General features: G+C 33.9%; 49 protein-coding genes (2 of these 49 running past the window's edge). 23 read left to right on the top strand and 26 right to left on the bottom strand.

All coding sequences use genetic code 11. The annotated features are described in order from the left end of the window. A protein-coding gene (locus tag ABXQ82_RS06485; protein WP_367056630.1) for an inorganic phosphate transporter crosses the window boundary here: on the top strand, nt 1-1,319 show its 3' portion. 991 nt of this gene lie to the left of the window's left edge; the window shows 1,319 of its 2,310 coding nt (coding positions 992-2,310); its start codon lies beyond the left edge, outside the window; its stop codon occupies nt 1,317-1,319. A gap of 84 nt (nt 1,320-1,403) precedes the next feature. Here ABXQ82_RS06485 and ABXQ82_RS06480 read toward each other — a convergent pair whose 3' ends face one another. Further along, a complete protein-coding gene (locus ABXQ82_RS06480; RefSeq protein ID WP_367056627.1) occupies nt 1,404-3,881 on the bottom strand; it encodes a TonB-dependent receptor in 2,478 nt (825 codons plus the stop codon). A gap of 167 nt (nt 3,882-4,048) precedes the next feature. After that, complete coding sequence (locus tag ABXQ82_RS06475) at nt 4,049-5,812, bottom strand: Na/Pi symporter (protein WP_367056624.1); 1,764 nt, start codon at nt 5,810-5,812, stop codon at nt 4,049-4,051. 149 nt (nt 5,813-5,961) lie between these two features. Here ABXQ82_RS06475 and ABXQ82_RS06470 point away from each other — a divergent pair, with 149 nt between their 5' ends. Both ABXQ82_RS06470 and ABXQ82_RS06465 read left to right on the top strand, forming a co-directional pair. Next, nucleotides 5,962-6,825, top strand: coding sequence for an OmpA family protein (locus tag ABXQ82_RS06470; RefSeq protein ID WP_367056621.1), 864 nt, complete (start codon nt 5,962-5,964; stop codon nt 6,823-6,825). A gap of 249 nt (nt 6,826-7,074) precedes the next feature. Then, complete coding sequence (locus tag ABXQ82_RS06465; protein WP_367056618.1) at nt 7,075-7,356, top strand: pyrimidine/purine nucleoside phosphorylase; 282 nt, start codon at nt 7,075-7,077, stop codon at nt 7,354-7,356. 96 nt (nt 7,357-7,452) lie between these two features. On the opposite strand, the gene ABXQ82_RS06460 is transcribed toward ABXQ82_RS06465, so the two are convergent. The 4 genes from ABXQ82_RS06460 to ABXQ82_RS06445 all read right to left on the bottom strand — a co-directional run bounded on the left by ABXQ82_RS06460 (nt 7,453) and on the right by ABXQ82_RS06445 (nt 12,136). Next, nucleotides 7,453-7,974: an RDD family protein gene (locus tag ABXQ82_RS06460; protein ID WP_367056615.1), complete on the bottom strand. Its 522-nt coding sequence runs from the start codon at nt 7,972-7,974 to the stop codon at nt 7,453-7,455. 141 nt (nt 7,975-8,115) lie between these two features. After that, complete coding sequence (locus tag ABXQ82_RS06455) at nt 8,116-9,915, bottom strand: ribonucleoside-diphosphate reductase subunit alpha (RefSeq protein ID WP_367056612.1); 1,800 nt, start codon at nt 9,913-9,915, stop codon at nt 8,116-8,118. A gap of 3 nt (nt 9,916-9,918) precedes the next feature. Beyond that, nucleotides 9,919-11,193 carry a ribonucleotide-diphosphate reductase subunit beta gene (locus tag ABXQ82_RS06450; protein WP_367056609.1) on the bottom strand — a complete coding sequence of 425 codons (1,275 nt, stop codon included), beginning with the start codon at nt 11,191-11,193 and terminating at the stop codon, nt 9,919-9,921. Between the two features lie 379 nt (nt 11,194-11,572). Then, the gene (locus ABXQ82_RS06445) at nt 11,573-12,136 is read right to left on the bottom strand and encodes a DUF3109 family protein (RefSeq protein WP_367056607.1); all 564 of its coding nucleotides are present in this window, start codon (nt 12,134-12,136) and stop codon (nt 11,573-11,575) included. Between the two features lie 210 nt (nt 12,137-12,346). On the opposite strand from ABXQ82_RS06445, the gene ABXQ82_RS06440 reads away from it, so the two are divergent. The 3 genes from ABXQ82_RS06440 to ABXQ82_RS06430 are packed head-to-tail and all read left to right on the top strand — an operon-like array spanning nt 12,347 to nt 13,793. Further along, the gene (locus tag ABXQ82_RS06440) at nt 12,347-12,928 is read left to right on the top strand and encodes a MarC family protein (RefSeq protein ID WP_367056604.1); all 582 of its coding nucleotides are present in this window, start codon (nt 12,347-12,349) and stop codon (nt 12,926-12,928) included. Nucleotides 12,929-12,979: 51 nt separating this feature from the next. Beyond that, a complete protein-coding gene (locus ABXQ82_RS06435) occupies nt 12,980-13,183 on the top strand; it encodes a hypothetical protein (RefSeq protein WP_367056601.1) in 204 nt (67 codons plus the stop codon). Nucleotide 13,184: 1 nt separating this feature from the next. After that, the gene (locus tag ABXQ82_RS06430; RefSeq protein ID WP_367056598.1) at nt 13,185-13,793 is read left to right on the top strand and encodes an FAD-dependent oxidoreductase; all 609 of its coding nucleotides are present in this window, start codon (nt 13,185-13,187) and stop codon (nt 13,791-13,793) included. A gap of 202 nt (nt 13,794-13,995) precedes the next feature. Here the strand turns inward: ABXQ82_RS06430 and ABXQ82_RS06425 are convergent, their stop codons facing one another. The 3 genes from ABXQ82_RS06425 to ABXQ82_RS06415 form a co-directional block, all read right to left on the bottom strand. Then, entirely contained in the window at nt 13,996-15,588 is a 1,593-nt protein-coding gene (locus ABXQ82_RS06425) for a S41 family peptidase (protein ID WP_367056672.1), read from the bottom strand. Next, complete coding sequence (locus ABXQ82_RS06420; RefSeq protein ID WP_367056595.1) at nt 15,585-16,016, bottom strand: dCMP deaminase family protein; 432 nt, start codon at nt 16,014-16,016, stop codon at nt 15,585-15,587. Before ABXQ82_RS06420 ends, ABXQ82_RS06425 begins: the two co-directional genes overlap by 4 nt. Nucleotides 16,017-16,253: 237 nt before the next feature. Continuing rightward, nucleotides 16,254-16,844, bottom strand: a complete 591-nt coding sequence (locus ABXQ82_RS06415; protein ID WP_367056592.1) for a HupE/UreJ family protein — start codon at nt 16,842-16,844, stop codon at nt 16,254-16,256. 371 nt (nt 16,845-17,215) lie between these two features. Between ABXQ82_RS06415 and ABXQ82_RS06410 the strand changes: the two genes are divergently transcribed. Both ABXQ82_RS06410 and ABXQ82_RS06405 read left to right on the top strand, forming a co-directional pair. Continuing rightward, entirely contained in the window at nt 17,216-18,640 is a 1,425-nt protein-coding gene (locus tag ABXQ82_RS06410) for an ATP-binding protein (protein WP_367056589.1), read from the top strand. A 27-nt stretch (nt 18,641-18,667) separates the two neighbouring features. Next, entirely contained in the window at nt 18,668-19,309 is a 642-nt protein-coding gene (locus ABXQ82_RS06405; RefSeq protein WP_367056586.1) for a hypothetical protein, read from the top strand. A gap of 70 nt (nt 19,310-19,379) precedes the next feature. On the opposite strand, the gene ABXQ82_RS06400 is transcribed toward ABXQ82_RS06405, so the two are convergent. From ABXQ82_RS06400 to ABXQ82_RS06390, 3 genes are all read right to left on the bottom strand, one after another. Further along, on the bottom strand, nt 19,380-20,105 hold the full coding sequence (locus ABXQ82_RS06400) for a hypothetical protein (protein ID WP_367056583.1): 726 nt from the start codon (nt 20,103-20,105) through the stop codon (nt 19,380-19,382). Between the two features lie 68 nt (nt 20,106-20,173). Then, entirely contained in the window at nt 20,174-20,713 is a 540-nt protein-coding gene (locus tag ABXQ82_RS06395) for a hypothetical protein (protein ID WP_367056580.1), read from the bottom strand. A 15-nt stretch (nt 20,714-20,728) separates the two neighbouring features. Beyond that, complete coding sequence (locus ABXQ82_RS06390; protein WP_367056577.1) at nt 20,729-23,017, bottom strand: M28 family peptidase; 2,289 nt, start codon at nt 23,015-23,017, stop codon at nt 20,729-20,731. A gap of 232 nt (nt 23,018-23,249) precedes the next feature. On the opposite strand from ABXQ82_RS06390, the gene ABXQ82_RS06385 reads away from it, so the two are divergent. Continuing rightward, nucleotides 23,250-23,714, top strand: coding sequence for a CBS domain-containing protein (locus tag ABXQ82_RS06385; RefSeq protein WP_367056574.1), 465 nt, complete (start codon nt 23,250-23,252; stop codon nt 23,712-23,714). A 52-nt stretch (nt 23,715-23,766) separates the two neighbouring features. Here the strand turns inward: ABXQ82_RS06385 and ABXQ82_RS06380 are convergent, their stop codons facing one another. From ABXQ82_RS06380 to ABXQ82_RS06370, 3 genes are all read right to left on the bottom strand, one after another. Further along, complete coding sequence (locus ABXQ82_RS06380; RefSeq protein ID WP_367056571.1) at nt 23,767-24,459, bottom strand: hypothetical protein; 693 nt, start codon at nt 24,457-24,459, stop codon at nt 23,767-23,769. Between the two features lie 57 nt (nt 24,460-24,516). Then, the gene (locus tag ABXQ82_RS06375) at nt 24,517-24,867 is read right to left on the bottom strand and encodes a hypothetical protein (protein WP_367056568.1); all 351 of its coding nucleotides are present in this window, start codon (nt 24,865-24,867) and stop codon (nt 24,517-24,519) included. Between the two features lie 82 nt (nt 24,868-24,949). Then, nucleotides 24,950-25,489 carry a DinB family protein gene (locus ABXQ82_RS06370; RefSeq protein WP_367056565.1) on the bottom strand — a complete coding sequence of 180 codons (540 nt, stop codon included), beginning with the start codon at nt 25,487-25,489 and terminating at the stop codon, nt 24,950-24,952. A 242-nt stretch (nt 25,490-25,731) separates the two neighbouring features. Here ABXQ82_RS06370 and ssb point away from each other — a divergent pair, with 242 nt between their 5' ends. Continuing rightward, a complete protein-coding gene (ssb, locus tag ABXQ82_RS06365) occupies nt 25,732-26,064 on the top strand; it encodes a single-stranded DNA-binding protein (protein WP_367056563.1) in 333 nt (110 codons plus the stop codon). Nucleotides 26,065-26,503: 439 nt separating this feature from the next. Here ssb and ABXQ82_RS06360 read toward each other — a convergent pair whose 3' ends face one another. The 4 genes from ABXQ82_RS06360 to ABXQ82_RS06345 all read right to left on the bottom strand — a co-directional run bounded on the left by ABXQ82_RS06360 (nt 26,504) and on the right by ABXQ82_RS06345 (nt 32,251). Continuing rightward, nucleotides 26,504-27,178, bottom strand: coding sequence for a hypothetical protein (locus ABXQ82_RS06360; protein ID WP_367056560.1), 675 nt, complete (start codon nt 27,176-27,178; stop codon nt 26,504-26,506). 226 nt (nt 27,179-27,404) lie between these two features. Further along, on the bottom strand, nt 27,405-28,961 hold the full coding sequence (gene nadB, locus ABXQ82_RS06355; RefSeq protein ID WP_367056558.1) for an L-aspartate oxidase: 1,557 nt from the start codon (nt 28,959-28,961) through the stop codon (nt 27,405-27,407). A 332-nt stretch (nt 28,962-29,293) separates the two neighbouring features. After that, nucleotides 29,294-30,220 (bottom strand): quinolinate synthase NadA, encoded by a 927-nt coding sequence (nadA, locus tag ABXQ82_RS06350; protein WP_367056556.1) that lies wholly within the window; start codon nt 30,218-30,220, stop codon nt 29,294-29,296. A 204-nt stretch (nt 30,221-30,424) separates the two neighbouring features. Then, nucleotides 30,425-32,251, bottom strand: coding sequence for a hypothetical protein (locus ABXQ82_RS06345; protein ID WP_367056554.1), 1,827 nt, complete (start codon nt 32,249-32,251; stop codon nt 30,425-30,427). A gap of 293 nt (nt 32,252-32,544) precedes the next feature. Here ABXQ82_RS06345 and ABXQ82_RS06340 point away from each other — a divergent pair, with 293 nt between their 5' ends. Continuing rightward, nucleotides 32,545-35,136, top strand: a complete 2,592-nt coding sequence (locus tag ABXQ82_RS06340) for a phosphoenolpyruvate carboxylase (RefSeq protein WP_367056551.1) — start codon at nt 32,545-32,547, stop codon at nt 35,134-35,136. 80 nt (nt 35,137-35,216) lie between these two features. Here the strand turns inward: ABXQ82_RS06340 and ABXQ82_RS06335 are convergent, their stop codons facing one another. The 4 genes from ABXQ82_RS06335 to ABXQ82_RS06320 all read right to left on the bottom strand — a co-directional run bounded on the left by ABXQ82_RS06335 (nt 35,217) and on the right by ABXQ82_RS06320 (nt 38,419). Continuing rightward, nucleotides 35,217-35,555 carry a P-II family nitrogen regulator gene (locus tag ABXQ82_RS06335; protein ID WP_367056548.1) on the bottom strand — a complete coding sequence of 113 codons (339 nt, stop codon included), beginning with the start codon at nt 35,553-35,555 and terminating at the stop codon, nt 35,217-35,219. A gap of 130 nt (nt 35,556-35,685) precedes the next feature. Then, on the bottom strand, nt 35,686-36,915 hold the full coding sequence (gene amt / locus ABXQ82_RS06330; RefSeq protein ID WP_367056545.1) for an ammonium transporter: 1,230 nt from the start codon (nt 36,913-36,915) through the stop codon (nt 35,686-35,688). 27 nt (nt 36,916-36,942) lie between these two features. Beyond that, complete coding sequence (locus ABXQ82_RS06325; RefSeq protein ID WP_367056542.1) at nt 36,943-37,281, bottom strand: P-II family nitrogen regulator; 339 nt, start codon at nt 37,279-37,281, stop codon at nt 36,943-36,945. 79 nt (nt 37,282-37,360) lie between these two features. Next, nucleotides 37,361-38,419 (bottom strand): porin, encoded by a 1,059-nt coding sequence (locus ABXQ82_RS06320; RefSeq protein ID WP_367056539.1) that lies wholly within the window; start codon nt 38,417-38,419, stop codon nt 37,361-37,363. A gap of 459 nt (nt 38,420-38,878) precedes the next feature. Here ABXQ82_RS06320 and gltB point away from each other — a divergent pair, with 459 nt between their 5' ends. The 4 genes from gltB (at nt 38,879) to ABXQ82_RS06300 (ending at nt 48,623) form a co-directional block, all read left to right on the top strand. Further along, complete coding sequence (gene gltB / locus ABXQ82_RS06315) at nt 38,879-43,393, top strand: glutamate synthase large subunit (RefSeq protein ID WP_367056536.1); 4,515 nt, start codon at nt 38,879-38,881, stop codon at nt 43,391-43,393. 4 nt (nt 43,394-43,397) lie between these two features. After that, nucleotides 43,398-44,861: a glutamate synthase subunit beta gene (locus tag ABXQ82_RS06310; protein WP_367056533.1), complete on the top strand. Its 1,464-nt coding sequence runs from the start codon at nt 43,398-43,400 to the stop codon at nt 44,859-44,861. 200 nt (nt 44,862-45,061) lie between these two features. Then, nucleotides 45,062-45,559 (top strand): hypothetical protein, encoded by a 498-nt coding sequence (locus ABXQ82_RS06305; RefSeq protein ID WP_367056530.1) that lies wholly within the window; start codon nt 45,062-45,064, stop codon nt 45,557-45,559. Nucleotides 45,560-45,566: 7 nt separating this feature from the next. Continuing rightward, nucleotides 45,567-48,623, top strand: coding sequence for a pentapeptide repeat-containing protein (locus ABXQ82_RS06300; RefSeq protein WP_367056527.1), 3,057 nt, complete (start codon nt 45,567-45,569; stop codon nt 48,621-48,623). 17 nt (nt 48,624-48,640) lie between these two features. Here the strand turns inward: ABXQ82_RS06300 and ABXQ82_RS06295 are convergent, their stop codons facing one another. Next, nucleotides 48,641-49,378, bottom strand: coding sequence for a hypothetical protein (locus ABXQ82_RS06295; protein WP_367056525.1), 738 nt, complete (start codon nt 49,376-49,378; stop codon nt 48,641-48,643). 158 nt (nt 49,379-49,536) lie between these two features. Between ABXQ82_RS06295 and ABXQ82_RS06290 the strand changes: the two genes are divergently transcribed. After that, nucleotides 49,537-49,692, top strand: coding sequence for a hypothetical protein (locus tag ABXQ82_RS06290; RefSeq protein ID WP_367056522.1), 156 nt, complete (start codon nt 49,537-49,539; stop codon nt 49,690-49,692). 441 nt (nt 49,693-50,133) lie between these two features. Continuing rightward, the gene (locus ABXQ82_RS06285; protein WP_367056519.1) at nt 50,134-50,265 is read left to right on the top strand and encodes a hypothetical protein; all 132 of its coding nucleotides are present in this window, start codon (nt 50,134-50,136) and stop codon (nt 50,263-50,265) included. Nucleotides 50,266-50,379: 114 nt separating this feature from the next. Here ABXQ82_RS06285 and ABXQ82_RS06280 read toward each other — a convergent pair whose 3' ends face one another. Continuing rightward, nucleotides 50,380-51,027 (bottom strand): response regulator transcription factor, encoded by a 648-nt coding sequence (locus tag ABXQ82_RS06280; RefSeq protein WP_367056516.1) that lies wholly within the window; start codon nt 51,025-51,027, stop codon nt 50,380-50,382. Continuing rightward, entirely contained in the window at nt 51,024-53,036 is a 2,013-nt protein-coding gene (locus ABXQ82_RS06275; protein WP_367056513.1) for a tetratricopeptide repeat protein, read from the bottom strand. The genes ABXQ82_RS06280 and ABXQ82_RS06275 overlap by 4 nt, the downstream gene beginning before the upstream one ends. Before the next feature lie 200 nt (nt 53,037-53,236). On the opposite strand from ABXQ82_RS06275, the gene ABXQ82_RS06270 reads away from it, so the two are divergent. The 6 genes from ABXQ82_RS06270 to ABXQ82_RS06245 all read left to right on the top strand — a co-directional run. Further along, nucleotides 53,237-54,541: a hypothetical protein gene (locus tag ABXQ82_RS06270; protein ID WP_367056510.1), complete on the top strand. Its 1,305-nt coding sequence runs from the start codon at nt 53,237-53,239 to the stop codon at nt 54,539-54,541. Between the two features lie 12 nt (nt 54,542-54,553). Beyond that, nucleotides 54,554-55,075: a hypothetical protein gene (locus ABXQ82_RS06265; RefSeq protein ID WP_367056507.1), complete on the top strand. Its 522-nt coding sequence runs from the start codon at nt 54,554-54,556 to the stop codon at nt 55,073-55,075. Nucleotides 55,076-55,092: 17 nt separating this feature from the next. Next, nucleotides 55,093-56,049: a DUF6175 family protein gene (locus tag ABXQ82_RS06260; protein WP_367056504.1), complete on the top strand. Its 957-nt coding sequence runs from the start codon at nt 55,093-55,095 to the stop codon at nt 56,047-56,049. A 19-nt stretch (nt 56,050-56,068) separates the two neighbouring features. Beyond that, entirely contained in the window at nt 56,069-57,001 is a 933-nt protein-coding gene (locus tag ABXQ82_RS06255; RefSeq protein WP_367056501.1) for a hypothetical protein, read from the top strand. 52 nt (nt 57,002-57,053) lie between these two features. Next, a complete protein-coding gene (locus tag ABXQ82_RS06250) occupies nt 57,054-57,470 on the top strand; it encodes a hypothetical protein (protein WP_367056498.1) in 417 nt (138 codons plus the stop codon). 174 nt (nt 57,471-57,644) lie between these two features. Continuing rightward, nucleotides 57,645-57,671: the start of a hypothetical protein gene (locus ABXQ82_RS06245; RefSeq protein ID WP_367056495.1), read on the top strand. 369 nt of this gene lie beyond the right edge of the window; the window shows 27 of its 396 coding nt (coding positions 1-27); the start codon lies at nt 57,645-57,647; its stop codon lies beyond the right edge, outside the window.

Genomic DNA, 57,671 nt, shown 5'->3' with positions numbered 1-57,671 from the left:
TTTCAAAAAAGGCAAAAACAGTTGCAGAAACAGAATTAAGTTTATCTCGCCAAGGTGATACACACGAAAAATTTGAGCCCAATGCACTATCTAGGGCGGTTGTAAAAAGCACTACTTCTTTGTCCACTTATTTTGGAGCCATCATTCCAAAATCAATTCAAGAAAAAATAGATAAAAGTTTCGAAAAGCCAAATACTGCTGCTTTAACCAAAGACCAAAGTATTCATGCGCCTTCTTTTGATTTGATAAGAGCCTCTGTAAACCTTATGATTGCTGGTGTATTAATAGCCATTGCAACCTCTATGAAATTGCCATTATCAACAACCTATGTAACGTTTATGGTTGCCATGGGTACATCTTTAGCAGACCGTGCCTGGGGAAGAGAAAGTGCTGTTTACAGAGTTGCAGGTGTTTTAAATGTTATTGCTGGCTGGTTCGGAACAGCACTTGGAGCGTTTATGGCCGCTGGTATTGTAGTATTTTTAATAAATTGGAATCCAACAGTAATGACTCCAATTTTATTATTACTTACTGCTTTCTTATTATATAGAAACTATAAATCACATAAAAATAGTTCAACAAAAATTATAGAAGAAGATAGTTTAACAGAAACTGGAAGTCGTTCTGTACAAGGAGTTATACTAGAAAGTGCTAATAATATTTCTAACGTTGTAAAGCGTGGAAATAAAATTTATTCTAATGCGGTAAACGGTTTAGCTAAACAAGATTTATCGTTATTAAAAAAGAATAAAAAACAAGTTGACAAACTATCTATGGAAGTTGATAGTTTACGTGATAACATCTTCTATTTCATTAAAAACCTAGATGAAACAAGCTTGCGCGCAAGTAGTTTTTATATTAATGTTTTAGGGTATTTACAAGATATGACACAATCTTTAGAATACATTTCCAAAGTAAGTCATAAGCATGTCAACAACAACCATAAGAAGCTGAAATTTAACCAGATAAAAGAATTAAAAGAAATAGATCTGGCGTTAGAACAGCTATTTAATGACACAAGAAATGCTTTTGAAGCTGGGAATTTTGAAGGTATAGGCAACATATTGGACAGAAAAGGTGACATATTTAAACTTGTATCTGAAAAAATCCAAAAACAGGTTGAGCGTACACGAAGTGATGAATCAAGTCCTAAAAACACAACCCTTTATTTTGGGCTACTGTTAGAAACTAAAGATTTATTAACCGCTACTATGAATCTTTTAGAAGAGTATTATCATTCGCATGATAGTTCTGTGGAACCAGCTAAAATTGTAGAGCCTGCAACAATTATAGCTCCAGAAGAAAAAGAAATTTTGTAATACCAATTTGGTATAATTCAAAAAAGCACAGAAAATATATATTTTCTGTGCTTTTTTGTTTCCTATAAAAATCAAAAGATAAACTTAGAACTCTTTCTTACCAAATTCACTATCAATAAACTTAGATTTATTTTTGCCCTGCTTAAAGGTATAAGAGAGATTGAGCAACACCATATCTACTTCATATATATAATTCGTGGTTGTAAAAAATTCGTTGGCCCTAAAGGTTGTAATACGTTGTTCGTTTGTATTCAACATTCCTAAATCTATATTTTGCCATTGTAACGTTGCCGTAAGCCTATCCTTTAAAAATGATTTCTGGAACGTTAGGTTTGGCGAATAGAATCGAGAATCTTCGCCTTGTGCCGTATTTCTATCAGACAAATAATTGAATGTAAATTGCAAAGATGCATTGTCCCAAAAACGCCACGTTGAATTCAAATTAATGGAATATACTGTGGCATCAGTATTTATGCTTCTGTTATCAAAACTACCATCAATACTATAATTATAAATATTTGCACCAATAAAATTTGTCCATTTTTTTGTTGCTTTTATTTGCGTACCAACTTCAAGACCAATGGCTTTGGCATTGCCAACATTAGAGTAAATTCTGTTTAAAATAGTGTCATTATAAATGGTGTTTACACGATTTACAACATTATCTACATGTCTAAAATATCCTGTTGCAAAAATGGAATTTCCGCCTTTTAAATCTTTAGTAATCCCCAATTCAACTAAATCTATAAACTCAGGTCTTAAGTTTTTATCACCTTGCTCTAAGGTTTCAGAATGTTCGCGTTCAGCAAACGGGTTCATTTTAAATGTTGAATTGCGTTCCACACGTTTACTATAGGCTGCCTTAATTTTGGTTTTATCATTTATAGCATATTGAACGGAGGCTGAAGGGTACAGTTTTACGAAATCGTACAAAAGGGTTTCATCAACAGTATTGGTTTTGTCTTTTAATCTAAATTTCCGATCCATAACCTCTAACCTAGAACCTGCAGCATATTCCCATTTTCCCTTTTTACCTGAAAGCTGTACATATCCAGAATGAATGGTACGTTCTAAGTCAACCTCACTAGAAAACTCAGGAACCAATTGAAAATCATCATTAAAATCGGTGCGTCTTTCATAAACAAAATCCCCTGTATGCGATAAATCGCGGTATTGGTAACCCGTTTCTAAAGTTCCAAAATCGAAAGGCTTCAATTTATAATCCAATTGAAAACGCACACCGTGTAACGGATTATCATTGGTATTATATTCATCTTGATACAAAATCGATCTGTCTGGTTCTCCTAAATTCTGGTTTACCGTTGGCCCTCCCAATAAGGTATATTCATAAAGAAAAGACGCCGATAATTCTGAAGCATTCGTAAAGCTATGCGTCCAGTCCAAACTTCCCAAAACAAAATCGCCTTTACGCTCTCTTAAGTTGTGATTGTAATATTGAAATGTATAATCTCTATTATTACTATTTGCTGGTGTTACCGAATGATTATCATAGTAAACAATATCCGCCAAACGTGCTTTACTACGCTTTCCTGCGAAAAACCCAAATGAATAGGTGTCTGATGTGCTTGGTGTAAAATCTACAGTAAACCGCCCGCTGTAATTGGTTTCATCAAAGCTGCGCTCTCCAGTAGATGGGAATTGGGTTTTTGTATCATTTATAATTGTAAAAACATCGCCTTCTCGTCTGCCTCCCAAATCATTTCTTTGGTAATTAGCCCCTAAAGAAATATTCCATTTATCTGTTCTAACGTTGTAAGTTGCATCAATACCATGGCGTTTATGGGATACATCGTTGCCATAAGTTTCAAAAGAAGGCAACCCTCCTTTGATGTTAACTTGACCAAAAGCCCCATTTGCAGCACCTTTTTTAGTGATGATATTGATAATTCCTGCTTTCCCTTCGGGATCATATTTTGCAGACGGTGCAGTTATAACCTCAACGCGTTCTATCGCATTTGCTGGCAGTTGAGACATGAGATTACTTGCATCGCCCTGAATTGGCTTTCCGTTTAACAATGCTACAAAACCCTTACTTCCTCGCACACTAATTTCGCCTTGACTATCAATACTTACCGAGGGTAAATTCCGTATCACATCTACCCCTGATCCTCCTTGGGCATTTTTAAATTTTGAAGCTTCAAAAACCTGACGGTCAATTTTATTGACCACTGTATTACGTTCTGCATTTACAACCACTTCATTAAGTTGCGTTCCCAAAATAAGTTGGATAGTACCTAAATCAATTGTTTCGTTATTTTTAGTAATAACTATAGTATCAATGCGTTTTATTTCATATCCCAAAAAAGAGGCTTCTAAGTAATAAGTTCCCTTTTTTACGTCGTCCATTTTAAAAACGCCTGTTTCATCTGAAACTACTCCAGCTATCAATGTCCCATCCTGTTGTTTGTATAAGGCAGCAGTTGCATATTCCAATGGTGCGTTTTGGTCATCAACTATTTTTCCTTGTATTTGAGCAAAGACTTGATAAACATTTAAGACACAGCAAATGAATACAAATGCATATTTAATTTTTTGAGACATGTTCTATTATATTTTTGCGAGTGTAACTATTGCATGCAAATCTAAGAAAACAAAGTTTGCTCTTTTTTATAAATAGAATAATTATATGTGTTTAAAAATCAAGAAAAAAAACGCGGCTATTATTCCTGAAAATGATTGATTATTTAACCTTCAAAGTCAGGCTGCTTCTACTTTTTACCATTTTCATCAAGCAAGGAATCATACTTACCGTATAATAATTCGGCAACGTCAATCAATTTTTTAATCATATCGTTTACATTGGTGTAATCGTTGAATAACGATGATGCCATTTCTGCAGTAATTAAGTTTTTTCTAATTAATTTATCTATCGAAGTGTTAGTCTGTCTAATATTGGCTTTTGCCTCACTTTTTAGTGCTTTTAATTTGAGTGCATATTTTTCAGAATCATCTTCTGTTCTAAACAAATGAATTGCCCTTAAGACCTTTGTGGCTTTTTTTCGATAGCTATCATATTCTTTTTTCAAATACTCATTATCTGAATTTAACACCAACGTTATATTTTTGTTTAATTCTCTGGCATCTTTAATTATTTCAACCATTTTTCTGTTGGCGATCTTAATTGAAGTAATGGTTTTAATTTGCTTACTATTTAAGCTTAAAGTGCTTTGAGCTATAGAGCTGTATCTGATAATTTCCCCATAGATGGTTTTAACTTTAGAATAATATAGATCCTCAACATTCGTATTAAAATCATCTGTCGATTTCTTTATAATGGCTTTCAGCTTTTCGTCAGATTTAACATCTCTCTTATGGATATTTAGGGAATGGGAAACTATTTCAAAAACACTTTTCTTAAACAAGTAATGAGATTCTTTAAGCAAAGCTGAAATTACGGCACTGGGAAACTTTAAAACAGCCTCATTCAGATACTTTGGTTCATGAATATCTTTGTCCTTTTCCTTAAAGAAACGCAACAACAAACGCTCTAAAGCTTTAATAAAAGGGATCATTAGAACAACACCCAATACATTGAATATGGTATGAAACAGCGCTAACTTTAAGGTATAATTTGTAGCTGCTATTTGCAGGATTTCCGATAAATTATTTACCAATCTAGCTAATGGAAATATGAAAACCATGGTAACCAATCCCGTTATGATATTAAAAACAAAGTGTCCCGCTGCCAATCTTTTCCCTGCACTATTTGAGCCTAAAGCCCCTAAAACTGCGGTTATGGTGGTGCCAATATTAGCTCCGATGGCAAGTGCCAAAGCATTTTCATATTCAATTTGTCCCGCAGCCAAAGCAGTTAAAATCAATGCTAGTGTTGCGCTACTTGATTGTAATACCGTTGTAATAACAATCCCTAAACCTGTATATATTAACACCCCTAAATATCCAGAAACTGCGTATTGTGATAAATCAATATAGTCTTTAAAAACATCGAATCCTTCCTTCATAAAATGTATGCCAAGAAAGAAAAAGCCCAATCCTGCCAACACATTTCCAATACCCTTAAAAGCTACTTTTTTTTGAAATGAAAAAATGATTCCGAAAACCAACATGGGCATTGCGAGAGCCGATATTTTAATCTTAAGTCCAAACCCTGCTACCAACCAAGCGGTGGCTGTAGTTCCGATATTGGCACCAAAAATCAATCCCAAACCGCCAGCTAACGAGATTAAACCGGCACTTATAAAAGATATGGTAATTACCGAAACAAGAGAACTAGATTGAATCAAAGCCGTTACAAAAGCACCTGCCGTAATACTTTTATAAAGCTTATCCGTGGCATTTTTTAAGATATTTTGTAATGGTCCCTTGGTAAAAACCTTAAAACCCTCTTCCAACATAATCATCCCAAAAAGCAAAATTGCAACTCCAGCAGAAATTGTTTTAAAATTCGGGTTTAGGTACAATAAAACACCTAAAGCGACTAATAGCATAAAGAAAAAGGATTTTCTAATCATAGACCTTCATTTATAGCGAATGACGAACAATACTACAAGATAAGCTATTTGAAAATATAAAAATGATTAAAAATTTATACAAAGAAAGTTTTACAACATCCATATTGAGATTAATCACGTACATACTACAAACCTAAAGATTAAATATTATGAAGAAAATTTCTGTTTTGCTAGTAATAGCTATTGTTACCTTCTCATGTGTATCAAAGAAAAAATATTTGGCACTAGAACATGAAAATGGCGAAATTAAAAGTGAATTACAAAAAACAAGAGTTGCTAAGGAAGATTTAGAAGCTAAATTTGACAAAATTCAGACTAGAGTAGCAGCTTACAATTCTAAAATAGCATCCCTCAAACAAGAAAACGATTCTAAACTGGAAGTTGTTGAAAATGTTGCAGTAATGTCTAACAACACGAAGACAAAAATGCGTGAAACACTTAAAAATGTTGATGCTACCAAATTAAGTAAAGCTAAAACGCTTAAGGATTCCATGAATTTAGCGGTGGCTTACAATCTTCAAAAAACAATTAATGAAAGTAATATGAATGAAGACGATGATTTCGCTGTAAATATCAACGAAACTGTAGTTATGATTTCTATTGCAGATAATATGTTGTTTAATAGCGGAAGTTACAGATTAAGTTCTAAAGCAGATACTGTTTTAAAGAAATTAGCTGATGTTATCAACTCTGAACCTAGCTTAGATGTTATGGTTGAAGGCCATACAGACGCTAGAACTATCAATACTGAATTTATTGCAGATAACTGGGATTTAAGTGTGATGAGAGCAACTTCTGTAGTTCGTAAACTTCAGGAAAAATATAATGTTGCTCCTGAGAAATTAATTGCAGCTGGTAGAAGTAGTTACCAACCTGTTGCTGAAAATGACTCTAGAGATAACAGAGCGAAAAACAGACGTACAAGAATTATTATTCTTCCGAATATTGACAAGTTTTTTGCGTTAATGGCTGAAAATGATGGGGCTGTTGCTGAAAACACGATATTAGATTAAGTTATTTTTAAATTAAAATATATTAGAAGAGCATTCCTGAAAAGGAATGCTCTTTTGTGTTGCGTATAAGTTACAAACTTTGCAGAGCGTGGATTTTTACTTTACCACGAAGTCGGAGACTTCGCAGAGCGGAGACTTGGTAGAGCGATGCTTATGTAGTAAGTTAAAAAAAGAATACTAATTGATTAGCAAAAATTCTTAAACTCTAGTTCTGTTTAATATTTTTGTGAAACTTAAAAATTGAATACTATGATTTCAGCTAACGCATACTTTGACGGCAACGTTAAATCTTTAGGATACACAAGTAAAACAGGACAATCAACTTTGGGTGTTATGAATGCCGGCACTTATGAATTTGGCACTTCTCAACATGAAACTATGACTGTTATAGAAGGCGAAATGACCGTAAAGTTGCCAGGGAGTTCTGAATGGGTTACCTATAAATCAGGACAGGCTTACCAAATTGAAGCCAAGGAAAAATTTCAAGTGAAAGTTTCTGGACAGACGTCTTATTTATGTCAGTACAAATAAATAGTAATAACGGAAGCAGACTAATAAGCTATTAACAAAAAAAAGCATCCCCAATCGGGATGCTTTTCCATATGTTATATTAAACATCATAAACCACTAGATATCTTGAGCAACTCCTATCTGTTCCAATTCATCTTGAGACTTTTTCTTAGCTTCAAACTTTTCTATATCAACTACATAAGTCTTAGAAATGGTATCATGCCAGCCCCTACCTTCAGCACCTAAAAAAGAAAACGGCTCAAAAGGAATCATCCTAGAAAAACTTCGTTTAAGATAATCGTTAGCAGACGGTGCTGAGCCATCTTCTAAAACAACTTTAGTTTTTGTAATATACTTTCCTATGCTTCTGCCTTTAGTTAAAAATTCTATCGCAAAATAAAATAGCGAGAAAATTACGGCTGTTATTATTCTATCGAGAAACGCATTGGTATTTTCCATGTCACTTAAAAAACTATCAACACTTGACGTATCTTCCGCAAATGAATAGAACAAGAACACAAATCCAATAATAATACCCCAAAATACAAGTAAAATAATTATAAAATCTACTATGTAATGCGCAAATCGATTACCCTTAGTTGCGTATAAATCTGGAGTTACGGTAAACGTATTTGTCATAATTTTCAATTGAATATATGTAGCTAATATATTAATAAATAAGAAAAGCACCCCAACCGGGATGCTTTTCGTTTAAATTTGGGGTTCCCTCTTTCGAGGGAACTCACCCAATAACTATGTAATTAGTCACATTAAATGCCGTTATCCTTCACAACTAGCACATTCTTTCTTTTGCTTAAATTTCTGTGCTGCATTCATACTGTGCTGGTAATACAATGATTTAACACCTAGTTTCCATGCGTTAACATAAATTTTATTGATGTCTTTAACCGGCATATCTGGATGTACCATAATGTTTAAAGATTGACCTTGATCTATATGATATTGTCTATTTGCTGCCTGATAAATAATTGTCATTTGATCAATTTCAGAATAGGTTTTAAACACATCCTTTTCATGATCTGTTAGACCTTCTAAATGTTGCACAGAGCCATCATAATCACGAATGCTCCTCCAAATTTCTGGTGTATTCATTCCTTTCTCTTCTAAAAGCTCCAATAAATAAGGATTTTTAATCGTGGTTTTTATTTTCGCAATATCCTTTACATAACTGTTAGACCAAATTGGTTCAATACCTTGAGATACTTGTCCTAAAATAAAAGCTGAGGACGTTGTTGGTGCTACTGCGTTTAACGTTGTGTTACGTCTTCCGTAGCCTTTTAATACTTCTGGCTCACCAAATAACTTTGCCAATTCAACAGATGCTTTTTGTGATTTATCTTGAATTGTTTTAAATATTTCACTATTCAAGTTAAAAGCTTCCTGACTGTCAAAACCTAGCATTTTAGATTGCAATAACGAGTGCCATCCTAAAGCGCCCATTCCTAAAGCTCTATTTTCTTTTGCAAAATTATAGGCCTTTTCCATAAACAAAAAAGTTTGTCTATCGTCACGATCTAAAGAATCCCTGTAAACTTCTAATTTGGTAATAAACTCTTCTAGAACTGCATCTAAAAAGTACACCATGGTTTCAACCGCATCAGTATCTTTCCATTTATCGTAATGCAATAAATTTATTGAAGACAGAACGCATACAAAAGACCATTTCTCGTTTGTAGGCAACATGATTTCAGAACACAAATTACTTGCGTAAATTTCATGGTTTTTATCTTTATATACGTCTGGAGCGGTATTATTGGCATTATCCCTAAAGAATATATAAGGATATCCTATTTCGCCTCTACGTTGTAACACTTTTGCCCAAATGGCTCTTTTATCAGCATCACCAGCAATCATGTCTTCCATCCAGTCGTTACCAACAGTAACCCCATGTGTTAACTCTTGTATTGGATTTCCCTCTGTTCCAATTTCTAAAAACTCGTGAATATCATTATGCTCGATTGGTAAATAAGGCGAAAAACGACCTCGTCTCACAGAACCCTGACTTACAACATCTACCATTTTCTCAAACAACTGCATGATATGAACAGCACCAGAAGATTTTCCGTTGTTTTTTACTGGCGCACCTCTATGGCGCAATTTACCAAAGTAACCAGAAGTACCGCCTCCTAATTTAGACATCATGCCTACTTCCGATTGTGTATAAAGGATATCTCCCATATCATCAGAAATATGCGACCCAAAACAACTAATTGGCAAACCTCGTTTTTTACCAAAATTAGACCATACTGGAGATGCTAATGAGTAATAGCCCTCAGCCATATACCCATAAAACTTATCGGCAAAACCATCGATTTTTAAAATAGATTCTGCATTTTCTGCAATTTCTCTAATACGTTCTTCAGGATTGGTACCTTCAGTCAGATAACCAGATGCTAAAAACTGTCGGCTGTGGTCCGTTAACCATTTTATTTCTGGTTGTGCACTTGTCTTAGCTTCTTTTATCGCCTCTTTTCTGGCTTTTAATAATTCATCGCGATTAGAGGTTGTTGTTGTTTCTAAATTTACTTTTGGGTCAATTTCTAAATTCGTGTTGTTCATGGTTTAAAATAGGTCGTCGCTAGTTATACTTTTTGTTCTTTTACTATAATTTACAGAACGCTTCACGAAGAAATCTCCATGTTTTGTTCCAATGATTTCGTCGTCAAACCATTCGGTTTGCTCTAATAATGTATCGTTTACATCGAATACTTTTTCGATGCCAATGCTTTCCAATGAATTATTAAATCTGTTTTTTATAAACTCATTAATAACATCTTTTGGTAAAAATTCCAGTTCGCCAGCTTCAAAAATCCAATCGACCAATTTACTTTCAGAAATAAACGCTTCCTTACATAAATCCCTTACTATGGCACTATGTTCTTCACCAAACCACGTTGGGTTTTCATCTTTTATAATTCTAATAATATCAATTCCAAAATCACCATGAATTTGCTCTTCTTTTGAAGTTGCTTCAACAACATTAGACACCCCCTTAAGCATGTTTTTGTGCTTGTTGAAAGCCATAATTATTAAAAACTGCGAGAATAAAGACACATGCTCTATAAAAAGGGAAAACAATAAAATAGATTCTGCATACTCTTTGTTATCCTCACTTTTTGCATTCTTTAAAGCGGTTTCCAAATAATGAACACGTCTCATTATTACCGGCTTTTTCTTTAAATTCTTAAACTCATTATTAAGACCTAAAATTTCCAATAAATGTGAATAGGCATCGTGGTGACGCACTTCACTTTCTGCAAACGTTGCGCCTACCGATCCTATTTCCGGTTTTGGCATTTTATTATAAATCTCGCCCCAAAAAGATTTTACTGCAACTTCAATTTGCGAAATAGCAAGCATGGTGTTTTTAATAGCGTTTTGCTCTACAATGGTCAATCTTGTTTTAAAATCCTGAATATCGCTTGTAAAATTAAATTCAGAATGAATCCAATAAGAGTGTCTTATAGCATCTACATAGTCGTTAAGCGCGGGATATTCATAAGGTTTTAAGTTAATCCGCTTTTCAAAAATATTTGTTTTTCTACTTCTAGCCTGTTCGTCTCTGTATAGTATATAGGCTTTTGCAACACGAGGAAAAGAGCTTACCATCAATGTTTCCTCTACAAGATCTTGTACTTCTTCTACGGTAGGCAAATAGTTGTAGTCTATGCTTTTTCTATCTAATAGCTTTTGTAAAACATTTACAGAGATTGTGTTTGCATCTTCTTTAGTACCGTTTCCAACAGAAATCATTGCTTTTTCAATGGCATTAGAAATTTTATTTAAAACAAACGGGCTTGTTTCGTAGTCTCTCTTTATAATTTGAGTAATCTCCATGAGAAAAAATTTTAATTTAATGGATTAAATAATTAATGGCATAAATGATCTTTCTAAATGTTGTTCAGCAGTTCAAATACTAGCCTTCTTGCTTTTTTATAAAAATCAACAAAATTTACTTGAATTTCGAGAATACAAAGATTGTGAAATGATTAATATCTTTTCTAAAAAGACGGAAACGTTTTCAACAAGTTTTTAACAAACAATGAAACGCTTGAAAATCAATAAGTTTACAAAAAAATATAGTTATTTTGCTGAAAAACAAGGTTTTACAATTTTAAAAAAATAAAAAAGTTTACAAAAAAGAATCAAGTTTTAAGCATAAAAGCCTTTGTTTATAAGGCTTTTTCTGGAGTTTTTATTTGAATGTTTTGGAGTGTTAAAAAGTTTCTGCAACCTTTTCTAATTCGGCATACCAATCCTCGCCAAATTTGCGTATTAGGGCCTCTTTTACGAATTTATAAACGGGAACACCTAATTCCTCTCCAAGCTCACATGCATCATCACAAATTTGCCATTTATGATAATTTACACCAGAAAATTCTGTGTAATCTCGCACGCGAACGGGGTATAAATGACAAGAAATAGGTTTCTTCCATGAGATTTCGCCTTGATTGTATGCTTCCTCAATCGCGCAAAGTGCAGTTTTATGTTCATCAAAAATAACATAGGCGCAATCGGCACCGTTTATTAACGGTGTTTCAAATTCACCATCTTCAGTAGTTATAAAAGCACCTTGGTTTTCGATAACTGCAATACCTTCCTGTCGTAAAAAGGGTTTTACTTTTGGATATATGTCTCTAAGAACACCTGTTTCCTCTTTATCTAACGGCGCACCAGCATCACCATCTACACAACAAGCACCTTTACACGCACTTAAGTTGCATAAAAAATCTTTTTTTATAATCTCTTCTGACACAATGGTTTTTCCTAATTGAAACATAAAACTACTTCTAAAAATAATTTACAAAAATAGATAATCTTGACATTATTTTTAAGATAATTCAGTTTTAATACTATATTTTTGCGGAAAATTCAGAAATTGACAAAAAATGTATTTCTAAATTTTAAATTCCTGCCTTCGCAGGAATGACAATTTTATAAGTCTTGCAAAAAATTGCAAGTAATTTTTACTATTTAAAAAACTAGTGTCATGCAACTAAATTTTAAAGAAATAATTACTGCGTTTATGATATTATTTGCCGTTATAGATATTATCGGTAATATTCCCATTGTTATAGATTTACGAAAAAAAACAGGAAAAATTGAAAGTGGGAAAGCATCCATAGTCGCTGGTTGCATCATGATTCTTTTTCTTTTTCTTGGAAAAAGCATTTTAAACCTTATTGGTATTGATGTCAATTCGTTTGCAGTAGCTGGTGCGTTTATATTGTTTTTTATTGCACTTGAAATGATTTTAGGTATTACACTATATAAGCAAGAAGAAACCAATCCTTTGACTGCCTCTATTTTCCCATTAGCCTTTCCCCTAATGGCTGGCCCTGGAAGCTTGACAACACTTTTGTCGTTACGCGCCGAATTTAGAGTTGAAAATATTATCGTAGCCATAATTCTAAACGTTATTTTTATATTTGTGGTTTTAAAAACGTCTTCAAGAATTGAACGTTTTTTAGGAGCAAATGGCATTAACATTGTCAGAAAAGTATTTGGTGTTATTTTATTGGCCATTGCGGTTAAACTATTTGCGCATAATATAAAAGCTCTATTTATTTAAGCCCAAAACAATTACATTATTGAATAACGAATTATAAGAAATTTTAAACAGATGAAGTATTTCGCATATATCATTATTATTATCTCTATTGGCTTAGGTGTTTTTAACGTTCGTGAGATTGACATAAACGCTCCTTTTGAAGGTCAAAGCATGATTGGACTCATTACTATTTTAGCTTCACTTTGTGCTATTGTTTTAATGTTGATCTTATTAACGTCGAAACGTATCGAGGAAAAAGTAAAAAACAGGAAGTAACATGTATGATGCTTTAATTATTGGTGGAGGAGCCGCAGGATTATCTTGCGCATTGATTTTAGGTTCTGCAAAAGACAAACCATTTGCTCAAGGTAAAAACATAGCACTAATTGCACATCAAAAAACATCACATCTTCAAAACGCATTGTTCAATAATGTTTTAGGCTTATCTCCAAGCACCACGGGTGCTTCAATTTTAGAAAGTGGTAAAGCCCAACTTTCAAACTTATATCCTCATGTGGAACAGATTGAAAAAGAAAAGGTTTTAGAGATTTCTAAAGTTGAAAATTATTTTGAAGTTAGAACCAATAAAAACTCATATCAATCTAAAATAGTAGTGGTTGCAGTTGGCTACACCAATTTAATGCACATTAAAGGTTTAGAACGCTTTGTTGAACCTCATCCAAGAGCAGCCATTGAAAAAGACCGTATATGGTTGAAAAATGTGGACCACCTTATTGAAGAAAACTTATATGTTGCCGGCACTTTAGCAGGATGGCGTAGTCAGTTTTCTATAGCTTCTGGAAGTGGTGCGCATGTGGCTACCGATATCTTAACGCTTTGGAATGGTGGGAAGCATGCTAAGGTGCATGATAAGATTTCTGAGTAGTTGTTTACGATGAGACTTCTTGAAATTCCCATCACTATTGCTTTATTATTTTTAGCGTTTTAGGTTCGTTTTCTAAATATACTTTTATAAAATACACGCCAAAGTCCAAAGTAAGATTTTATACGAAATAAAAGTATTAATTTGACAAGTATTCGTTGAAAGAAAATACAAATAGGTTAAGTGCACTATTTTTTTCATCAAATCACTCCCCGTCCTCACTCAACTTAATCACCTCATCAATCATAATATCATGTTGATTGATGACTTCATCAAAAGCGCCATCACCAAAAATTTGGTCGGCTAGTGTGGCTTTTATGTATTGCTTTATTTCGTCGTAATAGGCAACAAAAGTCACTTTAGAATCAGACCTTATATTTAAATAATCTTGAAATTCAGAAGTCATTGCGTCACTCACTATAAAAGTTTCTATAAATTCTTTTCTGGTATAATTTTTAAAAGCATCACGGTTTTTTTCTAAAGTCTCAAACACAAAATAACCTATAATACCTCTGCGTTGTAAATAAGTAAGCGTTTCATTTTGCATAGATTTATCGACAGGTACAAAAACATCGGGAATAATTCCTCCGCCACCATACACCACTTTACCTTTTGGCGTGGTAAATTTTAGTGAATCCTCAACTTCAATTTTATCGCCATCTGATAATTCACCTGTTTCTAATCTTTTATAATAATCCTCATAATAATCCTTATTACCCTTATCATATGGACGCTGAATAGAACGTCCCGTTGGGGTGTAATATCTAGATACCGTTAAGCGCACCGCACTACCATCTCCCAAATCCATTTCTTGTTGCACCAATCCTTTTCCGTAAGAACGTCGTCCAACAATTGTCCCTTTATCATTGTCCTGTAACGCACCTGCCACAATCTCACTTGCCGAAGCCGAATTTTCATCAATCAATACATAAACAGCACCCTCTTCAAAATCGCCATCGCTGGTAGCAAAACTTTTTTCGATATGTCCACGTTTGTTTTTTGTAAATAACAGTAGCTTATCATCTTCTAAAAATTCATCTAAAATTTTTTCCGCAATTCCTAAAAATCCGCCCGGGTTATCACGTAAATCCAAAACAATTTGTTTTGCACCTAGACCTATTAATTTATCAAGTCCTTTTTTAAATTCCTTATATGTAGATTCCGCAAATCGGTTAATCTTTATATAGCCCAATTCCTCAGTAAGCATATAAGAAGCATCAACACTTTTAATGGGAATTTTACTGCGCTTCACTTTAAAATCCAGAAGTTCTGGTTCTCCTTTTCGAAATACTTTCAAAGTCACTTTAGAATTTAAAGGCCCTTTCAATTTTTTTATAATTTCAGGATCGCTTAAACCTTCTCCAAAAAGCGTGTCATTATCTGCCATCACAATGCGATCGCCTCCTCGAATACCAGCTTTGGCACTTGGGCCGTTTTCAATGGCACGAATCACAGCAATAGTATCTTTGTACGTATAAAAACTAACCCCAATACCCACAAAATCACCCTTCATGTTTTCGGTAACACGGGCCAAATCTTCTTTTGGAATATATACCGAATGCGGATCTAAATTCTCCAAAATACCGTTAACCGTTACATCAACAATACTGTCAGTATTAATCTCGTCCACATAGTCATAATCTATATAGTCTATAAGTCTATTGAGTTTTTCCTTTTTACTATTAGATGAAAATAATCGATCTGGAGCGTCGCTAAAATTTAGTTTTCCGCCAACAAAAATGCCAGCAGCAATAGCCACACCCAAAAACAACGGTAAATATTTTTTCTGAAACATTATGCCTTTATATCTTCAATTAATTTTAATTCAATACCTGCTTTTTTTAAGAATTTCAGCCCAGAATCATCTTTATAACCTTGATGATATACCACTTTCACAATTCCAGCCTGATGAATCAACTTACTACACTCCTTACACGGCGACAGCGTAATATACAAGGTTGCCCCTTTACACGACTGTGTAGAAGCAGCCACTTTCAAAATAGCATTTGCCTCGGCATGCAACACATACCATTTGGTATAACCTTCTTCATCTTCACAGAAATTCTCAAAACCTGAAGGTGTACCATTGTAGCCATCAGAAATTATCATTCTATCCTTTACAATAATCGCACCAACTTGCTTACGCTCACAATACGACAATTTACCCCACTCCTTTGCAATTCTTAAATAAGCCTTATCGTATTTTAACTGTTTGTCTTCCTGCATTAATTTTTATTATGGCTTACCTTCAATTTATAATCCGAAAGATAACTAAGCTTTCGTGTTCGGGGATCAGACTTTCTGTTCCAATCTTTTTATTCGTATCTCTCAAAAACGATTTCCTCTACTCCTAAAATCTCGGGACTTTACACAAACCCTGTAACGAAAATAGCATGAATGTATTTTAATTACAATGAATGCGCGTTAAAGTTTATACAAAAGTTTGCAAATAGATGGCAACATTTACTCAAAAACAGCATTATTCAAAAGCATTGGAATAACCAATCCTATAACAATAGACGAAATTACCATTACCCAATCGCGTTTTGAAAATCGAAATATAGTCTGCACCAAATATCCTAAAAACAGCACAATAAAGACGATGATAATTTGAGCAATTTCAATACCCAAAGCAAATTCTAACAGCAACACCAATTTTTGTTTTGAATCTCCCAGCAGCATTTTGAATTCGCGTGCAAAACCTAAGCCATGTATAAGTCCGAAAAATAAGGTTGTAAAAAATAAAATACCAATACGTTCCTTTTTAGCCCCTTTACCAGCAGTAAACACATTAAAAATAGCAACAACTAAAATAGTAATAGGAATTAAGAATTCAACCAAAACACCACTTACAGTTACAATGTTATAAGCCGCCAAACCAAGTGATAGCGAATGTCCTACTGTAAACACCGAAACCAACAACAAAACACGTTTCCAGTCTCGAAAAATATAGGGAATGGTAAGCACCATTAAAAATAAAATATGGTCGTAGGCGTTTATGTCTAGTACGTGTTTGGCACCTAATTCAACATTAAAAAGAAAATCGTCAAGCATAATAATAAGATTTTAGGGTACTTCAAAGATACGATTATTCAAAACGCTAAAAAAAGCAAACTATTACTTTTACATAAGTAAATATACTCAAATCAATAGCCATCTTTTTTGCCACGAATTCACTAATTAGTATGAATAAAAGATTCACGAAATTATTGTTCAAAAACGAAATCACAAATAGAAAAATCTAAAGATTATTAAAAATATTAGAGGAAGCATCAAAGAGGCGAAAATCAAAGTATAATTTCAACTATTTGAAACACACAAATAAGACAAAAAACACACTTTTATTTACTTATTTACACATTTTTAAGTCAAATAAGCAAAATAATTTTTATTATTTATATATATTTGATGTAAATAAGAAATTAATGGTTGAAAAAATTTCTAAATCGCAAGTACTAGAGCGTATTCAGTTTGAAAATTACTGGTGGCATAATAATAGCATAGAAGATGATTACAATGAAATGCAACGCAGACTGTATTTTGACATATTTAAACCTATGGTTTTAGATCGTTCAGTAAAAAGAGCGGTGGTGCTTATGGGACCACGTCGTGTGGGCAAAACAGTAATGCTACATCATACTATACAAGAATTGATAGAGCAAGGCATATCGGCAAGGAAAATAGTTTTTATCACGGTGGAAAACCCTATTTACACCAATATAGGATTAGAAGAATTATTTAAATATGCATTAGAAGCTACAGGAAACCAAGATGCCAAGGATTGTTATGTGTTTTTTGATGAGATTCAATATTTAAAGGACTGGGAAGTACATTTAAAAACATTGGTAGATAGTTACCGTAGCACAAAATTTATAGTGTCTGGAAGTGCTGCAGCAGCCCTAAAATTTAAAAGTAACGAAAGTGGCGCAGGTAGATTTACAGATTTTTTATTACCACCTCTTACCTTTTATGAATACATACACATAAATAGATTACAGCATTTAATGGTAGAGAGCACCCTTTTGTGGAAAGGGAAAGAACAAGTGTTTCATGATACGGTAAACTCGCAATTACTTAATGAGCATTTTGTTAAGTATATTAATTTTGGTGGCTACCCAGAGATTATTTTTTCGCCTCAGATGCAAAAAAACCCAGGACGTTACATTAAGCAAGATATTGTAGATAAAGTATTATTAAGGGATTTACCTAGTTTATACGGCATTAAAGATGTCCAAGAATTAAACAGACTTTTCACTACTATTTGTTTTAATACCGCCAACGAGTTTGATTATGAGGAGTTAAGCAGGACTTCTGGCGTAAAAAAGCATTTGATTAAGACCTATATAGAATATTTGGAATCCGCTTTTTTAGTGAAGAAAATTAGCCGTGTAGATCAAAGTGGCAAGCGTTTTAAAAGAGAAGTTAAGTTTAAAATGTACCTCTCGAACCCATCTTTATACGCTGCTTTGTTTACACCCTTGGCTATTACAGACGAAAAAAGAATGGGCAATCTTGTAGAAACAGCTATTTACGCACAATGGATGCACCGTGATTGGTTTAATCCATACTACGCACATTGGGGAAAAGGAGAAGTAGATATGGTGGGGCTTGACGACGGTAGCTTAAAACCAGTATGGGCATTAGAGATTAAATGGTCTAACCGCTATGTAGAAAAACCAAATGAACTTAAAAGTTTACTAGCTTTTTGTACTAAAAATAATTTAAGCTCTGCCCTTGTGACCACTATAGACAGCAAAGTGCAACAAGAATATAAAGGTGTGCAAATTCAGTATGTACCTTGTGCTACCTATGCTTATAACGTAGGTAAAAATACATTGGATAAAAAGTGACAATAGTCTTAATAAGAATTTATTTTAATGAAGAAGAAAGAGAACCTGCCAGCAGGAAAGAGCGTTTTTATTGCGGTAATTTCAAATGATAGATGGTATTATTTTATATTTGCACCAATAATGATAAAAAGCAACTATCAAATGTCTCTACGATTTTTTGTAATTTTAAGCACCTGTTTTATACTATTTTGCTGCAACAATTCCGCACAAAACTCAAGCGAAGCCAATAATGATGAAGAGTCCATTGAAAGCAGTATCTTGACCGAAGCGGAAATATCAAAATTAAAATACATTGAATTTACCCTAGACCCAAAAGCCGAGGTTTTAGCTGAACCATGGGAACCTTATTCCAGGCTTAAAACTACTATTGAAAATATTAAAAAAGCTGATTTTTCGTTTTTTGTTGACGATAACCAAGCCACTTTTGAGCTCATTAAAGACATGAGAAAAACCATTCCGGACACACTTAACAATCAAGCTGTTTTATCTAGAATTAAAATTATTGAGACCATGCTTTTCAAATTAGATGAAGCTTCAAAATTCTCAAATATTACAAAGTCTGAACTTTCGAAAATTGTAAAAGACCTGTTGATAGCGTTCTCAAACTTAAATTTTCAGATAAATAAAAAACTGGAGAAAGACAGTCAACAGATATTACGTCCAGATTAAATTTGATTCACAAAAAAAAAGGCGCATTCTAAAAAGAACACGCTTTACTCTTAAAAAATCTAAATATTATTTATTGCTTTGGTTGCCCTGCCGTCTGTGCCGCTTGTGCTTGCAGAGCCTGTTTTTGTCGCAACAATTCGGTTTTTGTAAGCTGTGTCAAACTAAAATTTGGAGATGCTTTTAATGCAGCATCTAAAATATCAACCGCAGCGTCTATATTATTTTTTCTATCTTTTTGAAACAAGTGCAGCGCCTGTAAATACATAAATGCGCTTTTAAGTTCTACTTGATAGGGCTGTTGTTTCTCATAGTAAGCATGCTTCATATCTGGTTTAGAATTTGCCAAACCGTAGTTGATATGCTTTAAAGATTCATCCAATTTTTGCAATTGCATGTTAAGCTCTGCCAACTCATACGCCAATTCTGGACTAGGCTGTCTTTTAAACAATTCATTAAAATGTACCAAAGCACGTTCTGGTTGTTTTACCGCTTTAAGAGCCATGGCCTTTACTTCTACTGCAATATCAGAATCATCTACTTTGTGGTCAATACCAATGGTGTTTAACGCCTGCATGTATTGGTTCTCACTCAAATAAATATATGCCAAAGTATCTTTTCTTGCTTCGCTAGGCACTAATATATTTAAATGCGTCATGGCACCAATAAGCCCTTGAATGTCGCCCTGTAAACGCATTTGGTCTCTATAAGCTTCAAAATGTTTTATCAATTCAGTATTGCTTTGAGCACCTATTTGAAGTGCGCTTGCAAATACTAAAAGCATTGCTAATCTTTTCATCGTCTATCTCGTTTTTAATTTAATGTCCAAAACTATAAAAATTTGGCAGTTATTCTCTTAAAAGTTTATTAATTGTTAGGATTAGTCTGCTTTATTTTTTTGGAGACTAATATGTCATAATTAAAGAACCCTTTTTTTGTGGTAAGCTCTATTTTCTTATATTCATCCAATTCTTTAAAATCACTTGCAGAAAAGACCAATTCCTTATTCTTTCCATTATAATTTATAATAAAATATGTTTTTTTTTCAGAACTGTTTTTTATGTTATAAGAGCCACTTTCTAGTATGTTATATTCAGTTATTGTTTTAACATCACTTGACAAAAAATAATTCAAAGCGAAAAATAAAAATAATACAATCCCTCCATAGCCTGCTAAGAAATGCATAAAAGGATATAAGTAGCGGTTTCTTCCCTCATATCTATATAAATCACTATAGTTTTTATAATCAATAAAGCTTGTTAAAACTCCAACTGTTAAAACAATTAGTACTGGAGTAATAAAATCTATTAGGGTTTTATAAATAATTGGTATTTGAGCAAACAAGAGAATAAGCCCAATAACGAATGTAGTCTCATAAAATATTTTTCTCTTTTTAGAATTTTTCATTGAAACATCTGAAAACTAAGGTATAATAATACTTTTTTTAACCACCACCGCATCATTCAAAACAAAAGGTTTCGGTATCATGCTCGAATATCTGTTTGGCACTTCAAATACATCATTATCCAACAAATCATAGGACGCTTCATATAAAACCAGTTTTGCTTTTTGGTCTTTCAGGAAACTCAAATTTAGCTCTAAAGGTTTGTTATTAGATACATAATAGGTTATTAATCGGTTTGATTTTCGACGGTTGAATTTATATGTACCATCTTCTTCAATCTCAAGTCCGTTTATTTTTAGGGTATTGAAAACTGTAGTTGTATCTGCAAAAACCTCAATTCTCTGTACCTTTCGTTGTGGTGTAATACATATATCTACAAATTTAGAATTGCCAATTATGGTATCGTTGGATACTTCAACAATGGGCTTTAAAATAGGAACGACATCAGCTTCTTTTGTAAACTCAATTTTAGTTTTGTATTTACTTGAAAGTACGTTTTGGTTTTTAGTTTCGGCAGGTTTTTTATCAAAGAAATTCGCTGTCCAATCGTCTAACTTTCTATCATAAGTTGCCCATTTTGCGGTATTGTCATCAGCATCTAAAATATACAATAGGCTATTTGGTTTTGGACGTTCTCTTGTAAAATCTGATTGAAAATGTGCCTTCACAAAATAAAATAACGCAAAAACTAAAAACAGATAACTCCAACGTTTTTTATGTCGAAAATAAGCAAACACCGAAACCAATAAGCCAAACATTAAAACCACCAACACGGTAGATGTTACCATCATTTTCAAACCTAAACCTACGGGAAACATTTGTACCAATGGAGAGAAAATAACCAAAGCTGGAAAACCCAATAAAGCCATGAATACTAAACTCGGTTTTTTTCGCCTTAACAGGATGAAAAAGCTTAACAGTCCAAAAAATACCGGAATGATAAAAAAGCTTGCGCCTTCTAACTTAAAAGCAATAAACCCACAAATAATCAGCCAAAAGAACAATGGTGCTACCATTAAACTTGCAGCATTGTCGGGTTTGAACACCTTACTATATATCAACAGACAAATAGCAATGGATAAGTACACAAAAGCAGCAATATAGATATGGCCGTTATAAGTAAAGCCCTGTAACATTTCACTATAATTTGGATAAAGCGCAAGTATGAGCTTCCAACCAAAAGCACCAACCAAGCCACAAGCTGCGAGGGCTCCAATAAATGCTGCAAACCCATTTCCTACAGGTTTTAATTCAATCCTTCTTTTTTTAAACCCATAGACTACCAATAACACAAACACCAAAACAGCCAAAATAAATAACGGCAAAATCCATGAATATGGGTAGGTTATCATTTTAAAATAGGGCACGTTAAAGAACACCAAATCATCAATACTTTTTAGTGTGTTTAAATCTGCTTCACTAAAATAATGTAGCAATGGCATTAAATAACTGCCTTGGTGTTCTAGGGTATTTCGATCTAATCTTTCGTAAGTATCTAAAGCGGTGTGGTAATCAAAATGGTCATCTACAAAGGCGAAATTGAATCCGTCAATATCTCCATCTTCCCTAAATCGTGTTAAATCGGTATCGTTAGGCAACATTTTATAAATACTATAAAACAAAGAATTCCCCAACGGATATTCTAAATCTGCCGAAGCAAACGCCTTAATTAAATTTGCATTTCCTTTGTTGGTTTCAACCAGCATAATGCTTGAACCCCCACTTCCCCTAGCCTCAAAATTAAGTGCTATTCCAACATCTTTTGCCCATGGGTGTTTGTTTACAAAAATATCAGCACCATTTAGCCCTAATTCTTCCGCATCTGTAATTAAAACAATTATGTCGTTTTTCGGAGTTTTATTTTCACTTATAAATGCTCTCAAACCTTCTAAAATAGCAACCACTCCAGAACCTGCATCACTCGCACCAAAAGAAGAATGTGGATCGCTATCATAATGTGTCAATAACAAAACTGCTTTCCCGTTTTCACTTCCTTTTAGTCTTCCTAAAATATTAATGGGTTTAGAAAACTCGCCGTCTTCATCTATAGAATAGCCTTCTTGTGTTTGCGTTTCCAAACCTAAATCTTGTAGGTTCTTCAAGATATAATCACGGACTTCCACATGAGCCTCGCTCCCCAAATAATGGGGTTCTTTTGAAATTTTTTTAAGATGAAGCAATGCCCTTTGTGTTGAAAATTGGTTATCGGGAGCATCGATGGTGGAAATATCACTTGGAATAATGGCTGAAAAACTCCAATAAATGGCTAAAATCATCAATACCAGTGCAGCGGCTTTTTTTATCATAATCTAAACACAGTAGTTCTTATTTATAAATGTACGTAATACCGAAAGAACGGCAAAAGAACTGATTAAATTCGTTTCTATTTCCTTGAGATAAAATTTGATTTAAATTTATTATCAATCAATTTGAAATTCATTTGGTAAAATTTATGATTGAATTTTTTACTTCATAATTACTTTTAGGAAAACTAAAAAATTTTAACTACATTTAGTTTTACTAAAAAAATTAAATATTATGGCTATAAAAAGTTTTCAAGGGGCAAGAAGACAACAGGGGAATGCAGGCGATGACACTCCTTTAAAAGTAAGTGATTACATGACAAGGGATTTAATAATCTTTACCAAGGAGCAAACTATAGAGACAGTAATGCAAACATTAATTAACAATAACATCTCGGGAGGGCCTGTGGTAAACGATAAAGACGATCTTATTGGTGTTATTTCTGAAACAGATTGTATTAAGCAAATTAGCGAAAGCCGCTACTACAATATGCCAATGCAAGATAAAACCATTGAAAATTACATGACTACAGATGTAGATACTATTGATGGTAATATGAATATTTTTGATGCAGCTACGAAATTTTTCGAAAGCAAAAGAAGACGTTTCCCTATTGTAGAAGAAGGGAAATTGGTGGGACAAATTAGCCAAAAAGACGTTTTAAAAGCTGCGATGAAACTTAAGGGGCAAACTTGGTAGTACTCAGTAAAATTCCAAAAAACAAGAACTAAATTCCAAAAAAAAGAAAAACCTACAGATTCCTTTGTTTTTGGTCTCTTGCTATTGGTAAATCGGTAATGATAATTTTGTGTTTTAAATCACTTTCCAGGGTTGCAATTTTAGAATAATTGTAACCTAAAATTTCTGTGTCTAAAACTTTCCATTTTGCAATGCCACCTACGGTAACGGTTTCTCCAACTTCTAAAATACGTTCGGAATAGCGCAACCTTTTATTAAAACCCAGAAGATTTTCACTCTTAATATTAAACTCTTCTAATAGTTCTTGAAACTCTGGAGTTGGGTCGTTTAAAAATCCCGAAGACACCGTTTTATCTTCAACTAAATAGCTTTTATAATTTTTAGGGGATTTTGAGGGTTTTATCATTACCACTTCTCCTTTTCTTTCAATAAAAAAGTCTTGAATATCTTCTTTTTCAACTAAGGTTTTCCAATATGAATTTTTACCGCCACTCTTTTTTTGTCGGATTTTAATTTCGTACGCCACACATTTTCGTTTACTGAACGGTGCAATAAATGGCTCATGCACATGCAACACCTTACCTGTTATTTTTGTTGGCTCATTGGTTCTGAATTGTAAAATTTCTTTGAATTTGAATTTTTTAAGATGCCTTAAAATGACTTGCTTTTTTCCGAAGTAATACACTAAAAAAGCAATTGTGATGGTGGCGCAAATTATTAAGGGAATTATAATTTCTGAAGACATTTATTTTTAGTGACGGTTTACCTATTAGTATTTAATTCTAAAAAATGTTACAAAAGGCTAGCTATCTCGTTTTACCAACGCATAATAATCGCCTTCTAATGGTAAATAGCCTTGATCGTAAACAAAATAATATACCGTTCCAGCTTTTGTCGTGTAGATGCTTGTAAAGTAATTAAAATCGAAACCAGCTTCAATTAGTTTTGCACGGGAGGTTTTTGTTTTTTTATCTGGATTTAGGGTTTCCAGAATTCTGTAATTTTTCCGAAGTCGGTTATTGGTGTTTCTAATGAGGTTTTTACTGTCTTTATTAACACGATTATTATAGGCATTTCGACAGCCATCACTACAGAATTTTTTATCAATTCTGCCTACGATTTTATCGCCACATTCTGGACATTGTTTTTGCATGTTGCTTGTTTTTAATTTTATACCATCTAAAATTACTCGATTCTATCTATCTTAAAATAAGTCTTTCGGTTTCTATAGAGAATTACCAACTACCAGCATAACTTAAATCTATATCTGATGTGCTTTTGAAAAAACCATATTGGTAGTTTAATATTTGCCTGATGTGTAAATAATCATGGGCTAACCAATTTCTTAGAAAGAATCCAGCAGACAGCTCGCCTAAATCTGGATGGGTTAGAGAGCTATTCCAATTAACATCAGTTTGCATTTTTAACCATTTAATAGAAATAGTACGCTCTTCTAAAAATAGCTGAAGTGTTTGATTATAATCTCTTGAAATGTACTGATGCTCTGTTACCCATCCTTCTGGATTTATAGGCACAAGTGGTTGCGTTGGATGTTCAAGAGCATGTTTTACACTGGCTCTAAAATCATAGATTTCTTCATCCAAAAGATGACCAATAATTTCGAGTAAACACCATTTTTCTGGTTTTGGTCGCCATAAATATTGATTTTCCGTTTTGTTTTTTAGAAGATTTTCGAAAACGCTATTATTATTTTCTAGTTGCTGAATAATTCCCTTAAACTCCATATTTCCTAATAAATATGGGCTAATGTACAAAATTTTTATCCATTTACAAACGACTACAAACATTTACAAACGATTTTAAGTAAGTAATTACCGAATAAAATTTGGACGCTGTTTGATATTTGCAATGTCGAATTAATACTGGACTTGTTTCAGTAACTCATTTACAAAACGACAATTAAGTAAAATTAAAAAGACCCTGAAACGAGTTCAGGGCATGGTATTAACTGTTTAACACGCTTGCCAGCGACGGCAGGTATAAAAAATTAGAAATTATGAACGCACTTAGAAACAAAGTACAGTTGATTGGCAACTTAGGAAACGATCCAGAAATCATCAATCTTGAATCAGGTAAAACATTGGCAAAATTTAATATGGCCACAAACGAAAGCTACACCAATAACAAAGGTGAAAAAATAACAGATACCCAATGGCACAACGTTGTTGCTTGGGGTAAAACCGCTGAAATCATTGAAAAATACCTCACCAAAGGAAAAGAAGTGGCTATTGAAGGCAAACTTACATCTCGCAGTTATGACGATAAAGAGGGCAACAAACGATACATTACCGAAGTGGTTTGTAGTGAACTTTTGATGCTTGGTAAATAATAAAACCAACGTATTAAATTAAAAGCAGGGTAATCCCCTGCTTTTCTCATTTTTTTAAACGTTTAGCAGTTGAGTCAGTTTGTTTGTTAAAATCTTTTTCCACTTCACTTAAAGCATTTTTGTTTTTTGCCTAAACATCGTGTATCTGGGATGTGCTTTTTCTAAAACTTTTTTATGGCTTAGTTGGTCTGGTAGAAAAATCTGAAATTCCGATTTTTCCCATCGCTGCTTCATTTTCAAGCTTAAATTTAAATGGTATTGAGAATTTTTATGGCTTTAAGATTTTTAGAATGTAATAATATTGAATCATAGGAGATAGAAATATCATTTTCTAGCTTTTCTTTCTGAAGTTTACTTTTTAAAGATACGAAGTGATAACGGTTAGCGATTAAACGTGTCTTGAAAAGATAACAAATTATAGCTTAGATATAAACTTCGACTAATCAAATTCACCATTAATCCATTGTTCAATTAATTCTTTTGAAGGTCTTTCTACATTAGTACAAAAATAATCTTTATCACAAAATTGACATTTTTCAATCAATTCATCTATTACATTACCAATTGCAAATTCGAAAGAAACGAGGACTTTAATTAGAACATAACTCCAAAAATTTTCGATGGATTCAAATTCAGAATCTGAATGATTGCAAATTATTATCAATTCATCTTTTAGTTTTTGCTCTCTTTCTGGCCCTATATTTTCCTTAGATCTTAGCACAAAATAATAACGCAGTTTATTTCCTTTTCCTCCTAATCCTGAAGAAATAAATGCAATGGGTTCGTCCGATAATTGATGTTCTAAATTCATTCTCGCAAATTTTAGAGCGACATTTGCGAATTCTTTAAATTCCGGGTTATTATTGTTCTTAATTATTTTTTCAATTTTCCGATAGCTTTTTACATCTCCAATATCAGCAAGTCTTACCAAGTTTTCTTTATCTGAAAGCTGAATTAAATTTTCTTCAATTTCTAATTGTTTGTCATCAATCTGTTTACTTATTTTATAGAATTCTTTAATTTTATCTTGATAGATTTCACTCTCAATTACCCGAAACTCATCTGGAATTGATTCGAGTATTTTCTGAATGTCTTTTCTGTCTTGTTCTCTCATTTTCTTTTTGTTCGCACCGAATGCTCTAATATAATAGATTGGTGGGTTGTTAAGTATGTAATTTTGAAAACAAAAGCCCTTGTCAAACTGAGACTTTCGACTCCGCTCAAGACAGGCTAAAGTCGAAGTTTAAATATTCCGAAAACCAAAGCATTTCGTCACGATAACTATTGGGAGCGCTCAAAGAGACATTTGGCTAAAATAACGATTTATTAAAGAGTCTCTTCTACTTCTTCACATTATCCACATTAAAATACCCGCCCTTATTTTCAGTCCTTTCCAAAGATTGCCTGATAATTAAATGCGCCACATTAACCATGTTTCTCAGTTCACAAAGCGAGGTGGTTATTTTAGATTCCCGATATAAATCTTCAACTTCTTCATAAATCAAATCTAAATGTTTAATGGCTCTTTTTAAGCGTTTTTTGCTTCTCACAATCCCAACGTAATCTCGCATTAGGGCTTGTAATTGTTTTAGGTTGTGCTGAATTAATATATGTTCTTCTGGAATAGAAGTACCTTCATCATTCCAATCTGGAATATTAATGGCTATAGATTTATAGTCGTTTTTAGAATGGTATTTAAAAATATTATGCGCATACACCAAAGCTTCTAATAATGAATTTGAAGCCAACCTATTTGCACCATGCAAACCAGTTCTTGTACATTCCCCACAGGCAAATAAATTAGCAATGGTGGTTTTTCCTTTTTTGTTCACTTTAATACCGCCACACAAATAATGGGATGCTGGCACAACGGGAATCCAATCGGTTTTTATATCAATATGATGTTCTAAGCATTTATTATAAATATTTGGGAAATGTTCACAAAACGCATCCATATCTAAATGGGTACAATCAAGATACACATTTGGTTCGCCCGATTTTTTTAATTCACTATCTATACTTTGGGATACAATATCTCGAGACGCCAATTCGGCACGATCGTCGTAATCCAGCATAAAACGTTTGCCTTTTTTATTTCTTAAATAGGCGCCAAAACCTCTTACGGCTTCAGAAATTAAAAATGAAGATTGGCCCTTTGCATCATACAAAGCAGTTGGATGAAACTGCACAAATTCCATGTCCTTGATACGTGCTTTTGCCCTATATGCCATAGCTATGCCATCGCCAGTAGCAATTACTGGATTTGTAGTATGCCCATACACACAACCAATACCTCCAGACGCCAACAAGGTACTATTGGCTTTTATTGTAAAAATTTCTCCTGATTTCTGATTAAAAACATAAGCGCCATAACAAGTTAATTCATCTAAATCAACTTCTGGTAAATGATGGTTTGTTATTAAATCAATGGCAAAATGGTGCGGTAAAATGGAAATATTTTGTAATTGATGCGCCTTACTTAATAGTGCGCGTTCAATTTCGTAACCCGTAATATCTTTGTGATGTACAATTCTGTATTCTGAATGCCCACCTTCTTTTCCCAAATCGAACTTCCCGGAATCATTCACATCAAAATTGGCGCCCCAGAGTAGCAATTCCTCCATTCGGTCTGGACCTTCTTTAACTACCATTTCAACAACATCTTCTTTACAAAGTCCGTCGCCAGCAATTAAAGTATCTTTAATGTGTTTTTTAAAAGAATCTTCTTCTTTATTGAGAACGATTGCAACACCCCCTTGTGCATATTTAGTGTTAGATTCGTCTTCGCTTGCCTTGGTCACAATAACAACTTTCCTGTCGGGAAATTTTTCCGCAATTTTAACCGAAAACGTTAAGCCAGCAATTCCAGAACCTATCACTAAATAATCTGCAGTCATTATTTTATTTTATCAAATTGAATACTAAATCCTATTTCCGATGGTTCGGGAATAGCTATGGGGATTGGTTTCCTAAATTTTAGCCATGAATTACACTAATTAAAACGAATCTATTTGTGAATAAAAGCTAAACTACGCATTTAAATTTCACGAATGAGTCTGTCTGAAAAGTCAATATTTAGTTTAAATGTCATATTGAGCATTAACGAGAAACAAAATATTTTTTGTTTTGAAGGTACGAAGCATAGCTTTATGTAAATACCTTGCATTTCAATATATTAAAACTTCGACTACGCTCAGTTTGACAATAATCAACCACTTTTCAGACCACCTCATTTTGACAACTCCAACATGCGTTCGATAGGCAATAATGCACGTTCTCGAATTTCTTTAGGCACATCGATTTGTGGAGATTCATTCAGCATACAATCGTATAGTTTTTGAAGGGTGTTCATTTTCATAAAATGGCATTCGCTACACGCACAGGTATTATCCTCTTTTGCAGGTGCAGGCACCAATTCTGTATTGGGCACTTCTTGCTGCATTTTGTGTAAAATACCGGCCTCGGTAGCCACAATAAATTTTTGGTCCTGATGCTCTTTTACATAATTTATCATTCCAGAAGTAGAACCAATATAGGTTGCTGTATTTAAAATATGGGTTTCAGATTCTGGGTGTGCTATGATTTTATAATCTGGATATTTTTTATGCAATTCTATCAACTTTTCCATAGAAAAGGCTTCGTGAACGATACAACTCCCGTCCCAAAGCAACATGTCCCTTCCTGTTTCATTGATGATGTATTGTCCTAAATTTCTATCTGGCGCAAAAATAATTGGGGTTTCCTTCGGAATAGAATTTACAATTTTTAAAGCGTTTGATGATGTACAAACAATATCAGTTAATGCTTTAATCTCTGCGGAACAATTCACATAAGTAATCACAACATGGTCCGGATGCGCTTTTGTAAATTTCTCAAATTCTTCTGGCGGACAAGAATCTGCCAGCGAACAGCCTGCATTTAAATCTGGTAAAACCACCGTTTTATCCGGACTTAAAATTTTAGCGGTTTCTGCCATAAAATGCACACCTGCAAACACAATCATATCCGCATCGGTTTCGGCTGCTTTTTGGGACAAGCCCAAACTATCTCCAACATAATCTGCAATATCCTGTATTTCGGCTACTTGATAATAATGTGCCAAAATAACAGCGTTTTTCTCCTTTTTAAGGCGTAGTATCTCTTTTACTAAATCCATTTTAAATTCTTATGAATGGTTAATAACACACCAAATTTGGTATATTCCAACGTGTTAAGATACAAATATCTTAAATAAAAAGTTCAATAATATGTTATTCTTCTGAAAAAAGGGCACCGTTTAAGTACCCTCAATCAATTTGTGCAAATTCTAAAATATCATCAAGTAAACAGGTTAATTATTGGCAAAACCAAAATACTCGTTTTAAGAAGAAACTAACTCATTTGGTTTATTTGATATATTTTGAATATCCAAAAGCATTTGATTTAAAGTGGCTTCGCTTTTTTCTAATTCAGATTGAATCGTGTTTTTTATAGCACTAAAAACATCTTTCACTTCAACAAATAAGTTTTGGTAATACGCAATTCCCTCCTTCATATTATTGGTAAAAGTCATCAGGTATTTCTCCTCTTTTTTAGTCATTGTTATTTTAGACGCTTCAAACTTATTTTTTAAATAATCTATATAAATATGTAATTCTTTGATGAAAAGATTAGGACGATCTGTTCTGGAGATCACGTTCGCTCTTCCATATATATGGTCGGTCATGTTTTTAAGGCTCATGACTTTAGAATAATACGCCATATTAGGCCCGGGACATATTGAAACACCTTTGCCCTCAACTTTAGTATCCAAATCATAGGCTAACAATGCCGAAGTCCCCAAACCTACACAAGTACATGATTTTTCAATGATTTTATCATATGCTTTTTTATGTGCTTCAGGCTCTAAAGTTTGTTCGTTTAATGCTTTAATTTTTAGAAATTGATATTCTCTTGATGCAGTACACATCCCTTTTTCCTTAAATTCCCTGTTTAATGCCACAAACTTTTTTGGGCATGAACTCCCAGGTCTGTTTTTATCAATTAAAACCTGTTTTTCTAAATCTTTGGTATTGTCTTTTAGGTTATTAAAAGGCACGCCAAGGGGAGAAATATCACTTAAATATAAATCTTTCTCTTTTGCTTTTGCTAATTTATTTAACGTATCATCATCAACCGTAGTTGCTTCTGGCACTAATAAAAACGGACTTCCCCAACCTACGGAATCTAAATTATAATGTTCTAATAAAAATGTGTGTTCCTCTTCTGTTCCTACACCACCTTGAGCCGTAACCCCAAAACTCAATGCTTCTGATGGTACAATTTTATTTTGATTTAGAAGCTCTTGTTTTAAAACACTTTGAATGGTGTCATGCAGTTCATTTCGCCTTTCCTTAAATTCCGCTAAAACAGGTCCTAATAAATAACCATCGGTTGCAAACGCATGTCCGCCACAGTTTAAACCAGATTCAATTCTATATTCTGAAACCCACAATCCTTTTTTTGCTAAAAATTTTCCTTGGATAAGTGCCGATCTATAATCACTCACTTTTAAAATAATTCGCTTTTTAAAATTTCCGTTTTCATCTGGAAAAAAATCATCAAATTGAGACATATAGGCAAATAACCTAGGATTCATTCCTGCGGATAAAACAACTGAAGAATTCAATTTACTATTTGCAAAACCTCTAAAAGCAGCATGCGCATCGTTATATTCAACAGACAGTTTTTCGTCTTTCTTGTAGTTATCCTTATCTACTTTGGTCATGATATTTACATCAATACTTCCAGCAGTTAACGATTCACTTGCCCATTTTTTGATTTCAGAAAAACTAAACCCTTTTTCCGTCATCTTTTTAAATTCGGCTTTAAGCTTAGAACCATCGGGAAGCATGTTTATATAAGCGAAAAGAGCTTCACTTTTATCTGATGTTATGTTTTTTAAAGACTCAAATTTTTCGTCCACCAAATCGCTCATCATATTTAAATAAGACGTAATTCTTTTGGCTCTAAAATCTTCAATTTTATCAGTAATTTCGGTATAAGGCATTTTGAATTTTTCGCTGTACATCTTTCTTAATTTTTCCAGAAGAATATCATCTACCAGAGAAATTACAGAATCCATACCGTATTGCGCCACTTTTAATGGCGAGTCTATTGTAAAACCAATTCCCATTACGGGAATATGAAATGAATGTGCTTTTTTCATAATTATTAAATTAATCGGCAAAGATAAAACTAGTAACCCCCTTAGAACATGACATTTATCATACTCTCAGTATTGTGTTTCTTTATAAAAAAATAAAATAGCTTAATTATTATAGAAAAAAAGTCCTCTTTTTAGATTAAGATAATTAGCAAGAAACAGCCATAGCCCCCGTTTTATTTAATTATTCACAATAAGAATTCGGGAAACATCAAAAATTGATAAAACTTAAAATCATGTGGGTGGTTCAGTAAACCTTTAGTATTTTTATGGCTAATTTTTACTCAAACTGAATTATGTCTGTAGAACCAAAGTTAACGAGATTCAATCAAACCGTTTTGTCAAAATATCAAATATACAACAGTATATTTATGACCCTGCCCTTTGATGCTGTTACAAAAACGGGGGTCTTATTGCCGTTGTTTCATGAAACTTGTGAAAAAGGTTTTAAAAAAGGAGACAACCCTACTACAATAGTAGAAGCATTTTTCTCGAAATACCAAGCGCGAAGAAATAAGGAAAGCCAAATAAACCTATTGTTCAGGTTTATTCAATATATCGAAAGACAAGTAGTTTTATTTGATGCCATAGAAGATGCTGCTTTTCCTGTGGTAAACAATATGGATGGCATTGGGACACTAAGAAACCTTAAAGGCTCTGCTACTTCCGAAGGAAATATAGAAGAATTAAAAGCATATCTTGAAGAATTCAAAGTCCGTATCGTTTTAACGGCACATCCTACGCAATTTTATCCAGGTTCGGTTCTTGGGATCATTACCGATTTAACAAAGGCAATTGAGGAAAATGACCTTTCAGGAATAAGCAATCTGTTCGGGCAATTAGGAAAAACACCTTTCTTTAAACATAAAAAACCAACTCCATACGACGAAGCAAAAAGCTTAATTTGGTATTTGGAAAATGTATTTTATCAATCTTTTGGCGACATTTACAATTACATTCAAACTAACATATATGCCGACGGAAAGAAGCACAACGATATTATAAATATTGGGTTTTGGCCTGGTGGAGATAGAGACGGAAACCCTTTTGTTAAGCCAAAAACAACCCTGAAAGTTGCTGCAAAACTTAAAAAATCCATTCTTAAAAAATATTATGGAGATTTAAAGAATTTAAGACGCAAACTTACTTTTAGAGGTGTTGAGGAGCGCATTATACGTTTAGAAACCATACTGTATGACTACAGTATTGATTTAAAAACGAAAAAGAAAATTACCGTAAAAGAACTGATAAAGGAGTTACTAAGTATTAGAGATGTCGTAGTTGAACAACACCAATCTCTGTATGTTAACGACATTAACAACCTGATAAATAGAGTGCATCTTTTTGGTTTTAGATTTGCGACATTAGATATAAGACAGGATAGTAGAATCCACCACTCGGTTTTTACAACTGTAATAGATCATTTAATAGAAAGAGGTAATTCTTCATTTCCTGCCAATTATCATGATTTATCTGAAAGCGAGCAAGTAGAAATTCTCTCAAAAGCCAATGACGATATAGATGATTTAGATGTTTTTGATGATGAAATGACCAGGAATACTCTTAAAACCATTGCCATAATTAAAGACATTCAAAAAAGTAATGGTGAGCGTGGCGCTAATAGATACATCATTAGCAATAACCAAACAGCACTAAACGTCATGCAATTATTCGCCATGTTAAAAATAGTGGCTTTTAAAGACAATCTTACTGTTGACGTTACACCTTTATTTGAGACTATTCCAGATTTAGAAGACGCCCCTGCCGTTATGGAACAATTGTACCAAAACCCTGCGTATATGGCACATTTAAAAGCCAGAGGCAACAAACAGAATATCATGCTCGGATTTTCTGATGGCACCAAAGATGGTGGCTATTTAATGGCGAACTGGGGCATTTACAAAGCCAAAGAATTGTTGACTGAAATATCCAGAAAATATGATATTACTGCAATATTCTTTGATGGTCGTGGCGGACCGCCAGCAAGAGGTGGTGGAAAAACGCATAACTTCTACTCATCTTTAGGCCCTACAATTGAAGACAAAGAAGTACAGATTACCATTCAAGGACAAACGGTAAGCTCTAATTTCGGGACTTTAAATTCGTCGCAATACAACTTAGAACAACTGATAAGTTCTGGTATTAAAAACAGAATTGATGGAGAGAAAAACAAATTATCTGATGACGATAGATTTGTAATGAATGACCTTGCAGTAACTAGTTATGAAACTTATAAAGACTTTAAAAACCACCCAATGTTCATACCCTATTTGGAGCGTATGAGTACTTTAAAATACTATGCAAAAACCAATATTGGGAGTCGTCCTTCTAAAAGAGGAAATTCAGATAAATTAGTGTTTTCAGATTTAAGGGCCATTCCCTTTGTAGGTTCTTGGAGCCAGTTAAAACAAAATGTACCTGGTTTTTATGGTGTAGGTACTGCCTTAAAACAATACGAAGACAGAGGTGAATTTGAAAAAGTAGAACAACTTTACAACAATTCTAAATTCTTTAAAACATTGTTGGAAAACAGTATGATGTCATTAACAAAATCATTCTTTGATTTAACGAAATACATGGCACAAGACGAAGAGTTTGGTGATTTCTGGAAAATTATTTTCACAGAATACGAAACCACTAAACGCTTACTTTTAAAGCTTACCGGCTATAAAGAACTAATGGAGAACGAACCAGCCGGAAAAGCATCTATTCAGGTTAGAGAGAATATTGTTTTACCATTATTAACTATTCAACAGTTTGCCTTGAAGAAAATTCAAGAACTTGAAAAAGCAGGTGTTGCTAAAGATGATCCTGAAAAGATTATTTACGAAAAAATTGTAACGCGTTCTTTATTTGGTAATATTAATGCAAGTAGGAACTCCGCGTAATTAGAATACTTATATAAAATTAAAAAAACGCTTCTTCTATGTTTAGAATAAGCGTTTTTTTTGCTGAAATGGCATAAATTCTATTTCAAAGTATCTCCGCCACGCTCACCTGTTCTAATCCTGTAGCATTCTTCTATATTTGAAACAAAAATTTTACCATCACCTACATGACCAGTACCCGCAGATCTAATAATAGCCTGAATTGTGGCAGCTTCAAAATCGTCATTTATAACAATTGAAAGATACCTACGCTGGATATCGCTGGTACTATATTTAACACCTCTATAAACGTGCCCTTCCTTTTCGTTCCCTATCCCGGTAACGTCCCAATAGGAAAAAAAATTAACTCCAACTTCATGAAGCGCTTCTTTCACTATACTGTACTTTGACTTTCTAATAATTGCTTCTATTTTCTTCATGATGATAGTTTTTTTAATCGTTATTATAAAGGTAAAAAATAATAATTTTAACTGAAGTGAAGTCTGAAACAAAAAATGCCCCACGAAACCGTGAGGCATTTTAACACAAACTAACTAAACTAATTAAGAATTAATGCTCGTTCAATCGGAAATCTGGATATGCATCCATGCCGTGTTCGTGAGCATCTAAGCCTTCTAATTCTTCTCTTTCAGAAACTCTTATTCCCATCGTTTTCTTCAATGTGAATATAATAAGGAAAGATGAGACAATACAAAATGCTGCATAACAAGCAACACCTGTTAATTGAATTAAAAACGTATGATCTGGATTGGTTGAAAATATACCAACTGCTAAAGTTCCCCAAATACCACATATTAAGTGTACAGCTATAGCTCCAACTGGATCATCTAATTTTATAGCATCTATAAAAGATACTGCAAAAACAATAAGCGCACCTGCTATTCCACCAATTATTATAGCACTTTCTGGCGTCATCACATCAGCACCAGCAGTAATACCAACTAATCCTCCTAAAATACCATTTAAAAACATCGTTAAATCTAAGTTTTTATATCTCAAGAAGTTAACTAAAGCAGCAATTACACCACCTGAAGCAGCAGCTAAACAAGTTGTCACTAAAGTTAATGATGTTAATTCTGGATCGGCAGAAAGCACAGAACCTCCATTAAATCCAAACCATCCTAACCAAAGTATTAAAACACCAGCAGTTGCCAAAGGAATGTTATGCCCTGGGATCGCTTGAGGTTTTCCGTTTTTAAATTTCCCAATACGAGAACCAAGTAAGTAAACAGCAACTAAAGCTGCCCATCCACCAACAGAGTGTACAAGTGTAGAACCTGCGAAATCATAGAACCCCATTTGATCTAGGAATCCTCCACCCCATTTCCATGAGCCAGCAATTGGATAAACCAATCCAACATATATTACTGTAAAAATCATAAATGCTCCAATCTTCATACGTTCTGCGACAGCACCGGAAACAATTGTTGCAGCGGTTGCGGCAAACATGCCTTGGAATAAGAAATCTGTCCACCAGGTGTAGCCACCATCAGCATATTCTGGAGTCATTCCGTTTTCAGGAGGTGCTATACCAAATCCTGCAAAATCAAATACGCCTGCAGAACCTTCTGCAAAACCGGGATACATTAAGTTAAACCCTGCAATATAATATAACAACAATCCTACTGTTATAATAAATATATTCTTGAATAAAATATTAATTGTGTTTTTTTGTCTTGTTAACCCAATTTCTAAAAATGCAAAACCTGTGTGCATAAAGAAAACGAGTGCAGTACAGATCATCATCCATACGTTATTTGCTGTAAATAATCCTTCCATAATTATAAAAGTTTTTTTTAAATGTTATTATTTTAAAGTGTCACCACCTTTTTCTCCTGTTCTTATTCTGTAACATTCATTGATGTCTGAGACAAATATTTTACCGTCTCCAACTTCTCCCGTACTTGCAGCTTCAAGAAGCGTTTTAATGGTTATTTCTTCAAAATCATCATTTACAACTATTGATAATTGTCTGCGTTGAATATCACTCGTGCTATAAGACACACCTCTGTAAACATGACCTTCTTTTTCATTTCCTAAACCAGTAACATCCCAGTAAGAGAAAAAGTTTACGCCAACATTGTGCAATGCATCTCTAACCGCACTATACTTGGACTTTCTTATAATTGCTTCAATTTTTTTCATATTTAAATGTGTTTAATTGATTAGTATATAGAATTAAGTAGTCTCTAAGTAAATTTAAAGACTACTTAATATTTATAATTTAGAATGAGTAGATTGCAGCTAGCACAAAAGAACCTAAGCTTTTAGATGGCATTAAATCGTTATCCATAAAAGTTCCGTCCTCACTTGCAGAATCCAATCTAAGTTCTGGCTTAATAGTTAAATTATCTATCTCTAAACTCCCTGTTAGAGTTACAGCAAAGACAGAAGCATCTCCATTAGTATCATAAGTTCCAATGGCTCCTGAACCACCATCGGCCTCCATAAAATACTCCCCTCTTAAACCAATAGTAAAAGCATCAGAAGTAGCCAACTGAGGGTATAAAGCGACACCTGCAAAAGAACCACCATCTACAGAACCAACATCTTCATTTTTCAAATAAGCCGCATTGATTCCCAAGTAAAAATCATCAGACAGATCAAACCCACCCGTAAAATCAATTTCAGTAAAAGAAGGATCAATTAATACATTTAAGTACTGACCAGAATATCCTAATTGCGCTCCAAATGCATAATCACCTGTGGCGTTAAATTCCGTAGCATCAGTATCATTCATAACACCCAACATTAAACTAAAATCTTCAGACAATGCAATATCAGCTTTTAATCCTGTATGGCTAAAAGGACCATAAGAGAACAAGTAAGATGTACTGTAGTTAAAGTTTGCAGTTGGAGAAATAACCTCATACCCTAAAAAGGTATTAAAGTTACCCATTGTTAAAGTTACGGATTCACTAACATTCCAGTAAGCGTAAAGTTGGTTTACAATATTACCTGTAGATAATGTAGCACTTGTAGGAGCTACAGCAGGCGAACCAAAAATAGCATCAGTACCTCTTGGTCCAAATACTAAATCGGCAACAAAACCTACTTTTTCGCCTTCATAAGACATAACAACATTTGCCATACCTAAAGCAAAACCTGGTAAATTAGCGAAAGACGATCCTGGGGCAATTGCGTTTTCATCATTTGGAGCATTTAAGTTTGCTCTATAGTATGCATCCACACTACCACTAACACTAAATTTTTTTTCTTCAGCCTCTTGAGCAAATAATATACTTGCTGTAAAAAGCATTGTAAGAGTCAATAATTTTTTCATAATGTTTAAATTTTGGTTATTAATTTTTAAAATTTATTTCCTTAAGACGGGGCTAAACTATTTAAAAAAGATATGTCCCCCTAAAAAAACAGGGGCATTATCTGCACTTTTATTGTTTTTTTAGTTTTACCCCTAAATTTTTAGGGGTATCATGTTATTTTTGAAATTTTATGAATAATCAGCAATTAAAGAGTTTGAATAATTGTCAGGTTTTCTGCCTTTTTTGTGCTATTCTTTCTAAGAAAATCAATATTTCTTCGTTTTATTTCACGAATTCCTATTTATAGATATATTATCGATTGAATATTTAGTAAAATATCTCGTTATTATTGATATAAACCCATTTTTAGGTTCACTTCGATTAAAAAATCGAAATAATGAAATCCGCATTATTGTAATTCGAAACCTAGGGCGTATCTTAGCGTCTCAACTCGAGTTTTAACTAATATTTTGTTGATTATGCTGAAGAAACAAGGACTATATTCCCCAGAATTTGAACATGAAAATTGTGGTGCTGGTTTTATTTGTAATCTTAAAGGAGAAAAAACAAATCAAATCATACATGACGCACTAGAAATTCTAGTGAAGTTAGAGCACCGTGGCGGTGTTAGTGCAGATGGAAAAACAGGTGATGGTGCTGGTTTGTTAATTGACATCCCTCACGATTATTTTAAGCGTGTTTGTGATTTTAAAATCCCAGAACAAAGAGAATATGCCGTGGGAATGGTTTTTTTACCAAAAACTTCAAATCAATACAAATACTGTAAAGATACTTTTGAAAACGAAATAAAAACTCAGGGATTAACTGTTTTGGGATGGAGAGAAGTTCCTGTGGACTCAACACAGTTAGGACAAATTGCTTTAGCTTCTGAACCAAAGATTGAGCAATTGTTTGTTGGTAAAACCGAAACTATTGACGAAGCTACGTTTAAGGCTAAATTATACGCTGCTCGTAAAATTGCCGAACATGCCATTAGAAAATCAAAAATCTCTGAAAGCGGTTATTTCTATGTCCCTAGTTTATCAAATACAACCATAATATATAAAGGTATTATCATGCCTGAAGATATTGGCCCCTATTATACCGATTTACAACAAATAGATTTAGTAACGCGATTGGCATTGGTGCACCAACGCTTTTCTACTAATACAATGCCTACTTGGGAATTGGCGCAACCGTTCCGCCACATGTGTCAGAATGGTGAAATTAATACCCTTCGTGGTAATGTAAGCCGCATGCGTGTTCGTGAAGAAATTATGAAAAGTGATGTTTTCGGGCCACAAATAGATAAATTATTCCCTATAATATTACCAGGAAAATCAGATTCGGCCTCTATGGATATGGTGGTTGAATTATTAACACATACAGGACGCTCATTACCCGAAATCATGATGATGATGATTCCTGAAGCATGGGAAAAGCACGCTACCATGTCTGAAGAACGTAAAGCGTTTTACGAATACAACGCCTGTATCATGGAGCCTTGGGATGGCCCTGCATCTGTGCCTTTTACAGATGGCGATTATATTGGTGCATTATTAGACAGAAACGGATTAAGACCTTCAAGATATACGGTTACTAAAAGTGGAAAATTGATCATGTCTTCTGAAATTGGTGTTGTAGAAGTTGCACCAGAGGATGTTAAAGAACACGGAAGATTAGAACCGGGAAAAATGTTCTTGGTGGATATGAACGAGGGACGCATCATTGGAGATGAAGAAATAAAAAGCAAAATAGTCTCAGAAAGACCTTATAAAGAGTGGTTAGACAAAACGCGCTTACATTTAAAAGACGTTCCTTATACTAGCGAAACTTGCCCTATTGAAACTATAGATATAAAAACACGTCAACGTTTATTCAACTATACGTTTGAAGATATTCAAGAGGTTATTACACCAATGGCACAAGTTGGCAAAGAAGCTCTGGGATCTATGGGTATTGATACACCTTTAGCTGTTTTATCTGATAGACCTCAACTCATTTCTAACTATTTCAAACAATTATTCGCTCAGGTAACAAACCCGCCTTTAGATGGTATTCGTGAAGAAATTGTTACAGACATTAGTTTAAACTTAGGAAAAGACAGAAATATTTTCAGCATTACAGAAAGACAATGTAGAAAACTACGAATTCAAAACCCTGTTATTTCCAATGGCGATTTAGAAAAAATCAGAACCATTGATATTGACGGTTTTCAAGCTGAAACCATCCAAATGCTTTATCCAAAAGCACAGGGTATGAATGGTTTAGAAGATGCACTTGACGATATTATTATTCAAATTGAAAAAGCCTTATTAAGAAAAACGAATATTATCATTCTTTCCGATAGAGGCGTAAATCAAGAATTTGCCCCTATCCCTGCTTTATTGGCGTGTTCTTATGTAAACCATCAATTGAATCGTTTACGTAAGCGTTCTTATTTCGATATTATTATTGAATCTGCAGAACCTCGCGAACCGCATCATTTTGCAACCTTATTTGGTTATGGCGCTTCTGCTATCAACCCGTATATGGTTAACGAAATTATCAGAATGCAAGTTAAAGAAGGCTTCATTACTGATATGGACGAGCAAAAAGCAGTCGATAATTTCAATAAAGCGATTGGAAAAGGCATTCTAAAAGTGATGAATAAAATTGGAATCTCGACATTACACTCGTATAGAGGTTCTCAAATTTTCGAAATTGTTGGTTTCAATTCCCAATTCGTTGAAAAATATTTTCCTTATACAGCTTCAAGGATAGAAGGTATCGGTTTATATGAAATTGAAAAAGAAATTGACCAACGTTACAAACAAGCCTATCCAGATAATTCTATCGATAAAAATCTAGGATTGAACATTGGAGGCGATTACAGATGGAGACGTAATGGCGAACGTCATTTATTCAACCCAACTACAGTAGCAAAACTGCAACAAGCCGTTAGATTGAGCGATCAAGCGAGTTATGATGTGTATGCAAAAGCCATAAACGAGCAATCTGAAAACTTAATGACCATTCGTGGTTTATTTGAGTTTGACAATCTGGACCCTATTCCTTTAGAAGAAGTAGAACCATGGACAGAGATTGTAAAAAAGTTTAAAACCGGAGCGATGTCTTACGGGTCTATTTCTCGCGAAGCACATGAAAATTTAGCTATTGCCATGAATCGTATTGGTGGAAAATCTAATTCTGGTGAAGGTGGAGAGGACAGAAAACGTTTTCAAAAAGACGTTAATGGCGACAGTCGTAATTCAGCAATAAAACAAGTCGCATCTGGTCGTTTTGGGGTAACATCGCATTACCTAACTAATGCCAGAGAGATTCAAATAAAAATGGCACAAGGTGCTAAACCAGGAGAAGGTGGACAATTACCAGGGTATAAAGTATTACCATGGATTGCTGCGGCTAGAAACTCAACACCTTTTGTAGGATTGATTTCTCCGCCACCGCATCACGATATTTATTCTATTGAAGATTTGGCACAATTAATTTTCGATTTAAAAAACGCAAATCGCGAAGCTAGAATTAATGTGAAATTAGTATCGGAAGTTGGTGTTGGTACCATTGCAGCTGGTGTTGCTAAAGCAAAAGCCGATGTGGTATTAATAGCTGGATATGATGGTGGTACTGGAGCTTCTCCATTAACATCATTAAAACATGCCGGTTTACCTTGGGAACTTGGTTTAGCTGAAGCACAACAAACCTTAGTACTAAACAATTTAAGAAGTAGAATTGTTGTAGAATGTGATGGCCAGTTAAAAACGGGTCGTGATGTAGCTATAGCAGCTTTATTAGGTGCTGAAGAATTTGGTTTTGCAACCGCTCCTTTAGTAGCCTCGGGTTGTATTATGATGCGTAAGTGTCACTTAAACACCTGTCCGGTTGGAATCGCCACTCAAGATAAAGAGTTGCGTAAAAACTTTAAGGGCACTCCTGAGCATGTTATTAATTTCTTCTACTACATTGCTGAAGAATTAAGAGGAATCATGGCACAGTTAGGATTCAGAACCTTAGCTGAAATGGTAGGGCAAACCCATAAAATAAACGCTAATAAAGCCATTAAGCATTATAAAGCTAAAGGTTTAGATTTATCGAGCATATTGCACAGACCTGCTGCGTACAGAGAACTTACGGTAAGAAATAGCGAAGCACAAGATCATAATTTAGAAAACGTTTTAGATTTTAAGATATTAAAAGATTCGCACAGAGCTTTATATAGAAAAGAAAAAACGACGCTGGCCTACCCAATAAACAATATTAACCGTACCGTTGGTGCTATTGTAAGTAACGAGGTTTCTAAAGTTTACGGACATCTAGGTTTACCTGAAGACACCTTAAACATCAACTTTACTGGTTCTGCAGGACAAAGTTTTGGTGCTTTTGGAGCGCATGGATTAACCTTTATCTTGGAAGGAAATACAAACGATTATTTGGGCAAAGGATTATCTGGCGCTAAATTGATTGTTAAAAAACCAGCTAAAGCAGATTTTATTGCTGAAAACAATATTATAATTGGTAATGTATGTTTGTTTGGAGCCGTTGAAGGTGAAGCTTATATAAACGGAATTGCAGGAGAACGTTTTGCGGTTAGAAACTCTGGAGCAACAACCGTTGTTGAAGGCGTTGGAGATCATTGTTGTGAATACATGACAGGAGGAAAAGTAATCGTGCTAGGTAAAACTGGAAGAAACTTTGCTGCAGGAATGAGTGGTGGTATTGCTTATGTTTACGATCCTGACAACAAATTTGTAAACGGATTATGTAATACAGAAACTATAGAGTTTGAAGCTATTACAAGTGAAGATGCAGCAGATTTAAAACAAACTATTGAAAAGCACGCACTTTATACGGATAGTAAACTTGGAAAACAATTATTATCTGATTGGGATGCAAGTTTAGGGAATTTTGTAAAAGTGATGCCAATTGAATACAAACGTGCATTGGAACGTTTAGAGACTGAAGAACCAATGGTAGAAGAATTAACAACAGCATAGTGTCATGGGAAAAGTAACTGGATTTAAAGAATTTGAAAGACAAGATGAAGCTTATGCGCCTGTAGAAAGTCGTGTAAAACATTATAAAGAATTTACGGTACCATTAAATGAACCCGAACTACAAAAACAAGGATCTCGTTGTATGGATTGTGGTATTCCGTTTTGCCATAGTGGTTGCCCATTAGGAAATTTAATTCCTGATTTTAATCATATGGTACACCAAGGCGAGTGGCAAAAAGCCTCTTGGCTATTACATTCAACAAATAATTTTCCTGAGTTTACAGGTCGTTTATGTCCTGCACCATGTGAGCAATCATGTGTATTAGGTATTATAGAAGACCCCGTATCTATAGAAAATATTGAAAAGAACATCGTTGAGCGTGCCTTTAAAGAAGGCTGGATAAAACCACAACCTCCAAAAACAAGAACGGGTAAAACTATTGCTATTGTTGGTTCTGGACCTGCTGGTTTAGCTGCTGCACAACAATTAAACAGAGCTGGACATACTGTAACTGTTTTTGAGCGCGATGACGAAATTGGAGGCTTATTACGTTACGGAATCCCTAATTTCAAAATGGAAAAGGAAATTATAGACCGCCGTTTAAAGATTTTAGAAGCTGAAGGCATCACGTTTAAAACCAATGTTAATGTTGGCGTTAATTATGATGTTAAAGATTTAAAAGCATTTGACTCCGTAGTTCTTTGTGGTGGCGCAACAGAAAGACGAAGCTTACCAACACCCGGTATTGATGCCGATGGCGTGGTACAGGCCATGGATTTCTTAACGCAGCAAACTAAAGTATTATTCGGCAAGAAGGTCGAAAATCAAGTTTTAGCAACCGATAAAAACGTTATAGTGATTGGTGGTGGCGATACAGGATCAGATTGTGTGGGTACATCTAACCGACAAGGTGCAAAAACAGTAGTTAATTTTGAGATTATGCCAAAACCTCCCGGACATCGTTCGCCAACGACACCTTGGCCTTTTTGGCCGTTACAGTTAAAAACATCGTCTTCTCATCAAGAGGGTGTAGAACGCAACTGGTTAATCAATACCAAAGAGTTTGTAAAAGATAAAAACGGAAAATTAACTGCATTAAAAACGATAAATGTGGAATGGAAAATGGTTCCTGGAGAACGTCCACAACTTATAGAAATTGAAGGTACAGAAAAAACATGGCCATGTGATTTAGCTTTATTGGCACTTGGTTTTACAGGACCTGAAAGCACCCTTGCAGATAAATTAGGGATTAAAACTGATGCCCGTTCTAATTATAAAGCAGAATACGGAAAGTATCAAACCAATGTTCCAAATATATTTACTGCTGGCGATATGCGTCGTGGACAATCTTTAATTGTTTGGGCCATTTCTGAAGGTAGGGAAGCTGCTAGACAGGTAGATTTATATTTAATGGGTAAATCTAATTTACCATCTAAGGATGTTTCTGGCGATTTGGTGGCGATGTAAAAAAATACGCTTTAATTTACAATCCTCTTATAATTAGTTTAACGCTAACCATAAGAGGATTTTCTATTTAAAATAGCTTAGTAATTTTTAGTGTAAACGAATTAACGCAACATATGACATCCAAAATAATTGAATTTTCTTATTTTCACTTCATTAAATAAGAATGTAGATATACTCCAATTAATATTGCTACTCTTAAAATGAATCTAAAGATTGAAAGAAAAATTAAATTTTGGCTATCGGCAGTAGTTAAAGTGTTGATTATTGTTCTTATTGTATACAAATTAATCCCCTTTGTTAAAGGAAAAAGAACTAATAACGATTCAGACAAAACAACATCTGACACTCTGGTTAATAACAAAAACGAATTGAATTCAGATGAAAATAATTTCAACAAAACACTTAAAATAGATTCAATAAACACGATTCCCAAAACAAAAAAAGCAACACATAAAAGCTTCAAGATAAGTGAAGTTCTAAAGTATAAAGGACGTATTTTGAAAAACGCCTACTTTATAATTGGAAATTGCAATAACTGTTCTTCAACTATAACAGGAATAGATGGTATTGCAAACCTGGATGTTCCCTTAGAATTCAAAGAAAATGATATAGTAAGGGATTTTTACATATATGCGGCAGACACTCTTATCTATCATAAAGCAATGCGATTATCAAATTTACAATTCAATAAATATTAGAAAACCTATGGCAATAAAAAAGATACTAATTCTTCTATTTTATATTATTCCCATAACTATTTTTAGTCAAAGTGTACCAACTAAAAAACAATTAACAGGCTCTGTTTTAGACATTATAAACAACAAAGGCATAGAAGGCGTACAAGTAAGACTTTTATCTACTGGAGATATTCAATACACAGACTCTGAAGGGAAATTTAAATTTTTTAATGAAAACGGGTTTACTATAGGGGAACCAATACATTCTTTTGTGCTTTACAAAGAGGGCTATTTAAATGTCGACTCCAATAGCAATAAAGTTATGTTTGGTTCTGGAGATATAGGTAGCTTAGGCATGAAATTAGACATAGACCTCTATTTATGGATAACAGTTATAGATGGAGCCTCCGGAGATTTTTTGAGTAATGTTAAAATAGAAATTAAAGGAGACACACAACTAACAAATTCTCAGGGGAGGGCAAAATTTGATTTATCTGCGTTTGGGAACGAAAAAATAACTGCCATATTCAGTCTAAATTGTTACAAAGATGAAATTTTAGAAGTACCTACCAAAGGAGAAAAACCTATTAGACTTATTTCGACTTGCAATTCAAAAACGAAAAATAGCAATATGGATACGTTTAAGGCTTCCCAAATATTGGATAGAGCCTTGAAAGCTAGAAACGGCTCTAAACAGGGGCAGGTTGAAGCCATGGAATTTCTAAGAGATAATAAGTACGATTTTAATTCAGAAAATTTTCAAGGATTGAATTTAGAAGGACTCCAGCTTACGCAAACCAATCTTCTATCCACTAATTTTGATTACACAAACATTAATGATGTCAATTTTTCTAAAAGCACGCTTTCCAGTAGCAGATTCCATTTTGCAATTGCTAAAAATATTAACTTATCTAAATCTAATCTCTCCAAAAGCAAAGCTGCTTTTTTACAAGCCCCAAAAGGAAATTTTGCTGGCTCCAACCTTACGTTAACTTATTTTATTGGTTGCGATTTTAGCAATGCTGATTTTAGCAATGCAAACTTAGATGGTGCGCTCTTTGCTTTTTGCGATTTTACCGGTGCAAAATTCAATAATGCACAAATTACTAATGCTGGGATTTTCGGAAGCATTCTTGATGATACTGAATTTACAGGTGCACTAATTTCAAATACAGATATAAATGGTTCAGTAACTGCTAATGGCAATTTTACCTTCAACGAAATTCAAAAAAAAGGAATTTGTCAATATATAGATTCAAACAGATTATACTATTTGTTTGCAGCTAGTAAAGAATTTCATTTTCAATTAATGGAAGACACTCATAGCTCATATAAACGTTACGATGATATAGTAAATGAACGCTATCTGTTTAAAAATTTCGGCAATAGTTATTGTAATATCTGCGATACAGAAAAATGGTCTATTGGAAAGTGGCGCGACTATTTTAGTTTTTTTAAAATTTTAAAAGACCAAGAGTTTCTAAAAAAAAACAATCGTGTACAGTTTACCCAAAATGTTGTAAAAAACCATTTAAATCTTTTATTCTTAAAACTGAATACTGAAAACGTTTATCGCGTAAAAAGTAATTTTGAATTCTGGGATAAAAAAGTAAAAAACTATTTAGATAAAAAGGCAAGCAACCCATCATCTGACACATTAGTTAATATTGAGGCAATTACTTCACAAATCCTTAAACTCCAACCAAGTTTAGAATCAAAAATTCCATGGAAAACTTTAGCTGCCGATGACATTGGTAAATATCTCAAAGAGGAAGTAAGCAATTATACTATTCGCGGTAAAAGCGGCTATACTGAAATAAAACCGCAAAACTTAAATAGTGTACCTCCCTCTATAAACCAAAACACGATTCCTAACACATGGGTAGAATATTATAAAAACAGTATTAAAAAAAAATCAAAAAGACAATCTACCACTTTATACTTCCCTATTAACCGCTATTCTATTGATTTAAATAAGGGCAAGGGCACTCTAAAAATCAAAAAGGGCGAACTACTTAAAAACCATACTACTGAAAAAGAAGTCCTATCTAATTTTCTTAAAAAAGAGACTATTAATCCTGACTTTATATGGACGCCACGAATAGACGGAACTCATTTCTATGGAAATGATAAGAACGTTTTTTTAAATTTTGTGTATCCAGATAACAGAATATCATATGATTTTGAAACCCCTTCTGAAATAAATTCTAAAAACATTGAAGCCAGATTAGAAGTTAAGGTAGAAAGTTTGAAAAATATAAAATTTGATGAGGATGCATATTTCTTTTGGCATCTAGAACCTAAGGTATTTCAATATCGAAAAAAGGGTACTAATAATAATTGGACTACAGCTTATACTTTTAATTTAGATAAAAAACCGGCATTCCAAACAGAGAAAAAAACGATTAAGAATAAAGCTATATTTAATCTTGATATAGCATTGGCTGCTTTATTAAACGAAAAACTACTTACTATTGAAAATTTACGAATGGATGTTTTAGCCCGGAGACATCTTGACCAAGCTAAAACATATAAATTTTTAGGAAAACCATTTCCTTATCAATATATTTTTCCAAATTATACACAAAGCACATCAGCTGATTATACTTTGGTGTACAAAGAATGGCTTTTAAAAAGTGCTAAATTAGGTGTTGAAACTTTTAGTTTACCTTTTATAGGAAAGTCAACTAAAAAAAACACAATAGACGTAGAGTTTTGGAATAGTAAATCTTACGACACACACTTATTTTTACACCAATATTTAAAGGAAAATAATATTAAAACCCAGCAAGTTGTAAAATTACAGAACAGACATGCTAGCTTATCTTATGCATATACAAGTTTATCTTATGTAATTGATGATGTGTATGTTATTTACCCACATAATACTAGGTACGCAGAAATCACATCTATTGATGGTAAACATACTGAAAACTTAATGTGTAATTTAGAAGTTATTGTTGAAAAGGTGATCTATAAAGACAAAGGTAAAAAAATGGTGATTTTTCATGTAACCCCTAAAACACTTTATTACAAATTAAAAAATAATATGTCTTGGAAGTCGACCACTAATTTCATGCCCTAAAAGGTCTAAACAGTATCTTAAACTAAATCGTCCAAAACTTCATCTGTTTCCAGTATATCATAATCCTCTAAAAAATCTTCAAAAATAGTGTCTTGTGTGATTTCACGGTAATCAACAGAAACAAAAAACAGGCTCAAGCCTCCAAAAAAGCGGTATAAAAAAGAGGCCTTTCTTTTCTTTTTCACTATTACGTTTATACGATTATCGATATAGCTTTTTAATTCAGATTTTATTCTGCTTAAATCTTTCTCCTTTTTATTTTCTCTTAAAGATTCATCAACCCAAAATTTAACAAAATCCTGCAAAGAAATCCCATTCAATTCATTCAATAATGCATACAACGTATCCTCTTGCTTTTGAAGATGATTTATTTTTGGCGGGGACTTTTTAAAAATTTCTTCTATTATGGAATCTGTAGGCTTATTGTCTATATAATACTCTTTTATATCATCCCTATTCTTTGTTATGAATTTCTCAAAAGTAGTTGAACTTTCCCTTTCTCTAAAAAAATAAGTCGTAAGCGCATTAAGTGTTTTTACAGAAGGTTTATGCGTTTTTTTTGATGATTTTTTTTGCTTCAATTGTTCTCTTAGTTCAAAAGCCCTTTTTATTGATATAGGGTCAATACTTTGCTTCTCTTTTACCCCTTCATCAGCAATTTTGGTGTAATCAATAAATTCCTCATTATCCTTGATTGAATCTATTAGGTAAATAAATGCGGGGAGTAGCGCTTTGGTAAGTATAGTAATTGCCATGCGCAAAAATAAACAAAAATACCTTCTTTTTTTATAAGTAACACGACATGTTTTTTCATGTCGTAACATGTTCCTAATTCTTTCCTTTTCAGCTTTTCATTTGCATAATAACAATCTGATAAACAGATGTTTTAAATGTTTAATTAAAATCAAAAATTATGAAAGAATTATTAAAAACGTTGCTTTTAGCAATAGTATTAGGGTTAGGGTTTACATCCTGCACCGCAGAACAGTTAGATGATGACTCTACTAAAGTAGTGGCCACAGACCCAGAGAAAGAAGATTTATATCCACCAGCAGAGCCTAATGACTAATGCTAATTAATTTATACCAATACCGTAATAGCCTTTTTATGGTATTGGTTTTATCTTAAAAAGATTGGTGTTTTTTTACTTGATTTGAAATATTTCTTATATTGAAAAATAACATTAAAACTTATATCATGAAACACGTATTAAAAACGCTTCTTTTAGCAATTGTATTAGGCTTATATTTTACTTCTTGTACAGCTGAAAGTATTATGATGACTCTACTAAAGTAGTGGCCACAGATACAGAGGATGAGGATTTAGACCCTCCTATGGAACCCAATGACTAATACTGATTAATTTAAAACCAGTATCATGGTAAATTTATTATGCTACTGGTTTTTATTTTAAAATGATTGGTATTTTTTTACTTGAACTTACAATATTTCTTATATTGAAAGATAACATTAAAACTTATATAATCAAACACGTATTAAAAATGCTTCTTTTGGCAATTGTATTAGGGTTGGGATTTACATCCTGCACCACAGAACGGTTAGATGATGACCAGTTTACTGAAACTGTAGCCTCAGATTCAGAGAAAAAAGATCCAACTATCACAACAGAACCAAATGATTGATTCTAATTAACTTAAAGCTAGTGCTTTAACAAATTCACTAAGCACTAGCTTTATTTCAAAATTATTGATACTTTTTCTTACTGAATCTGAGATAGCTGTTTTTGATATTAAAAACTAATTATTCTCTCGATTTCCACTTTTATATTTCGTGTAAATTGACACCAAATGCGGGGTGTTTTTAGCCTCCATCTTATTTGTTAAATTTTTAATATGTGTCTCAACGGTACGATTGCTAATATGCAATTGGTCTGCAATTTCTTTTTGCGTTAGCCCAATGGATAATAAGTTGATGACATCTTTCTCTCTATTAGAAATATTAAGCCATTTCCCTATCTCAAGCATCGCTCTTATATTTTTGTCTATATATTTTTCGCCATTTGTCACGGCATTTAAAGCACCAAGCGTTTCCTCTATGCCTAATTGTTTATCGAGGTAGCCATCTACATCAATATCATGAAACAACACTTCATAATTGTCTATTTTTGCTTCCTGAGTGAGAATAATTATTTTAATTTTCGGGTAGAACGCCTTTACTTTTTTTGCAATATCGAACCCATTGTAATCATCTGATTCAAAATTTAAATCCAATATCAATAGGGTTACCCTCTCCGTACTCAATATGCCCAAGGCCTGCTGGTAGTTATGTGCTACATTAATGCTCTTCACATAGTCGGGAAACTGCTCTAACAAAGAGACTAGCCCCTGTGAAAAAATAACGGAATCGTCAACAATTAAAATATCTGATTGTATTATTTTCATCATGCCTTATGTATTGGGAAATTAATATGTACCTGTGTTCCAAACTCGGTTTTACCTATTTTACATGAACCTTCCAGGATTTCAACACGTTGTTTAATGTTCAATAAACCAATACCCTCTTTATAGTTGGTTTCAATACCAATACCGTTATCCTCAAAAACAAAATGCAAATTATTGTTACTATCCTTAAAATTTTTAATGCTGATTTTTGTGGCTAACGCGTGTTTTTCAACGTTATTTAGAACCTCCAATAAAATACCGTAAAAATTATTTTGAACTGCCAAAGGCAGCTTGTTTAGTACTTCGGGCAATTGGTTTTCAAGTTCTACAAATACATTGCCGTATAATTGAAATTCGCCAAGTCTCGATTTAATAATATTAGTAAACTTTTGTTTGCCCATATACATTTCTAAAGGATAAAGCCTATGGGATACCGTTCTAATTTGTTGATTCATACTTTTAAGCTCATCTGTGATGTCATCTATCATTTCATTAATCTTAGTAGAACGTTTTAGAGCTAATATTCGTAAACGAAGCCCATCAAAATTAGTAGTAATGATATCGTGTAAATCTCTGGCTATCCTCTTTTTTATAATTTCTTGCCCATCATAAACCGCTTCTAGTTTTTCTATTTTTAACGCTTGTTTTACATTTTTTTGCTTATATCTGAATAAGTAATAACTTATAATTAAGGCGATACTTAAAAGCCCCAATATTAAAAGTAGTACATTTTTAGTTCTAAGGCTTTTATTATTCTCGTTTAATTTTAGTTCATTTTCACTATTGGTTAACTTCAATTTTAATATTTCATTTTCCTTTGTAGCATATTCAAATTGAGCTTGCAAATTTTGTACAGTCAAAGCTTGCTTTTCATCATAAATCTTTTCGTAGAGTTTATTATGTTTAATTTGGTATTCAAAAGCTTTTTTATAGTTTTTGCTTTTACTGTAATAGTCTGCTTTATTTTCGTAAAAGTTAAGCCTAACAAATTGGTCTGGTATTTTAGAAACTTGAGGTGCTAAACTATCTAAATAACTTTTAGCTTTTAGCAAAGCCCCTTCCTCTAAATACAAACTTGCAAGCCCATTATAACCATATAACATAGAGAGGGTATCCTTTAAAACTCTTTTTTCACGAATAGATTCTTTAAAGTAATTCTCTGCTAATCGCAATTGTCCGATAGTTTTATATGTTCCAGCCAAATTATATTTAGCTTTAGCACTAGCACTAGTACCTATTTCTAAAAGATGTATGCTTTTCTTATAATAAAATACTGCAGAATCTTGCAGTTTTAAATTATCGAATGTATTTGCCATATTAGCATAGACCATTCCTAAATCTTTAATACTATTGGTTTCTTTATGCAATTGTAGTATCTGTTGGTAATAATTTAAAGCTTGATGATAATTGCGTAATCGATTTTGCACATTCCCAATTACAGAACAAACATCAGATAACTTTTTTTTATCATTTAACACTTCATATCCGTTATAAGCTTTTATTAAGTATTTAAGTGCTTTATCGTAGAACTGTCTTTCTAAATAAATAGTACCTGCATTTAAAAACGTGTTACAAGCTGCTTTAGTTACTTTATTATCATCAAATATGTCTAAACTCGTTTCTAAATAAGGTAAAATACTATCGTGTTGCCCTAACGCTTGTTTTATTAGGCATGTATTAAAATATAAATCAGCTGCATTAGAAGACAGACTATCCAACTGAAGCCCTTTTCTATACTGATTTTCTGCAATTGTGTACTTTTTTTTACGATGGTAATAAGCACCTATTTTTTTGTATAGAATAGCGGCTTGCACCTCCTTTTTATGGTCTAAAGCTATTGCCAATGCCATATTATAAGTAGATGCTGCACTCTCATAGTTGGTTTTTTTTAAACTATCCCCTTTTTTAATTAATGCATCAATGTATATGCTGTCATTTTTGTGGTTGATATTTTGACTTTGTACAAGCCAAAAATTTAAAAAGATGAATACAACAAAAAGAGGTTTCTGCATGAAAAATGAATTTACATCTACCAAAGTAAAAAATTTTAGACAAAAAACACTTTGTATGAAACAAAATACGGGAATTTACGGATTGCAGTCCTAAACCATATCCCGTAATATTGAATAACAAAACCAACCCTAAAATCTTCCCGTTATGCTTTCCGAAAGTTATAAGTAGTTATTGCTATTAATCAATATAAACTCTTGAAATGAATGATTTAGTGAAATCAACTTATGTATTGCTATTGTTAATTTTCACTGTTTGGACTTCAAACAGTCAAGAAACCACTATGGATATTAACTACAAAAGAAGCTCTCTCCATACAGTGATGATAGCCGATGACACCCGGGAACACAGTGCCGCCATTCAGGATATTTTTATAAACGCTCCTTTAATAGATAAGTTCAACAATCATATGGTCGCCCTTAGGATGATTCCGAAAACCGATACTCTCTTAAGTTATACACCACAAACGGAAACCCCCAAGAAAAAAAGTTTTATGTCCAAAATTTCGAATGATTTAAACTTAGGCGGCAATAAGGAAGAAAAAGAATTTCAACATCTCGCAGTTTTAAATTATTTAAACCAAAACAATAGTGCAAAATCCATGGTTGCCAAATGGTTCAACCGAAGTGAATCTGGTGGGTTTAATATGGATTTGATAGCAGAACGAGGGTTTTACAACGCAACGGATTTAGATGTTAAAATAGCGAACAATACTGAACGTGGTTCTGCAATGTTGGCCGATGCTGGTGAAGCTTTGATAAAAAACACTTTTGTTATTGTTAATGACTTTAAATATACCAACAAGGAGGAAGTCGCCAAAACAACCAAAGGCATTCTCGCTTCTGTCTCAAGTGCTGCCTCACATTACGGCAACAGCGATGTGGCTCATATTTCCGACGCTACGTCTGAAGGCGTGGGTATTTTAGGCAAAGGATACATTATTAAAACAAGAGCCCACCTTTACAAACTGGTCTGGAACGAGGAAGTTGCTTCCATATTTTATAATGTTTTTTGGACCGAAGATGGGGATATAGATGAAGAAAAGAAAAAGGCATTTGACGAAACCGATGTTTTTAAACTGGAATATATCGGAACGGAAACCTCTTGGGCAGATTTACAAAGCACATCATTGACCACCAAAACAAACGAAGAACTTATTGGAAACGCTACCATTAAGGCCATAGATAATGTAATAGCAAAATTACAACGCGAACATGAGGTTTTTAGAACAAAAACGCCACTTATAAGCACGGAGCCCTTAGCTGCAAAAATTGGCCTAAAGGAAGGAGTGGAAAAAGGAGATAAATATGAAGTGCTAGAGCAAATGCTGAACGAAAATGGCATTGTAGAATATAAAAGATTAGGGGTTATTAAGGTGGAAAAAGACCTTATTTGGGACAATAGATATAACGCCGACGAAGACAACCCATCGCCCATTACATACACAACCTTTAGCGGGGGCAAGAAAAAATACTTTGCAGGAATGCTAATCAGACAAATCAATTAAATAACAACAACTATGAAATTAAAAGCCCTTTTAGTATTGGCATCAGTTCTCTTTATGGGAACCCACGTAAATGCCCAATGGAAAAAAAATAAGGCTAACAAAGACACAAAAATATGGCGCTATGACCTCGAGTGCGAGGGCATTGCCAAACAAGGTTCAAAGCTTGTTAAGGTGTGGTCTTATTCCAAAAACCCAAAGCACGCCATTTCCAGAGGCATGAAAAATGCGGTCCACGGTATTGTTTTTAAGGGATATGCCGGTGGTAGTCAAGGGTGTACTTCACAAAAGCCTTTGGTAAAATCTGCTGAAACCGAAACAAAGTACAAAGACTTTTTTGATGCGTTTTTTGCTGACGGTGGTGAATATTTAAAATATGTATCGGCTGCGACCGATGGCAGTATTGCTGCCGGAGACCGTTTAAAGGTAAGCAAACGTGAATATAAAATTGGGGTTATTGTCAACATTAAATTTGATCAATTGAGAAAACGCCTTGAAACCGAAGGCATCATTAGAAGTTTATCCTCTGGATTTTAATTTTAAAACATCATACTATGAAAAAACAATATCAACTTTTAATTGCGCTCTGTTTTGTAATAAGTAGCAGTTCTGTTTTTTGTCAGGCTAAAAAACCAACCTTAATGGTAGTTCCAAGTGATGTATGGTGTGTTAAAAACGGCTATACGATGACTTTTGATGATCAAGGCACATCAGTAAAAATCCCAGATTACAAAAGGGCTTTTCAGGAAAACGCCGAAGTGCTCCAGGTAATAAGTCACATCAACGGCATGATGGCCGAAAGAGAGTTTCCCCTAAAGAATATGGAATCTGTTATAAAAACGCTGAACTCCAATATGGCCGAAGACAACCTCAGAACTTCAAAATCTTCTGGGAGCAGCATAAGCGAAAGCCCCATTGACGCTTTTAAAAAGGTAGCAAAAGCAGATATTATATTACAGCTCACTTGGACTATTAATAAAACAGGTCCAAAAAAATCTATAACATTTAACCTCCAGGGACTGGATGCCTATACTGACAAACAGGTGGCTACAGCAGTGGGTACTGGAGATCCTTCTTTTTCTGCTGATTTACCGGTTTTGCTTTCTGAAGCGGTTTTGGCGCACATGGACAATTTTACCGAATCACTACAGCTACATTTTGACGATATGTTCGAGAACGGCAGGGAGATCATTGTCCGCATCCAGAAATGGGACGATTGGGACGGCGATCTGGAAACTGAGTATGACGGAGAAGAGTTAGGGTTTATCATTGAAGATTGGTTGGCGGACAACACCGTGAAAGGAAGATTCAGCACTACAGATATGACTGAAAATATGGCACTTTTTGAGCAGGTAAGAATTCCGCTTTACAGTGAAAAAAATAGAGCTATTGATGCTCGACGGTATACCAGCGCGTTGAGCAAGTTCCTGAAAAATGCACCATATAATATCCCCAACAAACTCGTAATGAAAGGCCTTGGAAGAGCCACCATAATTTTGGGAGGCAAATAAATTATTAAAAAAACTTATAATGAAGAAAATAATATACTGTATCATGTTTTTAGTCTCACTAACATTATTGGGACAAGAAAACGATAACGGCATTACGCTAGGGGCCTATATCCCAGAACAATCGGAAGGTGTCCCTGCGCATGCCAAAAACATGCTCAAAAATAAGTTGGAACGTATTATTACTGAAAACGGCATTAGCGACAATGTGTACAATTCACGTTTTATCATAACACCTAACATTACGGTGCTGACCAAAAACATTACAGGAACAGCCCCTCCAATGGTAGTTCTGAACATAGACCTAACCTTATATATAGGCGATGGCATCGCTGGAAATCTGTTCTCTAGTAAATCAATTTCATTAAAAGGTGTTGGCACCAACGAGAACAAGGCCTACATGGCGGCCCTGAAACGGGTAAACCCAAAGAACCCAGACATAAAGCGCTTTATCACGAACGGAAAGCAAAAAATTATTGAATTCTATAATAACAATTGTGGGCTCATGATAAAAAAAGCCCAAACCTTTGAGGCACAGAATAATTTTGAGGATGCCTTGTTTACACTCGCCAGCGTTCCCGAAGCAAGCGACTGTTATGATAAGGTAAAGTCCATAATCAAGCCCCTTTACACCAAGACCATTGATAGAGACTGCAAGGTAAAACTGAACGAGGCCTCCGCTATTTGGGCGGCCAATCAGGACATCAATGCTGCTAACGAAGCAGGTCTTTTATTATCCTCGATAGAGCCAACGGCCTCCTGTTTTCCGCAAGTAAAGACACTTTATGCCAAAATAGCCGCCCGCGCCAAGGACTTGGGCGACAGAAACTGGAACTATGCCCTAAAGGTGCTGGAGGTCAAGGCAGATACTATACAGGCAGCAAGGGATGTGGGTATGGCCTATGGCAAAAACCAACCCGAAAGTGTTACCTATAATATCAGAGGCTGGTATTAAGGTTTTAAGTTATCTAAAAAAAAAAACGGTTAATCTTTAAATATTTAAAATCATGAAAAAAATACTTTTAGTTTTATTCTCAATAACGTTAATCTATAATTGTAGTTCTGACAGTAATTCATCGGATAGTTCAGATGAGACAAAACAACTAACTAGTAAATTAGGAATTTGGGAAGGAACAGGAACACAGCCAGGGCTAACCTGGACTATAAAAATAACGTTAAACAGTAATGAGCAGCTTATAGAATACCCCTCGCTTGAATGCGGAGGTTATTTAACTCTTATAAGCGAAACTAGCTCTCAGTTATTATTTCGTGAGACCATCACATACAATTCTATTTGTGCAGACCAAGGCTTTATAGAACTTACAGTTACCTCAGATAGCACAATGGATTATAAATACTATTTTCCTAATGCCTCCAATGAAAAAGGAACGCTAGGTGCTTCTGGTTCAATAAGCAAGACGTAAACATTGAAATTACGGGTGTAAAACTAGGGATCAAAATAGACACGATACATGCTACTAGAGATGTAGTCATGGCATATGATAAAACCGACCAGAAGGTACTAGTTATAATGCTAGAGGCCAGTATTAAACTCCCCCTATAAAACCAATAGCTATTATCGATAAATTCAAACAATTATGAAAAAAATTTTATTCTTAACAGTT

The organism is Algibacter sp. 2305UL17-15, from assembly GCF_040720935.1.
In the GTDB taxonomy this organism is placed as follows: Bacteria; Bacteroidota; Bacteroidia; order Flavobacteriales; family Flavobacteriaceae; genus Jejuia.
The sequence above is the reverse complement of the archived record's forward strand: the minus strand, read 5'-3'. Positions and strand labels throughout refer to the sequence as shown.

What these genes read in the sequence shown, in the direction of transcription:
- ABXQ82_RS06480 (WP_367056627.1), bottom strand. Translation starts at nt 3,881, where the DNA reads ATGTCTCAAAAAATTAAATATGCATTTGTATTCATTTGCTGTGTCTTA.
- ABXQ82_RS06475 (WP_367056624.1), bottom strand. Translation starts at nt 5,812, where the DNA reads ATGATTAGAAAATCCTTTTTCTTTATGCTATTAGTCGCTTTAGGTGTT.
- ABXQ82_RS06470 (WP_367056621.1), top strand. Translation starts at nt 5,962, where the DNA reads ATGAAGAAAATTTCTGTTTTGCTAGTAATAGCTATTGTTACCTTCTCA.
- ABXQ82_RS06465 (WP_367056618.1), top strand. Translation starts at nt 7,075, where the DNA reads ATGATTTCAGCTAACGCATACTTTGACGGCAACGTTAAATCTTTAGGA.
- ABXQ82_RS06460 (WP_367056615.1), bottom strand. Translation starts at nt 7,974, where the DNA reads ATGACAAATACGTTTACCGTAACTCCAGATTTATACGCAACTAAGGGT.
- ABXQ82_RS06455 (WP_367056612.1), bottom strand. Translation starts at nt 9,915, where the DNA reads ATGAACAACACGAATTTAGAAATTGACCCAAAAGTAAATTTAGAAACA.
- ABXQ82_RS06450 (WP_367056609.1), bottom strand. Translation starts at nt 11,193, where the DNA reads ATGGAGATTACTCAAATTATAAAGAGAGACTACGAAACAAGCCCGTTT.
- ABXQ82_RS06445 (WP_367056607.1), bottom strand. Translation starts at nt 12,136, where the DNA reads ATGTTTCAATTAGGAAAAACCATTGTGTCAGAAGAGATTATAAAAAAA.
- ABXQ82_RS06440 (WP_367056604.1), top strand. Translation starts at nt 12,347, where the DNA reads ATGCAACTAAATTTTAAAGAAATAATTACTGCGTTTATGATATTATTT.
- ABXQ82_RS06435 (WP_367056601.1), top strand. Translation starts at nt 12,980, where the DNA reads ATGAAGTATTTCGCATATATCATTATTATTATCTCTATTGGCTTAGGT.
- ABXQ82_RS06430 (WP_367056598.1), top strand. Translation starts at nt 13,185, where the DNA reads ATGTATGATGCTTTAATTATTGGTGGAGGAGCCGCAGGATTATCTTGC.
- ABXQ82_RS06420 (WP_367056595.1), bottom strand. Translation starts at nt 16,016, where the DNA reads ATGCAGGAAGACAAACAGTTAAAATACGATAAGGCTTATTTAAGAATT.
- ABXQ82_RS06415 (WP_367056592.1), bottom strand. Translation starts at nt 16,844, where the DNA reads ATGCTTGACGATTTTCTTTTTAATGTTGAATTAGGTGCCAAACACGTA.
- ABXQ82_RS06410 (WP_367056589.1), top strand. Translation starts at nt 17,216, where the DNA reads ATGGTTGAAAAAATTTCTAAATCGCAAGTACTAGAGCGTATTCAGTTT.
- ABXQ82_RS06405 (WP_367056586.1), top strand. Translation starts at nt 18,668, where the DNA reads ATGAAGAAGAAAGAGAACCTGCCAGCAGGAAAGAGCGTTTTTATTGCG.
- ABXQ82_RS06400 (WP_367056583.1), bottom strand. Translation starts at nt 20,105, where the DNA reads ATGAAAAGATTAGCAATGCTTTTAGTATTTGCAAGCGCACTTCAAATA.
- ABXQ82_RS06395 (WP_367056580.1), bottom strand. Translation starts at nt 20,713, where the DNA reads ATGAAAAATTCTAAAAAGAGAAAAATATTTTATGAGACTACATTCGTT.
- ABXQ82_RS06390 (WP_367056577.1), bottom strand. Translation starts at nt 23,017, where the DNA reads ATGATAAAAAAAGCCGCTGCACTGGTATTGATGATTTTAGCCATTTAT.
- ABXQ82_RS06385 (WP_367056574.1), top strand. Translation starts at nt 23,250, where the DNA reads ATGGCTATAAAAAGTTTTCAAGGGGCAAGAAGACAACAGGGGAATGCA.
- ABXQ82_RS06380 (WP_367056571.1), bottom strand. Translation starts at nt 24,459, where the DNA reads ATGTCTTCAGAAATTATAATTCCCTTAATAATTTGCGCCACCATCACA.
- ABXQ82_RS06375 (WP_367056568.1), bottom strand. Translation starts at nt 24,867, where the DNA reads ATGCAAAAACAATGTCCAGAATGTGGCGATAAAATCGTAGGCAGAATT.
- ssb (WP_367056563.1), top strand. Translation starts at nt 25,732, where the DNA reads ATGAACGCACTTAGAAACAAAGTACAGTTGATTGGCAACTTAGGAAAC.
- ABXQ82_RS06360 (WP_367056560.1), bottom strand. Translation starts at nt 27,178, where the DNA reads ATGAGAGAACAAGACAGAAAAGACATTCAGAAAATACTCGAATCAATT.
- nadB (WP_367056558.1), bottom strand. Translation starts at nt 28,961, where the DNA reads ATGACTGCAGATTATTTAGTGATAGGTTCTGGAATTGCTGGCTTAACG.
- nadA (WP_367056556.1), bottom strand. Translation starts at nt 30,220, where the DNA reads ATGGATTTAGTAAAAGAGATACTACGCCTTAAAAAGGAGAAAAACGCT.
- ABXQ82_RS06345 (WP_367056554.1), bottom strand. Translation starts at nt 32,251, where the DNA reads ATGAAAAAAGCACATTCATTTCATATTCCCGTAATGGGAATTGGTTTT.
- ABXQ82_RS06340 (WP_367056551.1), top strand. Translation starts at nt 32,545, where the DNA reads ATGTCTGTAGAACCAAAGTTAACGAGATTCAATCAAACCGTTTTGTCA.
- ABXQ82_RS06335 (WP_367056548.1), bottom strand. Translation starts at nt 35,555, where the DNA reads ATGAAGAAAATAGAAGCAATTATTAGAAAGTCAAAGTACAGTATAGTG.
- amt (WP_367056545.1), bottom strand. Translation starts at nt 36,915, where the DNA reads ATGGAAGGATTATTTACAGCAAATAACGTATGGATGATGATCTGTACT.
- ABXQ82_RS06325 (WP_367056542.1), bottom strand. Translation starts at nt 37,281, where the DNA reads ATGAAAAAAATTGAAGCAATTATAAGAAAGTCCAAGTATAGTGCGGTT.
- ABXQ82_RS06320 (WP_367056539.1), bottom strand. Translation starts at nt 38,419, where the DNA reads ATGAAAAAATTATTGACTCTTACAATGCTTTTTACAGCAAGTATATTA.
- gltB (WP_367056536.1), top strand. Translation starts at nt 38,879, where the DNA reads ATGCTGAAGAAACAAGGACTATATTCCCCAGAATTTGAACATGAAAAT.
- ABXQ82_RS06310 (WP_367056533.1), top strand. Translation starts at nt 43,398, where the DNA reads ATGGGAAAAGTAACTGGATTTAAAGAATTTGAAAGACAAGATGAAGCT.
- ABXQ82_RS06305 (WP_367056530.1), top strand. Translation starts at nt 45,062, where the DNA reads ATGAATCTAAAGATTGAAAGAAAAATTAAATTTTGGCTATCGGCAGTA.
- ABXQ82_RS06300 (WP_367056527.1), top strand. Translation starts at nt 45,567, where the DNA reads ATGGCAATAAAAAAGATACTAATTCTTCTATTTTATATTATTCCCATA.
- ABXQ82_RS06295 (WP_367056525.1), bottom strand. Translation starts at nt 49,378, where the DNA reads ATGGCAATTACTATACTTACCAAAGCGCTACTCCCCGCATTTATTTAC.
- ABXQ82_RS06290 (WP_367056522.1), top strand. Translation starts at nt 49,537, where the DNA reads ATGAAAGAATTATTAAAAACGTTGCTTTTAGCAATAGTATTAGGGTTA.
- ABXQ82_RS06280 (WP_367056516.1), bottom strand. Translation starts at nt 51,027, where the DNA reads ATGATGAAAATAATACAATCAGATATTTTAATTGTTGACGATTCCGTT.
- ABXQ82_RS06275 (WP_367056513.1), bottom strand. Translation starts at nt 53,036, where the DNA reads ATGCAGAAACCTCTTTTTGTTGTATTCATCTTTTTAAATTTTTGGCTT.
- ABXQ82_RS06270 (WP_367056510.1), top strand. Translation starts at nt 53,237, where the DNA reads ATGAATGATTTAGTGAAATCAACTTATGTATTGCTATTGTTAATTTTC.
- ABXQ82_RS06265 (WP_367056507.1), top strand. Translation starts at nt 54,554, where the DNA reads ATGAAATTAAAAGCCCTTTTAGTATTGGCATCAGTTCTCTTTATGGGA.
- ABXQ82_RS06260 (WP_367056504.1), top strand. Translation starts at nt 55,093, where the DNA reads ATGAAAAAACAATATCAACTTTTAATTGCGCTCTGTTTTGTAATAAGT.
- ABXQ82_RS06255 (WP_367056501.1), top strand. Translation starts at nt 56,069, where the DNA reads ATGAAGAAAATAATATACTGTATCATGTTTTTAGTCTCACTAACATTA.
- ABXQ82_RS06250 (WP_367056498.1), top strand. Translation starts at nt 57,054, where the DNA reads ATGAAAAAAATACTTTTAGTTTTATTCTCAATAACGTTAATCTATAAT.